Source organism: Agromyces sp. NPDC056389, assembly GCF_042262385.1.
Lineage (GTDB): Bacteria > Actinomycetota > Actinomycetes > Actinomycetales > Microbacteriaceae > Agromyces.
Genome location: NZ_JBHJPN010000001.1, coordinates 169,559 through 225,031, shown reverse-complemented (window position 1 = coordinate 225,031; position 55,473 = coordinate 169,559). Strand labels below are relative to the sequence as shown.

Here is a 55,473-nt window from a genome sequence, read left to right as displayed (position 1 = left end):
ACCTCTGCATCGAGGCCGGCCCAGCGCGCGCGCGTCGCGAGCACCCTGGCGTTCTCGGCGTCGCCGTTCGTGTTCTGGAGTCGGGGAAGCAACGAGACGATCGAGAGGGTCATTCTGCTCCAGCGAGTCCGAGGTGGGCGCGAGTGCGTCGCATGGCGTCGGCGGTGAAGACGATCGTCTTGACTCCGGACTCGGGGGCCGGCATCGCCAGGAAGTCGTCGACTGCGGTGCCGAGATCGGGCTCGACGCGGTCGATCTCGACGCCGTCGTAGGCGAGCATGAGCGCAGCCTCGGCCGACTTCGAACCCGTCACGATCGAGACCCGCCCGAGCGAACCGGCATCCGCCGGCCAGAAATAGGAGGGGTCGCGCACGTCGGAACCGATCGCGAACAGGATCTGCTCGGTGCCGGGCGCGATGCTGTCGACGTTGAGCTGGTAGCTCGCCGGGTTCTGGACGAGCACGAACTCGACGTCGTGACCGCGAACGGTGGTGCGCTCGCCCCGGCCGAACACGGCGGGGATGGCGCTCAGCGCGTCGGCCGCCGTCGGGCTCGAGAAGCGATCGCCGAGCACCGCCTTGGCCGTCGCGTATGCCGCGGCCGCATCGACGGCGTAGTGCACGCCACGTGCCGGCAGGCCGATCGAGACGGAGGCCCCGGCGTCGTCGAGCACCGCAGCGGCGCCGTCGACCGTCTCGACGAGCACGTCGGTGCCGCTCGAGAGGCGGGTGCTGCTCGTCTCGGTGTAGCCGAGGCCCCGAGGCGAGGCTGCGAGCACCGTGTCGGTGACACCGAAGCGATGCACGGCCACCTCGGGGCGCACCCGTTCCGCCAGGCGCTCGAGGTACGCGTCGTCGGCATTCACGACGATCGACTCGCCCGCGCGCGCGGCGATGCGAGCGAGCATGGAGGCGACCATCTCGGAGTCGTGGAACCGGTCGATCTGGTCGACCATGACGTTCGTGAGGCACACGACTCGCGCGTCGACGCCCTGCATGACGAGGGCGCCGTGGCCCTCGTCCATCTCGAGCACCGCGACCTCGCCGGGCACGCGGCCGCGCCAATCGGCCTGCTCGAGCAGCGCCGAGGTGAGGCCCTGGCTGATGTTCGCCGTCGATGGGTTCGTGAAGACGTCGACGCCGTGGGCGCGAAGGATCGCGACGAGCATCTTGGTCGTGGTCGACTTGCCGCTCGATCCCGAGACGACGACGAGGCCCTGAGGGAAGCCCGAGAGCGTGCGCTTCAGGTACTTCGGGGCGATGCGGTTGACGACCAGGCCGGGAACAGCCGATCCGCCGCCGGGCTTGCGCAGCCGGGCGGCGAATCGGGTGAGCCTGCCGACGAGGATCGCCGGCGCGTAGCGCACCTGCGGCCTACTCGAGGTAGTCGCGGAGCGACTGCGAACGCGAGGGGTGACGCAGCTTCGCCATCGTCTTCGACTCGATCTGGCGGATGCGCTCACGCGTGACCCCGAAGGTGTCGCCGATCTGGTCGAGCGTCTTCGGCATGCCGTCGCCGAGGCCGAAGCGCATGCGGATGACGCCGGCCTCGCGCTCGCTCAGCGAGTCGAGGAGCGACTCGAGCTGCTTCTGCAGCATCGTGAAGCCCACCGCGTCGGCCGGGACGACCGCCTCGGTGTCCTCGATCAGGTCGCCGAACTCGCTGTCGCCGTCTTCACCGAGCGGCGTGTGCAGCGAGATTGGCTCGCGGCCGTACTTCTGCACCTCGATGACCTTCTCGGGGGTCATGTCGAGTTCGCGGCTGAGCTCTTCGGGCGTGGGCTCGCGACCCAGGTCCTGCAGCATCTGGCGCTGCACGCGGGCGAGCTTGTTGATGACCTCGACCATGTGCACGGGGATGCGGATGGTGCGCGCCTGGTCGGCCATCGCGCGGGTGATCGCCTGGCGGATCCACCACGTCGCATAGGTCGAGAACTTGAAGCCCTTGGTGTAGTCGAACTTCTCGACCGCACGGATGAGGCCGAGGTTGCCCTCCTGGATGAGGTCCAGGAACTGCATGCCACGACCCGTGTAGCGCTTCGCGAGCGAGACCACGAGGCGGAGGTTCGCGCCGAGCAGGTGGCTCTTCGCGCGCTGTCCGTCTTTCGCGACCCACTGCAGCTCGCGGCCGAGCTGCGAGCGCTTCTCGGCGTCGGTCATGTGCGAGAGCTTCTCTTCGGCGAACAGTCCCGCCTCGATGCGCATCGCGAGCTCGACCTCTTCGGCCGCGTTCAGGAGCGCGACCTTTCCGATCTGCTTCAGGTAGTCCTTGACGGGGTCGGCCGTCGCACCGGTGATGGCGCTCGAGTAGACCGGAACCTCGTCTTCGTCGTCGACCGCGCGCAGCACGAGCGCGCCAGTGGGGTGCGGCTCGACCGCGACGGCCTTCGTGTCGTCATCGTCGCCGTCGGAGGCCGAATCTTCGGCACCTTCTGCGACCTCGATGTCGACGACTTCTTCACCCTCGTCTTCGTCCTTGGCCTTCGCCTTGGCCCGGGGCTTGGTCGCGGCCTTCGCGGTCGTTGCGCGCGGCGTCTTCGCCGCGGGGGTGGCCGCAGCCTTCGCGGGCGTCTTCGCGGCGGTCGACTTCGCGGCGGTCGCGCGCTTCGCAGCGGGCTTCTCCGCCTCGCTCGCAGCCTTCGTCGTTGCCATTCGTTGAACCTCTCCTACCGTCGTGCGCTCGTGCCCTCACGGACTCGGCTCATGCACTCGGTCCGGTCGTTTTCGGACACTATGAGGACCCATGTCAAGTCCGCTGCATCGGCATGGTCTTTCACCACGCCAGCGGGCCAGAACGGGTCCTGCCTCCATTATACAGACCCGTGCACCGCAAACCGCCTGAACGGGCCCGACTCGCCCTCCTGTTGCTACAACATCGAGGCCGCGACGGGCATTCCCCGGGCTCAGCGTCCGCGCGGCGTGTCGTCGTCGTTCGCGCGGCGGAAGGCGAGGAACTTCTCGAGCTCGGCGGCGATCTCGTCGGCCGACGGCAGCTCGCCGTCTTCGTCGGTGAGCGGCGACCGGAGCGTGGTCCCCTCCATGTAGGAGTCGTGCCGCTGCTCGAGCGTGCCGACGAGCTTCGCGAGCTCGGCGTTCTCTGCAACCTGCTCATCGATTCGGGCGACGAAGTCCCGCCCCTGCTCGCGCAGCGCATCAGTCGGGAAGATGCGACCGGTCGAGGCGCTGATCGCCTCGAGCGCAGTGATCGCGGCGGAGGGGTACTCGGCGTCGGAGAGGTAGTGCGGGATGAGCAGCACGAAGCCCGTGGTCGGGTGGTCGAGCTCCTGGAGCCGGAACTCGACGAGGTGCAGCACGTTGGCGGGCACCTGCGTCGTCGGCCGCCAGATCGACATGGCCTCGATGAGCTCGGAGCGGTTGCCGCTCACGGTCACGCCGACGGGCCGCGTGTGCGGCACCGGCATGGGGATCGAGTTGATCCAGGTGGTGGACGAGACCTCGAACCGCTCGATCAGGTCGAGCACGGCCGAGCTGAACCGCTGCCACTGGTAGTCGGGCTCGAACCCGGTGAGGAGCAGGAACTGCTGGCCGAGCTCGTCGACCGCGAGGTCGAGGCTCAGTCGCGGCGGCGTGTACTCGGTGAGGTGGTCGCCCTCGAAGAGGATGATCGGCCGCCGGGCGCGATAGTCGAGCAGCTCGTCGGCCTCGAAGGATGCCACGACCGTGCTGTCGAGGGTGGAGAGCAGGTACTCGGTCGTCTGCGCGACGGCCCCGCCTGCGTCGGCGTAGCCGGTGAGACCCGCAACCAGCGGAAGCCCGGCGGGAACGATCACGTCGGGGTTCAACTCGTACAGGGAGCGGGGGTCGCGCATGCTTCCAGCCTACTGAGACCGATTGCGCCCGCCTCCGGATCACCGGTCGTCCACGTGATGCCGAGAGCGAACACGTACGATCGGTCGCATGGCTGTTCCCTCCCTCTCCGTGACCGACTCCCCCGCTGCGACCTCCGATGCCGATGTCGTGCTGCTCGCCGTTCGAAAGGGCGCCGACGGCCGCGAGCTCCTCGCCGAGGACGGCTTCGAGTGGGTCGCTGCCGCGCTCGAGACGCTCGGCGTCGGCGGCACGGCCGAAGAGCTCATCCGCCTCCCGGGTGCAGCGGGCGGCCCCCGCATCGTCGCGGTGGTGGGCGTCGGCGAGCGAGCGGATGCCCCGAGCCTCCGCCTGGCCGCCGGCAGCGCGCTCCGCCAGCTGAAGGGCGAGGTCACGGTGGCGATCGCCGTGCCGACCGCCGACGCCGACGCCGCTTCCGCGTTGCTCGAGGGCGCCGGGCTCGGCGCCTACGGGTACGACGGCTTTCGTTCGGAGTCGAGGCCGCGACCGACGACCATCGTGCTGCACTCCGTGTTCGACGACGCCGCGATCAGTCTCGACCGCGTCCGTGCAGTGGTCTCCGCCGTCGCGACCACGAAGGACCTCGTCAACATGCCGCCCGCCGACCTGTTCCCCGCGCGCCTCGCCGAGATCGCCGTCGAGACGGCCGCTGTCGTGGGCATCGGATCGAAGGTCTGGGACGAGGAGGCGCTCGCGGCCGACGGGTTCGGCGGCATCCTCGCCGTCGGTCAGGGCTCGAGCCGCGGTCCGCGGCTCGTGCGCCTCGACTACACGCCGGCCGGGGCATCCGTTCACCTCGCCCTCGTCGGCAAGGGCATCACGTACGACTCGGGCGGCATCTCGCTGAAGCCCATGATGTCGCTCGTCGGCATGAAGACCGACATGGCGGGTGCCGCGACGGTGCTCTCTGCCATGGTGGCCCTCGCCGAGCTCGAGGTGCCGATCCGGGTCACCGGCTGGCTCTGCATCGCCGAGAACCTGCCCTCCTCGACCGCGGTGCGCCCGAACGACGTGCTGCGGATCCGCGGCGGCAAGACCGTCGAGGTCATCAACACCGATGCGGAGGGCCGGCTCGTGCTCGCCGACGGCCTGGTCGCCGCGAGCGAGGAGCAGCCCGACGCGATCGTCGACGTCGCGACCCTGACCGGTGCTCAGATGGTCGCACTCGGCCACCGCATCGCGGGCCTCATGGGCGAGGAGGAGCTCGTCGCGCAGGTACGTGCAGCGGCGGACCAGGTCGACGAGTCGACGTGGCCGATGCCGCTCCCCGGCGACCTCATGCCGTACCTGAAGTCGGACGTCGCCGACCTCGCGAACACCAAGCTCGGCATGACGGTGCCCGGCATGCTGCTCGCAGGCGTCTTCCTGCAGGAGTTCGTCGGGCTCCGCACGGGCACCGAGACGCGCATCCCGTGGGCGCACCTCGACATCGCAGGGCCGTCGCACAACACCGCAGCGGGCCATGGCTTCACCGGTTCCGGCGCCACCGGCGTCGCCGTTCGCACGCTCGTCCGCCTGGGCGAGCAGCTCGTCGCAGGGTAGTAAGGTCATATGGGCGAGATCCTCGCCCATACACCCTGTCCCGGCAACGAACCGGGAGCAGTCCGTGTCGCAGATCTGGTGCGCAAGGGAGAGAGCGTTTGTCCGAGCAGAACTTTGACATTGTCGTCCTGGGCGGAGGCAGCGCCGGTTACGCCGCTGCGATCCGTGCCGTCGAACTCGGCATGACCGCCGTGGTGATCGAGAAGGACAAGCTCGGCGGCACGTGTCTCCACCGCGGTTGCATCCCCACGAAGGCCCTGCTGCACTCGGCAGAGGTCGCCGAGGTGGCCCGCGAATCTGCGAAGTACGGTGTCAAGACCTCGTTCGAGGGCGTCGACATCGCCGGCGTCTCGGCGTACCGCGAGGGCATCGTCGCGAGCAAGTGGAAGGGCCTGCAGGGCCTGCTGAAGGCACGCGGCATCCCCGTGATCGCCGGTGAGGGCCGCCTCGTCGGCGCCAACGCCGTGGCTGTCGGCGACGACCGCTACGTCGGCAAGAACGTCGTGCTCGCCACGGGCTCCTACTCGCGTTCGCTGCCGGGCCTCGAGATCGGCGGCCGCGTCATCACGAGCGAGCAGGCGCTCGAGCTCGACTTCATCCCCAAGAAGGTCGCCGTGCTCGGCGGCGGCGTCATCGGCGTCGAGTTCGCGAGCGTCTGGAACTCCTTCGGCGCCGACGTGACCATCATCGAAGCGCTGCCCCACCTCGTGCCCAACGAGGAGGAGACCATCTCGAAGCAGCTGGAGCGCGCGTTCCGCAAGCGCGGCATCGAGTACTCGCTCGGCGTGCGCTTCCAGAGCGTGACCCAGAACGACGACGGCGTCGTCGTGACGCTCGAGAACGGCACCACCTACGAGGCCGAGCTGCTGCTCGTCGCCGTCGGCCGCGGCCCGGTCACCCAGAACCTCGGGTACGAAGAGGCCGGCATCACGATCGACCGCGGCTTCGTCATCACGAACGACCGCCTCGAGACGAGCGTCCCTGGCGTCTACGCCGCCGGCGACATCGTCCCCGGGCTCCAGCTCGCGCACCGCAGCTACCAGCAGGGCATCTTCATCGCCGAGGAGATCGCGGGCCTCGCCCCGATCGTCGTCGAAGACGTGAACATCCCGAAGATCACGTACTGCGAGCCCGAGGTCGCGTCCGTCGGCTACACCGAGGCGAAGGCAGCCGAGAAGTTCGGCGCCGACCAGGTCTCGTCGTTCGAGTACAACCTCGCCGGCAACGGCAAGAGCTCGATCCTCGGTACGTCGGGCTCGATCAAGGTCGTCCGCGTGAACGAAGGACCGATCGTCGGCGTGCACATGATCGGCGGCCGTGTCGGCGAGCTCATCGCCGAGGCCCAGCTCGCCGTGAACTGGGAGGCCTACCCCGAAGACATCGCCCCGTTCATCCACGCCCACCCGACCCAGGGCGAGGCGTTCGGCGAAGCCGTGCTGAAGCTGGCCGGCAAGCCGCTCCACGCCATCTGAACACGTCGTACCCATCCACGACTGCAATAAGCTAGAAAGCGTTCCCACGCTGTGAAGGAGACAAGCGCATGAGCGAATCCGTCAGCCTCCCGGCACTCGGAGAGAGTGTCACTGAGGGCACGGTCACCCGCTGGCTGAAGAATGTCGGCGACCGTGTCGAGGTCGACGAGCCGCTGCTCGAGGTCTCGACCGACAAGGTCGACACCGAGATCCCGTCGCCCGTCGCGGGTGTCATCGAGGCGATCCTCGTCCAGGAGGACGAGACCGTCGAGGTCGGCACTGCGCTCGTGACGATCGGCGACGGATCGGGTGCAGCCGCTGCTCCGGCCGCTCCCGAGGCTGCAGCGCCCGTCACCGAGGCTGCTCCGGCAGCTCCTGCCGAGCCGGCCGCGCCTGCGGCACCGGTCGCCGAGCCGGCCGCTCAGGCACCGGCTGCTCCGGCTGCTCCCCCGGCACCCGCCGCGGAGCCCGTCGCGCCCGCAGCACCGGTCGCCGAGCCCGTCGCACAGGCACCGGCAGCACCGGTCGCTCCTGCGGCACCCGTCGCCGAGCCCGTCGCACAGGCGCCGGCCGCTCCCGCAGCACCCGTCGCCGAGCCCGTCGCACAGGCACCGGCAGCTCCTGCTGCTCCTGCAGCACCCGTGGCCGAGCCTGCCGCACCGGCAGCTCCGGCAGCGCCGACCGGTGGTTCGCACGCCGGCCCCGCCGGCTACGTCACCCCGATCGTCCGCAAGCTCGCGAACGAACAGGGCGTCGACCTCGCCAGTGTCACCGGCACGGGCGTCGGCGGTCGAATCCGCAAGCAGGACGTCATCTCGGCGAACGTCGCTCCCGCGGCATCCGCTGAGGCCGCTCCGGCCCGTCAGGAGCTCGAGATCTCGCCGCTGCGCGGCACGACCGTGCCGATGACGCGCCTGCGCAAGGTCGTGGCCGAGCGCGCCGTGGTCTCGATGACCTCGACCGCGCAGCTGACGACCGTCGTCGAGGTCGACGTGACCCGTGTTGCGCGCCTGCGCGACAAGGTCAAGGGCGACTTCCTCGCCAAGACCGGCAACAAGCTCTCGTTCCTGCCGTTCTTCGCGATGGCAGCGGCCGAGGCGCTCCGCGCGTACCCGATCATCAACTCCACCGTCGACGGCGATAGCATCGTCTACCCGGCGCAAGAGAACATGAGCATCGCGGTCGACACCGAGCGCGGCCTGCTCACGCCGGTGATCCGCGACTCGGCCGAGCTCGACATCGCCGGCCTCGCCGCGCAGATCGCCGACCTCGCCGAGCGCACCCGCAACAACCAGCTGAAGCCCGATGAGCTGTCGGGGGGCACCTTCACCCTGACGAACACCGGCTCGCGCGGTGCGCTCTTCGACACGCCGGTCGTGTTCCTGCCGCAGTCGGCGATCCTCGGCACCGGCACCGTCGTGAAGCGTCCCGTGGTCGTCTCGACCGATGGCGCCGACGCGATCGCCGTGCGTTCGATGGTCTACCTGGCGCTCTCGTACGACCACCGCATCATCGACGGCGCCGACGCCGCCCGCTTCCTCACCGCGGTCAAGCAGCGGCTCGAAGAGGGTGCGTTCGAGGCGGACCTCGGCATCTAGCCGAAGATCTCTCGAAGTCGCCAACCGGCCTCGCCCCTCATCACGAGGAGCGAGGCCGGTTCTCGTTCGACGTCTGCGTAGGGAACGGTCACGAGCACCGCCGAGCCCATCTCGGCGGCCACGGCGATTCGCGACGGATCGAAGGCCGATGGCGGGGCTCCCCCGTCGCGGGCGACGCCCATCGCCGCGACGTCGTCGGCCTCTGCGGCGGACCCCGGCTGCACGATCGTCTCCAAGCAGGCCAGATCGAGCTGATCGAAGCACCCAGCGCGTCGGGAGAGCAGGGCCTGCACGGCCGCCACCACATCATCTCCGGACGTCGCACCTTCTGCGGTGACGGCCCCGCCATCGGCCGGTGCGGCCGGTTCCGATGGTTCGGCGGCCACCGCCCGGTCGACCCGCGCGGGTGCTTCGCGTCCGTCGCCCGAGGACACGGCACCGCTCGCCCCGGGTGGCACCAGCGTGAGCACCACGACGAGCGCTCCGCCGCCCATCAGGGAACCGACGATGAGTGCCGGTCTCCGCCGACGCAGGATCGTACGCACACGGCTCACGACGCCGACGGGCGAGTTCTGAGTGCTGGACGACCCAGCCGGGTTCACGCCTCGACGCCCGTCTGCCACGAAGCCGGGCCACTGCGCGAGATCGAGCACGGTGCGGATCGCGCCTCGCGCGGGAGCATCGGATGCATCGTCGCCGTGCTCCTCGTGAAGCTGAACGGCGAGCGGTGCCGTCACCCGCGACGGAAGGCCCGCCCGAGGCGCTGCGACCTCGATGCCACGAATCGGTGAGGGATGCGCGGCCGCGAAGAGCGCCCGTTCGAGCTCCGCTTCGCACGGCATGAACGGCCGGGTCGTCAGTCGCGATCGCATCAGTTCGACGACCGCGGCGAACGCTTCGGGCCGCTCCGTCGAAGCAGTCACTTCGAGAACCAGGTCGGCGAGGGCGACGTGGCCCGCGCGAAGGAGCGGAGTGCGCTCGTGAGGCGGCACCGGGAGCCGCTCGAGCCCGCCGAGACCGGTGAGCCGCGGGCGCCCCTGACCGTCGAGCAGGACGTCTGCCGGTGAGAGCCGCGTGTGCACGAATCCTCGCCGTGCGAGCTCTCCGACCGCGACGGTGATCGGCGCGAGCATCGTGACCGCTTCGCCTGGAGCGATGCGACGCTCGGCGATGACCCGAGCGATCGATGCGCCCGCGAGACGTTCCACTGCGAGTGCGCAACGCCCGTCGTCGAGCGTCGCGACATCGTAGAGCGCGGGCAGCGAGCCCGAGGCATCCGTCGACATCGCTTCGATCTCGAGGGCGAGCGCCGCCCCGCTCGCGGCAGCGTCGTAGACCCGCACGACCACGAGCGGCGCCGGCTCATCGGCCGTGCCGTCGACGGCGGCGAGGAACACGTCGGCGCGCTCACCCGACGCGATGCGTCGCAACAACCGGTAGCCGGCGATGGTCGACTCCCCAGCGGGCCGGAGATCGTGCATCGACGGGCCGGCGTCGGAGCCGTCGTTGGAGCCACGACGGGGGCCTCGCCTCGAGGATCGAACCATGCCGTCGAGCTTGCCCGCCGCCGCTCGTCACCGCCGTGTCAGTCGCCGGTCTGCGGAGTCGAGCCCGTCGAAGACCGCTGTCGAGGAGGAGTGACCTAAGCTGTTTCCCATGCTCGACATCGTCGTCACGGGGCTAAGCGCCAACTCCGTGCCGTACATCGAGGGTCTCGACCTTCAGCGCGCCGTCCATCGCGCGGTTGTCGGGGGCGAACGCCCCGACACCGTACTCCTTCTGGAGCACCCCTCCGTCTACACCGCCGGCAAGCGCACTGCGCCCGACGAACGGCCGACCGACGGGACTCCCGTCATCGACGTCGATCGCGGCGGCAAGATCACCTGGCACGGCCCCGGCCAACTGGTCGGGTATCCGATCCTGCGCCTGCCCGAACCCATCGACGTCGTCGGCTACGTCCGTCGGCTCGAGGGCATCCTCATCGACGTCCTCGCCGACATCGGTCTCGAGTCGCGACGCGTCGACGGCAGGTCCGGCGTCTGGGTCGGCCCGCCGGGCCGCGAGAACAAGATCGCGGCCATCGGCATCAGGGTCGAGAGCGGCGTCACCATGCACGGCTTCGCCCTCAACGCGAGCAACGAGCTCGACGCATACGAACGGATCGTCGCCTGCGGCATCCGCGACGCCGGAGTGACGACGATCAGCCGCGAACTTGGTCGCACCGTGACCCCGGCCGATCTCGTCGAGCCGATCTCCGCGCGATTCCGCGCCGAGGCGGCGATCGCCGCGTGAGCACCGCACCAGAGGGGCGCAGGATGCTGCGCCTCGAAGTCCGCAACGCCCAGACGCCGATCGAACGCAAGCCCGAGTGGATCAAGACACGCGCGAAGATGGGGCCCGAGTACCGGGCGCTGCAGTCGCTCGTGAAGAGCGAAGACCTGCACACCGTGTGCCAGGAAGCCGGCTGCCCGAACATCTACGAGTGCTGGGAGGATCGCGAGGCGACCTTCCTCATCGGCGGATCGCAGTGCACGAGGCGCTGCGACTTCTGTCAGATCGACACCGGCAAGCCGGCCGACTTCGACGCCGACGAGCCGCGCCGCGTGGGTGAATCGGTGGTGCGCATGCAGCTCCGCTATTCCACCGTCACGGGCGTCGCCCGCGACGACCTGCCCGACGGCGGCGCCTGGCTCTACGCCGAGACGATCCGCGAGATCCACCGGCAGTCGCCCGGCACGGGAGTGGAGATCCTCGTGCCCGACTTCAACGGCGTGCCCGAGCTGCTCGGCGAGGTGTTCTCCGCACGCCCCGAGGTGTTCGCCCACAACGTCGAGACCGTTCCGCGCATCTTCAAGCGCATCCGCCCGGCATTCCGCTACGAACGCTCGCTCGACGTGATCACGCAGGGCCGTGATGCCGGCCTCATCACGAAGTCGAACCTCATCCTCGGCATGGGCGAAGAGCGGGCGGAGGTCTCGCAGGCCCTGCAGGACCTGCACGACGCCGGCACCGACATCATCACGGTGACCCAGTACCTGCGACCGAGTCCGCGGCACCTGCCGGTCGCGCGCTGGGTACGCCCCGAGGAGTTCATCGAGATCAAGGAGGAGGCCGAGGCGATCGGATTCCTCGGCGTCCTCGCCGGCCCCCTCGTGCGCTCCTCCTACCGGGCAGGCCGCCTCTGGGCCCAGTCGATGCATGCGAAGGGTCGAGAGCTTCCCGCAGAGCTCTCGCATCTCGCCGACGCGTCGCTCGGCTTCGCGCAGGCGGTCGGCTAGCGGCATCCGTCGTCTCGGACCGCGACGAGATCGCGGTCCGAGACGGCCCTCCGCGCCGGTATCCTTGAGAACATGGCACGCACCAAGGACGCATCGAAGGCTCAGAAGGAGCCCGGCCGCATGAAGCAGATGTGGCAGGTCTTCCAGATGACCCGCCGCTACGATTCCACCGCGCAGTGGCTGATGCTCCTCGGTTTCCTCGCCCCCGTGCTGGTGGGCCTGGGCCTGGCGCTCTGGCTGAGCGAGGGCAACGGCTTCACGATCGCCCTCTGGGTCGTCGCCGGCGTGCTCGCGGGTCTGCTCATCGCACTCGTGATCCTCGGCCGTCGCGCCGAGCGCGCCGCGTACTCCCAGATCGAGGGCCAGCCCGGCGCCGTGGGCGCCGTGCTCCGCAGCGGCCTCCGCGGCGGCTGGATGGGCAACGAGATGCCCGTCGCCGTGAACGGCAAGACGCAAGACGCCGTCTACCGCGCCGTCGGCCGCGGCGGCGTCGCGCTCATCAGCGAGGGCCCCGTCTCGCGCACGAAGCGCATGCTCGACGACGAGCAGCGCAAGGTCACCCGAATCCTTCCGAACGTGCCGGTCACGCAGATCTCGGTCGGCGACGACGAGGGCTCGATCGCGCTCCACAAGCTCCCGGTGACGCTGCGCAAGACGAAGAAGGCGCTCACCAAGCCCGAGGTGCTGGCGGTCTCCAACCGCCTCAACTCGCTGCAGTCCTCGCTGCCGATCCCGAAGGGCATCGACCCGATGAAGGCGCGGCCGCAGCGAGGCAAGATGCGCTGACCCGGCACTGAACGGCACGAACGCGGCCTCCGTCATGACGGGGGCCGCGTTCTCGTTTCCGCAGACGGCCGACGCATCCGACTCGGCGAGCCGCCCCGTCGGCACGGCAGAGGGCGTCAACACGCAGGTCGTGCTCGTCTTGCGCGGCGGCACCGTCGCGCCGCTCGCGATCTGCGGAGCCTGCGAGGGAGCTGACCCGACCCCGCCTAGTAGCGGATGAGCACCGTGCCGGCGACCTTGTCGTGGAAGCCGCGCTGGTCCGAGTCCCAGACGAGCGCCGGAACCACGATCAGGAGGAGTGCGGTACGCACCACGGGGCGCCAAGGGCCGACCCAGCCGCCATCGAGCGGAATGACCCGCATGCCGAGCAGGCGGTGCCCGAGGCTTCCGCCGATGGTCGGGATGAAGACGATCTGCAGCACGGCGAACACGAGCGGAGTCACCCAGGTGTAGGCGACGGACTCGTACGGCGTGAAGAGCAGCGAGATGAGCATCGCGCTCGCCCAGTCGACGAGCAGCGCGGCGAGACGCCGACCGGCGCGAGCCACCGAACCGCGCCCTTCGCTCGGCAGTCCGAGGCGCTCCCCCGGCCACCGGCTCGGTTCGAGGTCTCCGAAGGTCTGGGGTTTCGCGTCAGGCACCGAATGAGTCTACCGAGTGGCGCTGGGCGTAACATGGCCGAAACATTCCGGTCATGGCAGGGAAACGGCACCCGGCTAGCGTCACTACCGGCTGTGAAAGTCCGTCCGGTTCTAGTCCTCTTGGAGACTGCGCAAACATGTTCAGCGATTCGTCCGAAGTTCTCAAGTTCATCAAGGAGACGGATGTCAAGTTCCTCGACATCCGCTTCACCGACCTTCCGGGCGTGCAGCAGCACTTCAACATCCCGGCCTCCACTGTCGATGAAGAGTTCTTCACCGTCGGCCAGCTGTTCGACGGCTCCTCGATCCGTGGCTTCGCGAACATCCACGAGTCCGACATGCAGCTCATCCCCGACGTGACGACCGCGTACGTCGACCAGTTCCGCGCCGAGCGCACGCTCGTCATGGTCTTCGACATCTACAACCCGCGCAACGGCGAGATCTACTCGAAGGACCCGCGCCAGGTTGCCAAGAAGGCCGAGAAGTACCTCGCGTCGACCGGCATCGCCGACACCGCGTACTTCGCCCCCGAGGCCGAGTTCTACATCTTCGACGACGTGCGTTACGAGGTGAACCAGCACTCGAGCTTCTACTCGGTCGACTCCGAAGAGGGCGCCTGGAACAGCGGCCGCAAGGAGGAGGGCGGCAACCTCGCCAACAAGACCCCGTTCAAGGGCGGCTACTTCCCGGTCAGCCCGGTCGACAAGACGGCGGACCTGCGCGACGACATCTCGCTCAAGCTCATCGAGGCGGGTTTCCAGCTCGAGCGCTCGCACCACGAGGTGGGCACCGGCGGACAGCAGGAGATCAACTACCGCTTCGACACGATGGTGCACGCGGCCGACGACATCCTGAAGTTCAAGTACATCGTGAAGAACACCGCAGATCAGTGGGGCAAGACGGCGACGTTCATGCCGAAGCCGCTCTTCGGCGACAACGGCTCGGGCATGCACACCCACCAGTCACTCTGGAACGACGGCAAGCCGCTGTTCTACGACGAGGCGGGCTACGGCGGACTCTCCGACCTCGCGCGCTGGTACATCGGCGGCCTGCTGAAGCACGCTCCGGCCGTGCTCGCCTTCACCAACCCGAGCGTCAACTCCTTCCGTCGCCTCGTTCCCGGCTTCGAGGCTCCCGTCAACCTCGTGTACTCGGCCGGCAACCGCTCGGCGTGCATCCGCATCCCGATCACCGGAACCAACCCGAAGGCGAAGCGCATCGAGTTCCGCGTGCCCGATGGCGCGAGCAACCCGTACCTCGCCTTCGCCGCACAGCTCATGGCCGGCCTCGACGGCATCAAGAACCGCATCGAGCCCCACGAGCCCGTCGACAAGGACCTCTACGAGCTCCCGCCCGAGGAGGCCAAAGCCATCCCGCAGCTGCCGGGTTCGCTCGACGCAGCGCTCGACGCGCTCGAGGCCGACCACGACTTCCTCCTCGAAGGCGGCGTGTTCACCAAGGAACTCATTGAGACCTGGATCGACTACAAGCGCGAGAAGGAGCTGAAGCCCCTCGCTCAGCGCCCTCACCCGTTCGAGTTCGAGCTCTACTACGGCGTCTGATCCTGCAGCCCCCTCTGCAGTCCCCAGGATCCGAGCCTGCATCCCCCCTGCAGTCGTAGGATCCGGCCTGGATGGGCCCGCACCGCTTCGGCGGGGCGGGCCCATCCGTCGTTTCACGGCGGTACGACGATTCGGGTCGCCGAGATCTCGGGTCGGTCGACCGGACGTCGCGCGTTCAGCCGATGGACGGTTCGCGGCGCGGCTCGACCCCGTAGAAGCCGCGATCGAAGACGGCTCGTGCACGGCGTGTGACGTGCAGGTAGTCCTGCTCGAGCTGCGTCGCCGAGCCGGGCGGGTAGCCCATGATGCGGGCGACGCCCTCGAGCTGCGAGCGCTCGACGGGCAGCACGTCGGTCGTGCGGTCGAGCCAGAGCGTGAGCGCCGAGCGGGCACGTGACGCGAAGACCCAGGCCGCGCGCAGCGTCTCGGCGTCGGATGCATCGACCAGACCGTGCTCGACCGCCGCAGCAAGCGCGTCGAGCGTCGACGTCGTGCGCAGCGCGGGCACTGCTGCTGCGTGCTGCAACTGGATGAGCTGCACGAACCACTCGACGTCGGAGAGCGAGCCGCGGCCGAGCTTCAGGTGCCGGTTCGGGTCGGCGCCCTGGGGCAACCGCTCGTTCTCGACGCGAGCCTTGATGCGCTTGACCTCGCGCACGTCGCGCTCGCTGATCGCCTCGGGATAGCGCACGGTGTCGGCGAGTTCGGTGAACTCGTCGATGAGCACGTGATCGCCCGCGACCCCGCGTGCGCGCAGCAGTGCCTGGGCCTCCCACGTCAGGGACCATCTCGCGTAGTACGCGCGATAGGCGTCGAGCGAGCGGGCGACGACGCCATTGCGACCCTCTGGTCGCAGGTCTGCGTCGAGGTCGAACGGCAGCCGGGCGTCTTCGCTGAGGCGTACGAGCTCCGCCACGATGCGCAGCGCGCGCGAATGGGCGGCGTCTGCTGCGGCATCCGTCGCCCGGTACACGTAGATGATGTCGGCGTCGGATCCGATGCCGAGCTCGCGGCCGCCGAAGCGGCCCATGCCGATGACCGCGAACTCGATGCCGTCCGGCTCGCCGCCGCGGATCGCGGCGACGAGTGCGGCGATGTGGTTCTCGGTGACGTCGCTGAGGGCGTGGCCGAGCTCTTCGACGGCGCAGACGTCGAGAATGCCCGACAGCGCGAGTCGCAGCACCTCGCGGCGACGGATGGCGCGGAAGATCTTGGCCGCGACGTCGGGCTCCTCGTGACGACGGAGCACCGCTCTGCCCTCGTCTTCGAGCGCCGCGATCGACCGAGGTCGCAGCTCGTCGAGGTCTTCGAGCCACGCGACCGATTCTGGGCTCCGCTCGAGCAGTTCGGCGGCGAAGCGCGAGCCCGAGAGCACGCGCGTCAATCGCAGTGCCGCGTCGGAGGAGTCGCGAAGCAGCCGCAGGTACCAGTGAGTGGTGCCGAGCGTGTCGCTGAGGCGCCGGAAGGAGAGCAGCCCGAAGTCGGGGTCGGTGCCGTCGGCGAACCACGAGATGAGCACCGGCATGAGGGTGCGCTGGATCTGAGCACGCCGCGAGACGCCGGTGGTGAGCGCGGCGATGTGCGCGAGTGCACCGCGGGGGTCGCGGAAGCCGATGGCCGCGAGACGCGCTTCGGCCTGTGCGCTCGTGAGGCCGAGACCGGACGCCGGCAGCGCCGCCACGGCCGACAGCAGCGGCCGGTAGAAGAGCCGTTCATGCAGCCCGCGCACCCGCTGGCGCGTGCTCTGCCAGACAGCGGTGAGCTCGTCTGCGGTGCGGCCGAGTCCGGAGGCACGGGCGAGCACGCGGAGCCGGTGCTCGTCGCGCGGCATCAGGTGCGTTCGGCGCAAGCGCTCGAGCTGGACCCGGTGTTCGAGCACGCGAAGCACCCGATAGTCGCGCGCGAACTCGGCCGCCTCCTCGCGGCCCACGTAGCCGAGTTCGGCGAGTGCTGCGAGCGCCGGGAGGGTTCCGCGCTGGTGGATGCCGTCGTCGGAGGCGCCGTGCACGAGTTGCAGCAGCTGCACGGTGAACTCGATGTCGCGGATGCCGCCCGGCCCGAGCTTGATCTGCACGTCGACCTCGTCGGCGGGGATGTGCTCGGTGACCCGTTCGCGCATGCCCTGCACAGACTCGACGAAGCCCTCGCGACTCGAACTCGACCACACCTTCGGCGCGACCCCGGCGATGTACCGGCCGCCGAGCTCGAGGTCGCCGGCGATCGGTCGTGCCTTCAGCAGCGCCTGGAACTCCCAGCTCTTCGCCCAACGGTCGTAGTACTGCAGGTGCGATTCGAGGGTGCGCACGAGTGCGCCGTCCTTGCCTTCCGGGCGGAGGTTCGGATCGACCTCCCAGAGCGGCGGCTCGATGCCGGGTTCGCCGATGATGCGCATCGTCAGCATGGCGAGTCGGGTCGCGATGTCGAGCGCCCGCGGAGTGGAGACCACGTCTTCGTCGGCGGACTCGGCGACGAAGATGACGTCGACGTCGCTCACGTAGTTCAGCTCGCGGGCCCCCGCCTTGCCCATGCCGATGACCGCGAGCCGCGTCGCCTCGACTTCGGCGACCGGATAGCGACCGGGTGAGGCCGGCTCCCCCGGCTCTCGCCCGACCACACGACGAGCGGCCACGAGCGCCGCGTCGAGCGTTGCGCCGGCCAGGTCGGCCAGGCCCGCTGCGACCACGTCGACGACGTCGACCGCGTCGGCTCGGGTGAGGTCGTACACGGCGATGTCGGCGAGGAGCCGGCGGTACCGGATGCGGATCGCCCTGGCCGCAGCTTCGGGCAGATCGGCAGGTGCGGCCGAGACCTCGTCGAGCGCTGCGAGCAGCGACGCGCGTGCCTCTGCGACACTCGGCGGGGCGACCGGCACCTGCGCGAAGATCGCGAGATCCGACGGATGCCGCAGCAGGAAGTCGGCGAAGCCCCGCGATGCCCCGACGAGTCGCACCAGGCGCGCTGCCGCGTTCTCGTGTTCGAGCACGCCTGCGAGCTCGATCGGCGCCTGCTCGTGGAGACGTGTGACGGCCGCGAGCGCCTCGTCGGGGTCAGCTGCCTGAGCGAAGACGTCGAGGAGCGAGTCGAACTCGATGCCGGTCTCCGTCGACAGCGATTCGAGCGCCACCGAAGAGCCGCTCAGTTCGACGAAGCCCGCACGAGCGACTCTTCCGAGCGTGGGGGCCTGACGAGACATCCGTGCGTCAGAGGATCTCGAGGTTGCGCTGCAACTCGAACGGCGTGACCTCCGAGCGGTAGTCGCGCCACTCGGCTCGCTTGTTCGCGAGCACGTAGTTGAACACCTGCTCGCCGAGCGTCTCGGCGACGAGCTCCGATTCCTCCATGAGCTGCACCGCGTGATCGAGGCTCGCGGGCAGCGGGTCGTAGCCGAGTGCCCGTCGCTCGCGATCGGTCAGCGCCCACACGTCGTCTTCGGCCTCGGGCGGGAGCTCGTACCCCTCTTCGATGCCCTTCATGCCCGCAGCCAGGAGCAGCGAGAACGCGAGGTACGGGTTCGCCGCGGAGTCGATCGCCCGGTACTCGACTCGAGCGCTCTGCCCCTTGCCGGGCTTGTAGAGCGGCACACGCACGAGCGCGGATCGATTGTTGTGCCCCCAGCAGACGAAGCTGGGCGCCTCGGCGAGCTTGTCGGGCCCGACTCCGCCCCACAGTCGCTTGTACGAGTTCACGAACTGGTTGGTGACGGCGGTGATCTCGGGAGCATGCGTCAGCAGCCCGGCGATGAACTGCCGGCCGACCTTCGAGAGCTGGTACTGAGCGCCGGCCTCGTAGAAGGCGTTGGCATCGCCCTCGAACAGCGACATGTGCGTGTGCATGCCGCTACCGGGCTGCCCGGCGAACGGCTTCGGCATGAACGTCGCGTAGACGCCCTGCTCGATCGCGACCTCCTTGATGACGGTGCGGAACGTCATGATGTTGTCGGCGGTGGTCAGCGCGTCGGCGTACCGCAGGTCGATCTCGTTCTGGCCCGGGCCCGCCTCGTGGTGGCTGAACTCGACCGAGATGCCGAGGTCTTCGAGCATGCGCACCGATCGGCGACGGAAGTCGTGGGCGGTGCCGCCCGGCACGTTGTCGAAGTAGCCGGCCGAGTCGACGGGCTCGGGACCCGACGGGCCGTACTTCGACGACTTGAGCAGGTAGAACTCGATCTCGGGGTGCGTGTAGAAGGTGAAGCCGCGATCGGCCGCACGCGCGAGGGTGCGCTTCAGCACGTTGCGAGGGTCGGAGACCGCGGGCTCGCCGTCGGGCGTCGTGATGTCGCAGAACATGCGCGCGGTGGGGTCGATGTCTCCGCGCCACGGCAAGGTCTGGAACGTCGTGGGATCGGGGTAGGCGAGCAGGTCGGACTCGAAGGTGCGGCTGAGCCCCTCGATCGCCGAGCCGTCGAAGCCGATGCCCTCGGTGAACGCTCCCTCGACCTCGGCCGGAGCGATCGCCACCGACTTCAGGGTTCCGACCACGTCGGTGAACCAGAGCCTGACGAACTTGACCCCTCGCTCCTCGATCGTGCGAAGAACGAAGTCGCGCTGCTTATCCATCCACACCCTCTCTCGCACCTCTCAGCGTACTGGCTCGCGGTGCCGGCCCGCGCGCGCCCGCGAGGCGGTGACGGATGTCGCGTGTGCCAGACTTGCCCCATGTCAGGCGAGCCCCAGAACGCAGCATCCGACACGTCGGCCGTCACCGAGCAGAACCCCTACGGTGGTGCCGCCGCAAGCGGAGGGCCGAAGCGCGTGCGAACCCGACACTTCCAGAACGCGAAGCGCGACGGCATCAAGATCACGGGACTCACGAGCTACGACCAGCTCACGGCTCGCATCTTCGACGAGGCGGGCATCGACTTCCTGCTCGTCGGCGACTCGGCCGGCAACAACGTCTTCGGCTACGAGACCACGCTGCCCGTCACGGTCGATGAGCTGATCCCCCTTACTCGCGCGGTCGCCGGTGCGGTCAAGCGCGCCTTCGTGGTCGCCGACATGCCGTTCGGGTCCTACGAGAACGGCCCCGAAGATGCACTCCACACGGCCGTTCGGTTCATGAAGGAGACCGGAGCGCACGCCGTGAAGCTCGAGGGCGGTGAGCGCAGCCACAAGCAGATCCGCCGCATCGTGGCCGCCGGCATCCCGGTGATGGCGCACATCGGTTACACGCCGCAGAGCGAGCACGGACTCGGCGGCCACGTCATCCAGGGCCGCGGCGAGGGCGTGAAGCGCCTCCTCGCCGATGCCAAGGCCGTGCAGGACGCCGGTGCGTTCGCCGTCGTGCTCGAGATGGTGCCGGCGGATGCCGCGCGGCAGGTCACCGAACTCCTCGACATCCCGACGATCAGCGTCGGCGCCGGCCCCGACACCGACGGGCAGCTGCTCGTCTGGACCGACTGGGCGGGCCTCACGATCGGCCGAGTGCCGAAGTTCGTGAAGCAGTACGCCGACCTCTCCGGCATCCTCAGCGCCGCCGCGAAGGAATGGCGCGCCGACGTCGAAGCGGGCGTCTACCCGAACTCCGAGCACTCCTACGAGTAGCGGGTCGCCGAAGACGGCCTCGGCTCAATCTTCGGCGGCCTCTTCTTCAGCCCACTTGGCGCTGTTCGCACGCAGGATCTCGAGCGCCCGCTCGGCCTCGGAGCGGGTCTCGAAGGGCCCCACCCGATCGACCGACGGCGACACGAATCCCTGCTCCACCTCACCGGTGTTCAGGTTGTACCAGAACATGTGCTCGACATCCTCGGCCATAGGCTGATCCTATGCCCAAGGACGCCTCAGGCCACCTGATTCCCGGCCGTCTGTCGCCGCTTCGCGCGGTGCCCGCCTCGATCCCGCGCCCGGAGTACGTCGGCAAGCGTGCGCCGGCGCCGTACACCGGCGGCGATCGGTACACGCCGGAGGAAGTCGAGCTCGTTCGAGCGGCCGGGCGTGTCGCGGCCGGTGCGATCGAGGCGGCCGCCGCCGCGATCCGTCCCGGCGTCACGACCGACGAACTCGACCGCATCGCGCACGAGTACGTGGTCGCGCACGGCGCCTACCCGTCGACGCTCGGCTACCGCGGCTTCCCGAAGTCGTCGTGCACCTCGGTCAACGAGGTCATCTGCCACGGCATCCCCGACGACACCGTGCTCGCCGACGGCGATCTCGTCAACATCGACGTCACGGCCTTCCTCGACGGCTACCACGGCGACCTCAACCACACGTTCCTGGTCGGTGAGGCGAGCGAGGCGGCGACGCAACTCGTCGAGTGCACGCGTGAGGCGCTGCGCCGTGGCATCCGTGCGGTCGCTCCCGGCCGCGAGGTCAACGTGATCGGCCGGGCGATCGAGGCGTATGCGAAGCGGTTCGGCTATGGCGTCGTGCGCGACTACACCGGCCACGGGGTCGGGCGCGCGTTCCACTCGGGGCTGATCATCCCCCACTACGACGCTCCCGAATACGACACCGTGATGGAGCCGGGCATGATCTTCACGATCGAGCCGATGCTCACGCTCGGCGGCGGCATCGAATGGGATGTCTGGGCCGACGACTGGACGATCGTGACGCGCGATCGCTCGCTCACCGCGCAGTTCGAGCACACGCTCGTCGTCACCGAACGCGGCGCCGAGATCCTGACCCTTCCCTGAACGCCGCCCGAACGCCCCGCGATAGTGTGGCGGCTATGGCGACACAGCACGCGATCGGAATCGACATCGGCGGCACCGGCATCAAGGGTGCGGTCGTCGACCTCGGCACCGGGCGGCTCGTCTCCGAGCGGCGCAAGGTCGCGACACCCGAGGGCGGCCGACCGGCCGACATCCTGGCCGCGACCGCTGAACTGCTCGACGGCTTCTCCGACGAGTTCGGCGACGCGCTCCCGCTGGGCCTGTGCTTCCCCGCCATCGTCAAGCACGGCCGTACGCTCTCGGCCGCGAACATCTCGAAGGAGTGGATCGGCCTGCCCGCCGAGGAGCTCTTCGAGAACGCCTTCGGTCGCGAGATCCACTTCATCAACGATGCGGATGCCGCCGGCTACGCCGAGGCCCGCTACGGCGCCGCACAGGGTGCGGAGGGCCTCGTCATCCTGACGACGCTCGGCACGGGCATCGGCTCAGCGTTCCTCTACGACGGCGTGCTCGTGCCGAACACGGAGCTCGGGCACATCGAACTCGACGGCCGCGAAGCCGAGAAGAACGCCGCCTACTCGGCGATGGAGCGGGAGGCGCTCGACTGGCCCGAATGGGCGAGCCGGCTGCAGCGGTTCTACGCCCACGTCGAGTTCATCTTCTCGCCCGACCTCTTCGTGGTCGGCGGCGGGGTCTCGAAGCATCACGCGCAGTTCCTGCCGCTGCTCGACCTGAAGACGCCGATCGTGCCTGCGACGCACCGCAACAACGCGGGCATCCTCGGCGCCGCGTCGCTCGCAGTGCACTAGATCGCGCGTCGGCGGATCACTCCTTCTTCGCGGCGGATGCGTCGACGCAGACGACTCCCCGGTTGCCGTCGTGGTCGGCGATCACCGTGAGCCCTGGCGCGTCGCTGTCGTCGATGACGGTTCCGCCCGCAGCGAGGGCGGCGGCGATCCGTTCCTCGGCCACCTCGGGCGCGACGTAGACCTCGAGGTGGAACCGCTGCGGGGTCTCATGCCCGTCGGCCTCCTCGAACCACAGGTTCGGCACCCGCCCCGTGGCATCCCGGATCTCGTCGCTGGGCACCCCGCGGCCCTGGGACTCGGCGCTCCCAGTCAGGAGGGCTGCCCACACCGGGGCGATCGTCGCTGAGCGAGCGGTGTCGAGGCCGAGCTCGATCTCGCTGACCGAGGCAGGGTCGGCGGCGAGCCCACGGTCGGCAGCGATCGAGGTGATGCGTCGCGCGAGGTCGACGTCCTGCTGCGTCACCCATTCGACGACGTATTCGGTGCCCTCGCCGTCGCGGTAGACGGCGTCGTCGCTGACCAACTCGAGATCGACGAACCCGTTGCCGATCGACACTCTCGGGTGGTGGCCGAACGCGTCACCCGCCTCGCCTACCGCGAGGACGAACCGCGCGCCGGTGCCGAAATCGTCGACGAGGTACCTGGCATGCAGTCCCTGGGCGAGCTTGCGCCAGTCGGTCAGGTCGGCCGCGGCGATCTGATCGCCCTTCAGCATGTCCATGGACGGGGAGTCTAATCCTGCTCGGGCGCGGCGGCACCAGGGATTCCGCGCCCTCGATCGCATTTCGAACGGTTCGCCGCCGAGCGTGCTAACGTGCCGGTGATCGTGATCGACCAGTTGGAGGTGAGACCCATGAACGCAGTATCCGCAATGGGTGCTCCCCCGCCGTCCGCGATCGCGCGACCCACGTAGTCGCAACCGGGAGCGCCGCACACGCAATCGCGAAAGGCGACTCCCATGAACACGACGACGAACAACTCGAACACGCGAGCCCTGGTGCTCGCCGGCGCCGGGGCTGCGGGAAACGCCTGGCAGCTCGGTCTCATCGCCGGTCTCTGCGACGGCGGTGTCGATCTCACCGCGGCCGATCTCATCATCGGCACGTCGGCAGGATCGACCGTGGCCGCTCAGATCACGAGCGGCACGCGGCCGGCCGACCTCTACGCCGCCATCCTCGCCGAGGCGCCTCGGCCGCAGGCAGCTGCCGGCGGAACCGGGCGGAGACGCGGCCCGACCTTCTCGGGGCCGAACTACATGGAATGGTCCGACCGGATCATCGATGCCGCTGCGGATGCACCCGACATGCGCCGTCGGATGGGCGCCGCGGCGCTCGAACTGGACACCTCGGACGACACGGATGCGTCCCGCTGGCACGACATCGTCGCAGCCCGGCTCCCCAGCCATGACTGGCCGGCGCAGCCCGTGTTCATTCCGGCAGTCGATGCCAGCACCGGGGAGCCGGTCGTGTTCGACCGCCGCAGTGGAGTGGGTCTGGTCGATGCCGTTGCGGCCAGCACCTCGGCGATGATCCCCTACCGCATCGGAGCGAAGCGGTACCTCAACGGCGGCTATCGACGCAGCTCGAACGCCGACCTGGCGGCCGGACACGAGCGCGTGGTGGTGCTGGAACCGTTCGGCGGCCGTTCGCGCACCCCGCTCGAATGGGGCATGGATCTCGCCACGCAGGTCGAGGAACTGCGTGCGGGGGGCAGCCTGGTCGAGGCCGTGTTCCCGGATGCCGGCGCGGGAGACGTGTTCAACGCGAATGCGCTGGACCCGTCGACGCGTCGGCCCGCAGCGCTGGGAGGCTACGACCAGGGCCGAGCCCTCGCCGAGCGATTCGCCGAGTTCTGGAGCTGAGGCTGCGGGAGTGGCGGAAGGTGCGAATGGGCCGGCTGATACGCCGGGTTCTGTTCACCGGGCGCTTTCGCGACACCGGCTGGACGGCCATCTCTCTCGGGACTACGTTGCCGCAGCCCTCCAGCGGTCTACCCGGGAACGGGACGGGCAGCCCCATCGTTCCCTGTCTGACCTTGCTCCGGACGAGGTTTACCGAGCCGACCGCGTCACCGCGGCCGCTGGTGGGCTCTTACCCCACCGTTTCACCCTTACCCGGCGCTTGCGCACCGGGCGGTCTGCTTTCTGTGGCACTGTCTCGCGGGTTGCCCCGGGTGGGTGTTACCCACCGTCCTGCCCTGTGGAGCCCGGACGTTCCTCGGCGCACGGCCAAAACCGTGCGACGCGACCGTCTTGCCGACCCACTCGCGGTTCGAGTCTACCGTCGGCGACCCGGCCCGGTTCGCCGCGGCATCCGGAGCCTGATCGCGGGCGGTCGGTTCAGAGCGCGGCTCAGAGGCCCGACTCGTCGGTGCGCACCAGGATCCGGTCGCACTCGGGACACAGGACGACCTCGTCGGGCGCTGCACGACGCACCGACTCGAGGTCGGATCCGGTGAGCGTGATGCCGCAGCCACCGCAGGTGCGTGCTCGCAGCAGGGCCGCTCCGACTCCCCCGCCGCGCACGCGTCGCTGCTCGTAGAACGCGAGCAGCGGCTCGGCGACGCCCTCGGCCACGACGGCGCGATCACGCTCGGTCTGCTCGCGCTGGACTCCGAGGTCGCCTGCAGCTTCGTCTCGCTCCGCCTCGAGCGCCGCCACCTCGGTGACGATCGCCTCGCGCTGCAGGTCGATGCTCGAGACGGCCACGTCGGCCTCCTCGACGCGCTCCATGACGACGAGCTCCTGCTCTTCGAGGTCGTTCAGGCGACGCCGGAGCGAGACGAGCTCGGACTCGAGGGCCGAGACATCCTTCACCGACGAGGTGTGCTGCAGGCGCTCGCTGTCGCGCGCGATGCGCGCCTCGACGATCGCGACATCGGATTCGAGGCGCTTGAGCTCGACGCGGGCGTCTTCGAGCGCGCCGAGCGCTTCAGCGCGCGTGCTGCGCACGGCCTGGTCACGCGCCGCGAATTCTGCGAGCGGCCCGGCTTGGGGCAGCGAGCCGAGCTTGTGCGCGAGCTGCGCGAGGCGGGTGTCGAGCGACTGGAGCCGCAGCAGTTGTTCCTGTTCAGCGGGGCTGGCCTTCACGTGGTGCTCCTCGTGGGATCGGGTCGTCGGTGAGGACGGTGGTCGGGGGGTCGCAGTTCACTGCACGATCTGGAAGTCCCAGGGATCGGTGCGGAGCTCGGAGACGACGACGGTGAGCTCGGGGTGGGCGGCGCGCAGCTGCGCGGCAGCGACGTCGAGCCACAGCCATTCGCTCGCCCAGTGCGAGACGTCGAGCAGGGCCGGGCCCCCCGTGAGCTTCGCCTGCTCGCGTGCCTCGGACGCAGGGTGATGGCGGAGGTCGGCCGTGATGTACGCGTCCGCGCCGCGCACGGCAGCGTCGCCGAGCAGCGAATCCCCGGCGCCGCCGCAGACCGCGACGGTCACGACGGGGTCGTCGAAGCCGCCGGAGACGCGAACGCCGGTCGCCGTCGCGGGGAGGATGTCCGCGAGGGCCCGGGCGAGGCGGCCGACGGTCGTGGGCTCGGGCAGGCGGCCGACACGGCCGATCCCGAGCGACGGATCGCTCGACGGTTGGATTGGCGTCGTCTCGACGAGCCCGAGCCGATCGGCGAGGACCGCCGAGGTGCCATCGGCGACGACATCCGCATTCGTGTGCGCAGTGACGAGCGCGCACTCGGCACGGATCAATCGCGTGATCAGGGAGCCCTTGTAGCGGTCTTCGGCGACCGAGGTGACCCCGCGCAGCAGCAGGGGGTGATGGGCGATGACGAGATCGGCGCCTTCGGCGATCGCCTCGTCGACGGTCTCTGCGACGGCGTCGACCGTGAGGAGCACTCGCTGCACCGGCGCGGCCGGATCGCCGGACACGAGTCCGGACGAATCCCACGCCTCCGCGCCCGCGATCGGCCAGAGACGTTCGATCGTCGTCAGGAGGTCGGCGAGGGTGGCGGTCACCCGCTCAGCCTACCTTCGGAGCGCAGGGCGTCGCGGCTCGACGCCGCGCCCGCGTCGATCAGGTGTCGGCGGGCAGCAGGTGCCCCATGCGATCGCGCTTGGCGCGCAGGTAGTCCAGGTTCGCCGGGACCGCACCGGTCACGAGCGGCACCCGCTCGACGACATCGATGCCGTGACGGGTCAGCTGGGTGATCTTGTCGGGATTGTTCGTGAGCAGCCGCACCGAATGCAGTCCGAGATCGCCGAGGATCGCCGCGGCGGCGACGTACTCGCGATCGTCGGCGGGCAGACCGAGCGCGAGGTTCGCGTCGAGCGTGTCGAGCCCCGACTGCTGCAGGCGATAGGCCTTGAGCTTGGCGACGAGACCGATGCCCCGCCCCTCGTGCCCGCGAAGGTACACGACGACTCCGCCACCGGCGATCTGCTCGAGCGCAGCATCGAGCTGCGGGCCGCACTCGCACTTCTCGGAGGAGAACACCTCGCCCGTCAGGCACTCGGAGTGCACGCGCACGAGGGCGCCCTGCGTCACCGGCGCGAGCGAGACGATCGCGAGGTGCTCGTCGCCCGTCACCCGATCGCGATACGCACGGAAGCGGAACGGCCCGTGCGCGGTCGGGATCTCGGTCTCCACCTCGAAGGCGACGCGCTCCGCGGTTGCGCTCGCGGATGCTTCACGGGTGGACTCGGACAGGTGCAGCATCCGTCATCGCCTTTCATTTCGCGCGGTCTCGAGCGCCGCGGCAACGGTCGCGACGAGTCGGACTCCGGATTCTCGGAACTTGGCGACGCCCTCTCGCTCGAGCGTCGCGGTGACGACGTCGTAGGAGATGCCGAGCCCTGCGAGGGCTGCGAGCACGGTGAAGGAGTCTTCGGCGCTCCCCCTGATGGTGTCGCCGCGGACTCGGCCGTGGTCGGAGAGGGCGTCGAGCGTCTTCTCGGGCATCGTGTTCACGACGTCGCGCGCCACGAGCTCCTCGACGTACATCGTGTCGCGCAGCGACGGATCCTTCACTCCGGTCGACGCCCAGAGCGGCCGCTGCACGTTCGCGCCGAGCGCTGCGAGGCGCCGCGCCCGGTCGGCGGCGAACTCCCGGGTGAACATCTCGTAGGCGAGCCGGGCATTGGCGATGCCGGCACGACTCCTGAGCGCGCGAGCCTCGCTCGACCCGATCGCATCGAGCCGTCGGTCGATCTCGGTGTCGACTCGCGAGACGAAGAACGACGCGACCGAGCGGATGCCTCGGAGTTCGATGCCCGCCTCGTGGGCTCGTTCGAGTCCCGTGAGGTACGCGTCGATCACCGCGCGATACCGGTCGAGACCGAAGATCAGCGTGACGTTGACACTGATTCCGAGCGCGATCGCCGCGGTGATGGCCGTCACCCCCTCGACGGTCGCGGGGATCTTCACGAACACGTTCGGGCGATCGATGTGCTCGGCGAGCGATCGCGCCTCGACGAGCGTCGCCCGCGCGTCGTGTGCCGCATCGGCCCCGACCTCGATCGAGACCCAGCCGTCGACGCCGCCCGTGGAATCGAAGACGGGTCGGAGGATGTCGGCCGCGTCGGCGACGTCCTTCGTCGTGAGCGCGAAGACGACGTCGTCCGCCGAGACGTTCTCGCCGGCGAGGGCGCTCATCTGCTCGTCGTAGGCATCGCTCCCGCCCACCGCAGCGGCGAAGATCGTCGGATTGGTGGTGACGCCGACGACGTTGCGCTCTGCGATGAGGCGCTGCAGGTCGCCGCTGAGGATGCGCTGCCTCGACAGGTCGTCGAGCCAGATGCTGACGCCGGCTTTCGCGAGCGCTTCGGTCGGAGTCGGCGGCGTGCCGTGGGCGTTCACAGCTCCTCCAGCGGGACACCAGCGTCGGCGAGGCGCGACGGGTCGACCCGATGGCCTCGCCTGATGACGCCCTGCACCGCCTCGTTCACATCCCAGACGTTCACGTTCATCCCGGCGACGACTCGGCCGTCGGCGACCCAGAACGAGATGAACTCCCGCCCGTCTCGGTCGCCGCGGTAGACGATCTGGGCATCGCGGGTGAGCGGGCCGAAGCCCGAGTACTCCATTCCGAGGTCGTACTGATCGGTGTAGAAGTACGGGATGTCGTCGTAGGACTCGAGCTGTCCGAGCATCGAGCGGGCCGCTGCTGCGCCGCCGTGCAGCGCATTCGCCCAGTGCTCGCTGCGCAACCGCATGCCGGCGAGCGGATGGTACGCCTCGGCGATGTCGCCCGCGGCCCACACGTTCGTCAGGTCGGTTCGGAGCGCGGCATCGGTGAGCACCCCCGAACCGATCGCGGCGCCGGCACCGCGGGCCAGGTCGAGGTTCGGAACCGCGCCGACGCCGACCAGGACGAGATCGGCGGCGAAGTGCTCGCCATCGTCGAGTCGAACGCCGGTTGCGCGGCCGCCTTCGCCGGTGATCTCGGTCACGACGACCGAGGTTCGCAGTTCGACGCCGTGCTCGACGTGCAGCTCGGCGAACATGCCGCCGAGCTCGTCGCCGAGCGCGTTCGCGAGCGGCACCGGGTCGCGTTCGAGGATCGTCACCTCGTTGCCGAGCGTGCGCGCCGTGGCGGCGACCTCCATGCCGATCCAGCCCGAGCCGATCAGCACGACACGTCGGCCGCCCTTGGCGAGCTCCTCGTGCAGCGCTTCGGAGTCGTCCAGCGTGCGCAGCGTCCGCACGCCGTGCAGCTCGGCGCCCGGAATCGTCAGGCGCCGCGCGGTCGAACCCGTCGCGAGCAGCACGGCGTCGTACGCGATCGAGTCCCCCGAGTCGAGCTCGATGCGCTGGGCGTTCGCGTCGAGCGCCGTGACCACGGTGTCGAGCCGGAGGTCGATGTCGTGCTCGCGGTACCAGCCCGTCGGTTCGACGAACACCGAGTCCCGCTCGGCGGTGCCCGCGAGGTACTCCTTCGACAGCGGAGGCCGGATGTACGGGTGGTGCGTCTCGGCGCCGATGAGACGGATGCTCCCGCCGAAGCCCGCTTCACGGAGCGTCTTGGCCGCGGAGGCGCCGGCGAGGCCCGCTCCGACGATCACGAAGTTCGATGCGCTGCTCACGACCCACCCGCCTCCGATGCGACGCGATCGCACCTCTCGTTCTCGACTGTACGAGGGCGGAATTCTTAAGTCAACGATTCTTGTTTTAGATCGATCTCTTTCGTCAAGACCCGTCGTTTTAGAGTTAAGCTGACACGCATGGAGGACTCAGCACGCCAGGACGACCTCGCTGCCGTCGCCTCGATCGCGGACCCGCAACGACGGGCACTGTTCGAGTTCGTTGCACGGCATCCCGACCGCGTCGGTCGAGATGAGGCCGCCAGTGCACTCGGAATGGCCCGCGGAACCGCGGCCTTCCACCTCGACCGCCTGGTGGAGGCCGGCCTGCTCGTCGCGGAGTTCCAGCGGCGCAATGGACGCTCGGGGCCGGGGGCCGGTCGCCCCGCGAAGCTCTACAGCGCCGTCCCGGGCGAGATCTCCGTCTCCGTGCCCGAGCGTCACTACGACCTCGCGGCAGAACTCCTGAGCCGAGCGGTCGAGGAATCCGATCGCACCGGCGCGCCCATCCGTCCGACGCTCGAGCGGGTGTCGGCGAGTCTCGGTCGCGCTCTGGGCGCCGCCTCCGATTCGTTGGACGAAGTGCTGGAGCGGCTCGGCTACGCGCCCGTCGACGACGGCGCCGACGGATTGCTGCTCACGAACTGCCCCTTCCACCGAGTGGCGCAGAACCACACCGCGACGATCTGCGGGGCGAACGCGGCCCTGTTGCGCGGCGCCGTCGAGGGACTCGGTGATCGCCAGTGCTCGGCAGTGCTCGAACCTCGCGACGGCTACTGCTGCGTGCGATTGGCGGCGAGAGCGCCGATGTAGCTCGCCGAAGCGGTCGCAGGCGGGCTAGCGTGGATGCATGAGCCCGAAGACGGTACCGACCGACGCGAGCGTCGAGGCGTTCCTGGACGCCGCCGCACCCGCTCGCCGACAGGTCGAAGGCCGCCGCCTCGCGGAGGTCTTCCGCGAGGTCACCGGTGCTGACCCGGTCATGTGGGGCCCGTCGATGGTGGGATACGGCAGTTACCGCTACATCTCCCCCGCCAACCCGCGCACTCGAGGCGATTGGCCGAAGACCGGGTTCTCGCCGCGCAAGGCGCAGCTCACGTTGTACGGGCTGAAGGATCTCCCCGCGAGTGCCGACCTGCTGCCGAGGCTCGGCACGTACACCGAGGGTGCGGGCTGCATCTACGCGAAGAAGCTGGAGGACCTCGATCTCGACGTGCTCCGCGAGCTCATCGCGATCGCATGGGCCCGTCGCGACGATCCGGAGCCCGCGTAGGGCTACGTACGACGACCTGTCGACTCGGGTGGGCCCTGCCGGGCTCGAACCGACGACATCCACGGTGTAAACGTGGCGCTCTACCAACTGAGCTAAAGGCCCGCGACCGCGCGCGGCGCACGCCAATGCTATCGCGAGCTGCCTAGACTCACCGCCATGGAGCCGATGCAGCAGCATCCGAGTCGGAGCACGCCGACGGAGCATCGATGGCCATCCGTCATCGCCGTCGTCGTCGCGCTCGCGCTGTACGCCGCGCTGCCGAACGAGTTCCTCGGGGCACAGCGCTTCATCGTCGTCTTCTTCGGCCTCGCGCTGCTCGTGCCGCTCCTGATCGCGAACCCGCACCGGCTCACTCGCCTCTCCCCGTTCACGAAATGGGCGTCGATCACCCTCGCGGCAGGGCTCGTCGTCGCGAACCAGATCACGCTCGTCCTCCTGCTGGTGGCACTCGCCGGCGGCGAGGCAGACGACGCGCACGGACTGCTCCTCTCGGCGCTGCAGGTCTGGGTCGCGAACGTGATCGGATTCACGCTGCTGTACTGGGAACTCGACCGGGGCGGTCCGGTGATGCGCACGATGGCCGCCCGCGCCGAGCTGCCGCCGGCCGACTTCCGGTTCCCGCAGGACGAGGACGACGACGCCGTCACCGAGGTCGCCGCACGCTCCTCTGCGGTGCGCGACTGGATGCCGCGGTTCGTCGACTACTTCTACTCGGCGCTCTCGAACTCGATGGCCTTCAGCGCGACCGATGCGATGCCGTTGTCACCGCGCTTCAAGCTCCTCATGGCACTGCAGGCGTTCGGCGGCTTCCTGATCCTCGCGCTCGTGATCGCCCGCTCGGTCAACATCCTCGGCTGAGCCCCGAACCGAGGCGAGCGGATGCTGCGGCAACGCGCTCAGAGGGCCGTGAGCGCCTCTCGGTACTGCTCCAGGGACCGCGCCTCGCCGCGTGGCGTCGCGAAACTCGCGGCGACGATCCCGTCGGCATCGATCAGGAACGTCGCCCGCTCGGCGAGCCCGGTGCGCGCGTCGAACGCGCCGAACGCGTCTGCCACCGCACCGTGCGGCCAGAAGTCGGCGAGCATGGGGAACTCGTAGCCCTCGCGCTCGGCCCACGCGCGCAGGGTGTGCTTCGAGTCGACGGAGATCGCGTGCAGCGCGACATCTGGCCCTTCGAACATCGCGACGTTGTCGCGCAACTCGCAGAGTTCGCCGTGGCAGATGCCCGAGAAGGCCAACGGGAAGAAGACGAGGGCGACGGCCCTGCCCCGGAGCTCCGAGAGCCGCACGGGCTGGCCGAACTGGTTCACGAGCGTGAAGTCGGGCGCGGCGGCGCCGGGAGCGAGGATCACGGGACGGCTTCCTTCCACAGGACGTTCGGTCGGACCGAGGGCTCAGCCTACCCCCCACCCAGCGGGCATAGAATCACTAGGATGGCGTGGTGCCACCCGGCCGAGAACCGGCCCATTCGGCGTGCGCACATCCCACACCCCGCAGGCACGATCTGCTGAAGAGAGAGGTCGAGTGTGACTGTCAACGACCAGGATCCCTACTCGGTCGAGGCGATGGACGCCGATCCGGAAGAGACTTCCGAATGGGCCGAATCCCTTGATGCGCTTGTCGCCGAGAAGGGACACCAGCGCGCGCGAGAGATCATGCTGAGCCTGCTGAAGCGCTCGAAGGAACTGCACCTCGGTGTGCCGATGGTTCCGACCACCGACTACTTGAACACGATCGCCCCCGAGAACGAACCCGAGTTCCCCGGTGATGAGGAGATCGAGCGCCGCTACCGCGCCTGGATCCGGTGGAACGCCGCAGTGCTCGTGCATCGTGCGCAGCGCCCCGGCATCGCCGTCGGCGGTCACATCTCGACGTACGCCTCGTCGGCCGCGCTCTACGAGGTCGGTTTCAACCACTTCTTCCGCGGCCAGGACCACCCCGGCGGCGGCGACCAGATCTTCGTGCAGGGCCACGCCTCCCCCGGCACCTACGCCCGCGCCTTCCTCGAGGGCCGGCTGTCGGCCGACCAGCTCGACGGCTTCCGTCAAGAGAAGTCGCATGCGCCCAACGGGCTCTCGTCGTACCCGCACCCGCGCCTCATGCCGGAGTTCTGGCAGTTCCCGACCGTGTCGATGGGCCTCGGTCCGATCAACGCGATCTACCAGGCGCAGACCAACAAGTACCTGACGAACCGCGGCATCAAGGACGCGAGCGACCAGCAGGTCTGGGCGTTCCTCGGCGACGGCGAGATGGACGAGGTCGAGAGCCGCGGTCAGCTCCAGGTCGCCGCGAACGAGGGCCTCGACAACCTCAACTTCGTCATCAACTGCAACCTGCAGCGCCTCGACGGCCCGGTGCGCGGCAACGGCAAGATCATCCAGGAGCTCGAGAGCTTCTTCCGCGGTGCCGGCTGGAACGTCATCAAGGTCGTCTGGGGCCGCGAGTGGGACGACCTGCTCGCCCGCGACCACGACGGTGCGCTCCGCAACCTCATGAACGTCACCCCCGACGGCGACTACCAGACCTACAAGGCCGAGTCGGGCGCCTACGTGCGCGAGAACTTCTTCGGTCGCGACCCGCGCGCCCTCGAGCTCGTCTCGCACCTGTCCGACGACGAGGTGTGGGGCCTGAAGCGCGGCGGTCACGACTACCGCAAGGTCTACGCCGCGTTCAAGGCGGCGAGCGAGCACAAGGGCCAGCCGACGGTCATCCTGGCGAAGACGATCAAGGGCTACGGCCTGGGTCCGGCCTTCGAGGGGCGCAACGCGACCCACCAGATGAAGAAGATGACCCTCGACAACCTCAAGACGTTCCGCGACCAGATGCGCATCCCGATCACGGACGCGCAGCTCGAGGAGAACCCCTACCTGCCGCCGTACTACACGCCCGGCGACCAGGACGAGGCGATCCAGTACATGCACGAGCGTCGTCGCGAGCTCGGCGGCTACCTGCCCGAGCGCCGCTCGAACCACACGGCGATCTCGCTGCCCGACGACTCGGCCTACGCGATCGCGAAGAAGGGCTCCGGCACGCAGGAGATCGCCACGACCATGGCGTTCGTGCGACTGCTGAAAGACCTCATCCGTTCGAAGGACTTCGGCCACCGCATCGTGCCGATCATCCCCGACGAGGCGCGCACCTTCGGCATCGACGCGTTCTTCCCGACCGCGAAGATCTACAACCCGAACGGCCAGCACTACACCTCGGTCGACCGCGAACTCCTCCTCGCCTACAAGGAGAGCCCGCAGGGCCAGATCATTCACGTCGGCATCAACGAGGCCGGCGCCATGGCGTCGTTCACGAACGTCGGCACGTCGTACTCGACGCAGGGCGAGCCGCTCATCCCGGTCTACGTCTTCTACTCGATGTTCGGGTTCCAGCGCACGGGCGACGCGATGTGGGCTGCCGGCGACCAGATGGCGCGCGGGTTCATCATCGGCGCGACGGCCGGCCGCACGACGCTCACGGGCGAAGGCCTCCAGCACGCCGACGGCCACTCGCCGCTGCTCGCGTCAACGAACCCGGCAGTCGTCTCGTACGACGCCGCGTACGGCTACGAGATCGGGCACATCATGCGCTCGGGCCTCGAGCGCATGTACGGCGGCTCGCACAGCGACCCGAACGTCATGTACTACCTCACGGTCTACAACGAGCCGCTCGTGCAGCCCGTCGAGCCCGAAGGCGTCGACGTCGACGGCATCGTCCGCGGCATCCACCGCCTCAACACGTCGGATGTCGCAGGACCCAAGGCGCAGCTCCTCGCCTCGGGCGTGTCCGTGCCCTGGATCCTCGAGGCGCAGCAGCTCCTCGCCGCGGACTGGGGCGTGTCGGCGGATGTCTGGTCGGTCACGAGCTGGTCGGAGCTGCGCCGCGACGGCCTCGCCGCCGACGAGCACAACTTCCTGAACCCCGACGCCGAGCGCCAGGTCCCGTACCTCACGCAGAAGCTCACCGGGGCGAACGGTCCGTTCGTGGCCGTCTCGGACTTCATGCACGCGGTCCCCGACCAGATCCGCGCCTACGTGCCCGGTGAGTACGCGACGCTCGGCGCCGACGACTTCGGCTTCTCCGACACGCGGCCTGCTGCACGTCGCTTCTTCAAGATCGACGGTCCGTCGGTCGTCGTCCGCACGCTCGAACTCCTCGCAGACCGCGGTGAGGTCGACCGTTCACTCCCCGCCCAGGCGATCGAGAAGTACCGCCTGTACGACGTGAACGCCGGCACCACCGGATCGGCCGGCGGAGAGAGCTAGCAGGCGACGAGGTGGCGACGAGGCCCAAGACGAAGGCGGAGACGCTCGCATGGTTGCGCACCATCGCGGGCGAACTCGCGACGGCGACGCTCAAGCGTCTCGAAGACACGTTGCCGTGGTACGGCGACATGCCGCCGAGCCGTCGCTCCGCCGTGGGCCTCGTCGCCCAGGCCGGCATCTCCTCGTTCGTCGCCTGGTTCGACGACCCCCGATCCACTCCGTGGATCGCGGCCGACGTCTTCGGAGCCGCTCCGCGGGAGCTGCTCCGCTCGGTGAGCCTGCAGCAGACGCTGCAGCTCATCCGGGTGACGGTCGAGGTCGTCGAGGACCGGGTGAAGGACGGCGGAGAGCCGCTCCGCGAGGCGATCCTCCTCTATTCGCGTGAGATCGCCTTCGCGGCCGCCGACGTCTACGCCCGTGCCGCCGAGGCGCGCGGCCTCTGGGACGCGCGACTCGAGGCCCTCGTGGTCGACTCGATCCTCTCGGGCGAGGCCGACGACGAGCTGCCGAGCCGCATCGCGGCCCTCGGCTGGCACGGCCACGGCGAGGTGTCGGTGCTCGTCGGCACCGCCCCGAAGCAGCTCGACGTCGACCACGTGCGCCGGGCCGCCCGCCACATGCACGCCGATGTCCTGATCGGCGTGCAGGGCAACCGGCTCGTGCTCGTGATCGGTCGCGCCGACCCGCTCGCTCGCGAGGCCGAAGAGGCCATCGGCACCGCTCCGGCGCTCACCTTCATGGAGATCGCGAGTCAGCTCGAGCCGCACTTCGGCCCGGGGCACCTGGTGCTCGGCCACGCGGTGCCGAACCTCGTCGACGCCTCGAAGAGCGCCAAGGCTGCGCTCGCGGGGTTCGCGGTCGCCCGGTCCTGGCGCCATGCTCCGCGACCGGTGCATGCCGACGACCTGCTGCCCGAACGCGCGTTGGCCGGCGATCCGCTCGCCAGGGCGACGCTCGTGCACCGCATCTACCGACCACTGCAGGCGCACTCGACCGAACTGCTCACGACCCTCTGGAGCTACCTCGACAACGGTCGCTCGCTCGAGGCGACGGCACGCGAGCTCTTCGTGCACCCGAACACCGTGCGCTACCGCCTGAAGCGCGTCTCCGACGTGATCGGCTGGGACGCGACGGGCGCTCGCGAGGCACTCATCCTGCAGTCGGCGCTCATCATCGGGTCGATGAGCGATCATGAGCTGGCGCCGCGCCGACGACCGACCAACTGAGCCGACCTTCTGTACCGTTCGTACAAGGCTTCCGCCGAGAGCTTGTCGCGTGTGCACACCCGGCCCCGCCTGCCGGTTGGCAGACTGGGGTGGTGATCGTCGTCGTCTGCCCTGGACAGGGCTCTCAGACCCCCGGATTCCTCGCTCCCTGGCTGGCCGATCCGGCCTACGCCGAACGGCTGTCGGTGCTGTCCGATGCCGCGGGGCTCGATCTCGCGCACTTCGGCACCGAGGCTGATGCCGACACGATCCGCGACACCGCGATCGCACAGCCGCTCATCGTGGCGGCCGGCATCCTGACGCTCGGCTCGCTCCTCGCCGATGGCCGCGCGGCGCGCATCGGCGGCATCGCGGGCCACTCTGTCGGCGAGATCACCGCGGCGGCAGGTTCCGGCGTGCTCAGTGAGACCGACGCGATCCGCTTCGTCGCCGAGCGAGGCCGATCGATGGCGGATGCCGCTGCGCTCGTGCCGACCGGCATGAGCGCCGTCATCGGCGCAGACGAGGCGGCCCTGCTCCCCCGCCTCGACGAGCTCGGCCTCGAACCCGCCAACTTCAACGGCGGCGGCCAGATCGTCGTCGCCGGCGCGCTCGACGCGCTCGAATCGCTGAAGGCCGAACCCCCGGCCGGCTCGCGGGTCATCCCGCTCCAGGTCGCCGGCGCCTTCCACACCCGGTACATGCGCCCGGCGGTCGAGCGACTCGCCGAGGTCGCGGCCGGTCTCACGCCGGGCGATCCGACGCTCCCGCTCTGGACGAACCGCGACGGCGGCCCCGTGACATCCGGTGCCGCATTCCTCGAGCTGCTCGTCGGCCAGGTCTCCTCGCCCGTACGCTGGGATCGCTGCATGGAGTCCTTCCAGGCGGCAGGAGTCACGGGCATCATCGAACTCGCACCGGCCGGCGCGCTCGTCGGCCTGGCGAAGCGCGCACTCAAGGGCGTGCCGACGGTCGCCGTGAAGACTCCCGAAGACCTGTCGGCGGCGATCGCGCTCATCGAGCAGCACGCCTGAACCGACGACGAGTTGAGAAAGCCGAGCATGACGAATCCCACCCTCCAGCAGGCGCACGGGCCTGCCTTCACGCGCATCTACGCCGTCGGCGCGGCTCGCGGCGAGAACGCGGTGCCCAACGCCGACCTGATCGGCCCGATCGATTCGTCCGACGAGTGGATCCAGCAGCGCACGGGCATCATCACCCGCACGCGTGCCGGCGCCGAGGTCTCGGCCACCGACCTGGCGACGACGGCGGCGCGCGAGGCGATCGAGCGGTCGGGCATCGCGCCCGAACTCGTCGACCTCGTCATCATCGCGACGATCTCCAACGTGCAGCAGACGCCGTCGATGGCGGCCGTCGTCGCCGATCGCGTCGGCGCGAACCCCGCCGCGGCCTACGACATGAACGCGGCGTGCGCAGGGTACGCGTACGCCGTCGCCCAGGCCGACGCGCTGATCCGCTCGGGGGCGGCGACGTACGCCCTCGTCATCGGTGCCGAGAAGCTCTCCGACGTCGTCGACCCGACCGACCGCTCGATCTCCTTCCTGCTCGGCGACGGCGCGGGCGCCGTGGTCGTCGGTCCGAGCGAGACGCCCGGCATCGCGCGCACCATCTGGGGCTCCGACGGCTCGAAGGCGGGTGCGGTCGGCATGAACGGCACGCTCACCGAGTTCCGCGACGGGGCGGCCGAGTGGCCGACGCTCCGCCAGGAGGGCCAGACGGTCTTCCGCTGGGCCGTGTGGGACATGGCGAAGGTCGCGAAGCAGGCACTGGATGCCGCGGGCGTGACCTCCGACGACCTCGCCGCGTTCATCCCCCACCAGGCGAACATGCGCATCATCGACGAGTTCGCCAAGCAGTTGAAGCTGCCCGACACCGTCGTCATCGCCCGCGACATCGCCACCACTGGCAACACCTCTGCCGCCTCGATCCCGCTCGCGACGCACCGCCTGCTCGAGGAGCACCCTGAACTTTCCGGAGGCCTCGCCCTCCAGATCGGCTTCGGCGCCGGACTCGTGTTCGGCGCCCAAGTGGTGGTTCTTCCCTGAACCGCCTCCCCCTGTCCATCTAGACTGTCTCTCGGTCAAACGAGACACCCCCAAGGAGAAGAACAATGGCATTGTCCACCGAAGAAGTGCTTGCCGGCCTGGCCGAGCTCATCAACGACGAGACCGGCATTGCGACCGACACGGTTGAGCTGGACAAGTCGTTCACCGACGACCTCGACATCGACTCGATCTCCATGATGACGATCGTCGTCAACGCCGAAGAGAAGTTCGACGTGAAGATCCCCGACGAAGAGGTCAAGAACCTGAAGACCGTCGGCGACGCCGTCACCTTCATCGTCAAGGCTCAGGCCTAGCAGCTGCGTGGAGCGGGCCGGCGCGTCTCGCCCGGCCCGCTCGATCAGTGTGACCAATTCCTCCATCGGAGTGTTTCTCGAATGACCAAGAAGATCGTCATCACCGGCATCGGTGCGACCTCGCCGCTCGGCGGCACCGCCCCTGAGAGCTGGAACGCCCTGCTCGCCGGTGAGTCCGGCGCGCACACACTCGAGCACGACTGGGTCGCCGAATACGAGCTGCCCGTCACCTTCGCCGCCGAGGCGAAGGTTCGACCCGAAGAGGTGCTCGAGCGTCCCGTCGCGAAGCGCCTCGACCCGTCGAGCCAGTTCGCCCTGATCTCCGCGAAGGAGGCGTGGGCCGACGCCGGCTCACCCGATGTCGCCCCCGAGCGCCTCGGCGTCGACTACGCCACCGGCATCGGCGGCATCTGGACCCTCCTCGACGCATGGGACACGCTGCGTGAGCGCGGTCCCCGCCGAGTGCTGCCGATGACCGTGCCGATGCTCATGCCGAACGCCGCATCCGCCGCGATCTCGATGCACTTCGAGGCCCGCGCATTCGCGCGCACGGTCGCGTCGGCCTGCGCGTCGAGCACCGAGTCGCTCGCGAACGCCTACGAGCACCTCCAGCTCGGCTACGCCGACGTCGTCATCGCCGGCGGCTCCGAATCCGCGGTGCACCCCATCACGCTCGCGTCGTTCTCGTCGATGCAGGCGCTCTCGCGTCGCAACGACGACCCGGCGCACGCCTCGCGCCCGTACAGCGTCGACCGCGACGGCTTCGTCATGGGCGAGGGCGCCGCGAGCCTCGTGCTCGAGACCGAGGAGCACGCGCTCGCGCGCGGCGCCCGCATCTACGCCGAGCTCGCGGGCGGCGCGGTGAGTGCCGACTCGTACCACATCACGGCCAACGACCCCGAGGGGCGCGGTGCCAGCCGCGCAGTGCTCGATGCGCTCGCACAGGCAGGCGCGACGGTCGACGACGTGACGCACATCAACGCCCACGCGACGAGCACGCCCGTCGGCGACATCGCGGAGTACACGGCACTGCGCAACGTCTTCGGCGATCGCGTGCACGAGATTCCCGTCTCCGCCACGAAGGCATCCACCGGGCACCTGCTCGGCGGCACCGGTGCGCTCGAGGCAGTGTTCACGATCCTCGCGCTCCAGAACCGTCTGGCTCCGCCGACGATCAACCTCACGACGCAGGATCCCGCGATCCCGCTGCGCATCTCGGGCGAGCCGCAGCCGCTCGGCGACGGCCCGCAGCTGGCGATCAGCAACTCCTTCGGCTTCGGCGGCCACAACGCCGTCGTCGCGATCCGCACGCCGTAGGCGAGGCGGGGCCACCCCGCACATGAGAAGACCCCGGTCGCAGTCGCTGCGCCGGGGTCTTCTCATGTGAACGGTCCGAGGGTTTCGCTCATGCGCTGCCGGGAAGTGTCATCCGACCTCGCGTCACGCCGCCGGCGGACCGAGGTTCGCTCAGCCCACCTGGTGCAACCAGACGACCGGGGCGAAGTCGCTCGCGTGACGGAACGGTTCGAGTTCGTCGTCCCACGCCTGGCCGAGGGCGAGGCGCAGCTCGCGGTGCAGCTCGATGGGGTCGGTGCCGCCGACCTCCATCGCGTACCGGATGCGGTCCTCGGGCACCACGGTGTTCCCCGCGGTGTCGGTCTGGGCGAAGAAGACGCCGAGTTCGGGCGTGTGCATCCATCGGGCGCCATCGGAGCCGGGAGTCGGGTCCTCGCTCACCTCGAAGCGCAACTGCTCCCAACCGCGCAGCGCCGAGGCGAGCTTCGCGCCGCTGCCGGCTTCGCCCTCCCAGTAGAACTCCGCGCGCATGGCACCGCGAAGCACGGGCTGCTCGTTCCAGTCGAAGTTCACGGCGACTCCGAGGGCGGTGCCGGCGGCCCACTCGACATGCGGACACAGCGCCCTCGGCGAGGAGTGCACGAACAGCACGCCTCGCGCGGTGCGCACTGCCCGCGTGGCATTCTTCGTCATGTCTGACTCCGTTCTCGAGGTGCGTCTTCCCCAACGACCTCAGACGGACAGATGACGGTATTCGGTTGTCGACGAGCGAGCCGTCACCGCCGATTATGCCCCGCATCAGGCGCATTGACAAGGTTCGAAACCATATACTCAGTGAAACGTTGATGTCGATCGGAGTACGAATGGCTGTTCGCGACGCACTGCTCGCCTTGCTCTCGGGCGGCCCGGGCTACGGGTTCCAGCTGCACGGCGAGCTCGCCGAACGCACGGGCGGTCGGCGAGAGGTCAACGTCGGGCAGAGCTACGCGACGCTCGAGCGTCTCGGCAAGCAGGGCCTCATCGAATCGGCGGGTGCCACCGACGACGGCCTCCCCCTCTACCGTGCGACGAAGACTGGTCTGGCTGCCACGTCGGCCTGGTTCTCCGGTACGGATGCCTCGGGCAGCGATCCGTGGGACGAGACCGTCGATCGTGTGCTCGTGGCGGCATCGTTGCCGGGTGTCGACGCCGGTCCGATCGTCGAGGCGGAGCGCGTGCGCTGGCAGGAGCGCGCCGTCGAGGCATCCGCTCGTGCCGAGGCCGGCGATCGAGCCGGCGACGAGGTGAGCCCGCTCGCTCGGCTCGCAGCGCTCGCCGCCGCCGCCGAGGTCGCACGCGCCCGTGCGGCGCTCGCCTGGCTCGAGGAGGTGCAGGCGGTCACGGGTCGGCACGATCTCGCCTTCGCGCCGCGCTTGGAGCGGCCCCGTCGCGGCCGACGGCCCTCGACGCGTTCGGCGGCCTCCGAGCCCCCTGGCGCCGACTCCCCTGGCGCCGAACCCGGCGAGCCTCAGGCGTCGGCCGACGCGTAGCTCTCGACGATCGCGAGGTCGAGCGGGAACTCCACGGGGAAGTCGCCGAAGAGCAGCCTGCCGGCAGCGGTCGCGGACTCCATCACCGCGGCGGCGACGTCGTCGGCGTACTCGGTCGGAGTGTGCACGATGATCTCGTCGTGCAGGTAGTAGACGAGGTGCGGAACGCGCTCGAATGCCGCACCGGAGCGAGACGCGATCGCACCCGGCTCGGCAGCATCGCCCGCGATCGCGACGAGCTTCGAACGGAGGCCCGCCATCCAGCAGAGCGCCCACTCGGCGGCGGTGCCCTGCACGACGAAGTTGCGCGTGAAGCGGCCCCAGTCGCGCGCCCGCGAACGTGCGCGTCGTTCGTCGGCCGGCGTCGCGTCGGGCTGCGAGGCGAGCGACTGCACGGCACGCCACTCGGCGCCGGGCAGCGGCGACGACCTGCCGAGGAGCGTCGTGACGCTGGCACCGCGCTCGCCCTCGGCGGCTGCTCGATCGACGAGCGCCATCGCGCGCGGATACGCGCGAGCCAGCCGCGGCACGAGGCGACCGCTCTCGCCGGTCGTCGCCCCGTACATGGCGCCGAGGATCGCGACCTTCGCCTGGTCACGGGTCTCGACGACGCCGGCACCGACGATGCCGCTGTAGAAGTCCCGGCCCCTGCCCGCCGCGGCCATCGGCTCATCGTGCGCCATGCCGGCCAGCACTCGCGGCTCGAGCTGGGCGGCGTCGGCGACGACGAGCGACCAGCCGGGGTCGGCGACGACCGCGCTGCGCACGTTCTTCGGAAGCTGGAGGGCACCTCCGCCCGACGTCGCCCAGCGCCCGGTCGCGGTGCCGCCGGGAACGTAGTCGGGCCGGAATCGGCCGTCGACCACCCACTCGTCGAGCCACGACCAGGCGTTCGCGCTGAGCAGGCGCGACAGCTTCTTGTACGCGACGAGGGGCTCGATCGCCGGGTGCTCGTGCTCGCGCAGCTCCCAGCGGCTCGTCGACTCGACCTGGATGCCGGCCAGACGCAGCGCCTTCAGGAGGTCGACCTGCGAATCGAGATTCGCGGCGGGAGCGCCGAGCAGCGTGCGCACCTCGGCCGCGAGCTCCTCCATGCGCGCCGGCTTCCGGCCGGGTGCCGGCTTCGGGCCGAGCTCGGTCTCGAGCACGCGTTCGTGCACCCCGCGATGCCATGGCAAGCCGGCGGCGTGCAACTCGGCGCCGATGAGCGCGCCCGCCGACTCCGCCGCGAGCAGCAGGCGGAGCGCACCGGGCCGCCCCGATGCTGCGACGAGGGCGAGCTGTCGTTCATGCTCGGCGAGCACGGCCTCGACCGGTACTCCGAGCACGTCGCGGGGGCCCGCGACGGGCTCGGGCTCCGAATCATCCGCCTCGCCGTCGAAGTCGAGGAGATCGAAGAGCGCCGAGTGCGCAACGGATGCCGCGGGCACGACCACTGCCGATTGCCCGGCTTCGGCCGGCCCGAGGGGCAGCCACTCGGGCCGCGGGTGCGTGCCGCCGTCGCGAGCCGGCATCGTCGCGGTCGAATGGTCGAGGATCGCGGAGGCGAGGACGAGGTCGTGGCACCGATCGACACGCACCCCCTCGGCGAGCAGGCGCGGGTACCAGCGACGGGTGTCGGCCCAGATCCAGCGGGGGCGACGCGTCGACTCGAGTGCGCGCACGACGGTCGCGAGCTGCTGCAGCGGCACGGTCTCGAAGGGTGCGCTGGAGACGGCGGGGTCGACGAGTCCCACCCGGCCGGGCCCCATCGCACCGACCACGATCCGCATGCCTCCATTCTCGCCTGCGCGTCCGACATGCCTCGACTCTTCATGTCGGTGGCGCCGGCGAGGATTGCCGTATGAACGAATACGGGCGGCGCCGATGGTCGCGGTGAGCTTCCGCTGCGGGCACGGTGCCGAGCCGGGCGACGCCGGTGTCGTCTCGCTCTCCCGTGTCTGCCCGCTCTGCATGCTGCTGCACGAGACGCAGCGCTCGCGCGCCGAGCTGCTCTCTCGCGTCGCACCACCGCAGCGCGCCGCCCTCGCCCGCGAGACGCGCATCGGGGCGAGCTACGACTGGCGCTGCGCTCGAGGCCACGATCGATACCCGGCGACGGTCGGCGAGGTGCTGACCGGCCCGAGCTGCGTGAAGTGCCGGTCGAACGCCGCCGCGCCGGGTGCGCGGCGCGAGGCCGGGGTCGCCTTCATGAAGCCCGGGCTGCGACTCGGCACATCGCAGGTCGAGCAGCGGCTGCGAACGCTCCTCGGCGAACGCATCCGCCTCCATCACCGGGTGAACGCCGTGCGCACCGCGCGGATGTTCTACGGCAAGCAGGAGGTCTGGCCCGACATTCTCGTGCCACAGCTCCGCATCGCCGTCGAATACGACGATCCCGGCCGCTCGAGGCGGGCGCACCTCGGCATGAAGGAGGCGTCCGACATCGAGAAGGACGAGGCTCTGCGCGAGGTCGGCTGGGAGGTCATCCGAATCCGCGCCGGCGGTCTCGAGGCCCTCGGCCCGTACAGCATCGTCTGTCGCAACCTCACGATCGCGGTCGCCGACGAGGTCGTCTCGCTCATGCGGCGCATCCGCGGCGACACTGCCGTCGATGCGCTGCTGGTGCCGCAGCAGCGCGCCGTCTGAGCGCCGCGATGCCGGCTGCGGCATACGTCTGACGCGGTCGGCGCATCCACTGCTGCGCGCAGCCTCGCAGCCCGATAGGGTGTACCCACCCGAGCACCCCCTCTGCCCGGGTTTTCGCGCGCGCAGAGAGGCAGTCGATGCTCCTTCCGTTCCTCATCGTCGGAGGCATCGGCCTCGTTCTCCTCGTCATCTCGCTCGTGCTCGGCGACATCTTCGATCACCTCGAGATCGGCGACGGCGCCCTCTCGGGCACGGCGCTCGCCGTCGGCATGGTCGTGTTCGGCGCATCCGGCGCGCTCGTCGCAAGCATGGGTCTCGACCTCGTGTGGGTGTACGTGCTCTCGATCGTGCTGGCCGCCGTCGCGTACCTGCTCAGCGTGCTGGCGATCCGAAACCTCACCCGGAGCTCCGACGGCGTGCCCGCCTCGGCCGTGGGCCTCTCGGGCGTCGCGCGGTCCGACGTCACCACGGCCGGCGGCGAGGTGAGCCTCGACGGCCCCGGCGAGCTCGAGCGCCGGCTCGCGTACTCCGACGAGCCGATCGCGGAAGGCGCCCGTGTGCGCGTCGTCGAGCACGCCGGCAGCCGCGTGAAGGTCGTCGCGGGCTGACGACTGCCCGCGGCTCGTCCTCCCTCACCCGAATTCCCTGCACCACCCCGCCCTGCGTCTCCTCCCGAAAGGAACCCCGATGCTCTCCCCCCTGCTGATCCAGGTGATCTCGGTCGTCGCGATCGTCATCGCGCTGCTCGCCCTGTTGACCTTCATCGCCCGCCGCATCCGCCGAGTGCCGCCGAACGAGGCGCTCGTCATCGTCGGTCGAGGGGCCGGCCGGGCTGCACCCGAGCAGTCATCGGCGCAGCGCGTCGTCATCGGCGGCCGCACCTTCGTCTGGCCGATCCTGCAGCAGGGGTTCGCGATCTCGCTCGAACAGCGCCAGATCGGCATCACCGTCGAGGGCGTCGACAAGAACCGAATCAAGATCGCCATCAAGGCGTCGATCAACTTCAAGGTCAGCGGCACCGAAGACGGCGTGCGCCGTGCGGCCCAGCGGTTCCTCTCGCAGCAGGGCCTGCTCACCGAGATCATCAAGGAGTCCCTCGAGGGCTCGCTGCGTTCGATCGTCGGCGACATGACGATCGAGCAGATCATCTCCGATCGCAAGAGCCTCTCCGACCGCGTCGTCGCCGAAACCAAGACCGACCTCGTGGAGCAGGGCCTGCAGGTCGACCTGCTGAACATCTCCGACATCTCGACGCCCGGCAGCGAGTACCTCGCGAACCTCGGTCGCGCCGAGGCCGCCCGCGCCCGCCAGGTCGCCGAGGTGAGCGAGGCCGAGGCCGCCCGGGTCAGCGAGTTCGCGCGCATCGAGGCCGCCGAGCAGGTCGCCGAACGGCAGAAGGCGCTGAGCCTGAAGCAGGCCACCATCAAGGCCGAGACCGATCGGGCCAACGCCGAGGCCGAGGCATCCGGCCAGCTCGCGAAGGCCGAGCAGGACAAGCTGGTCGCCGTGCAGGAGCGCGACGCGCTCTCGGAGCAGGCGCTCGTGACGCAGGAGCGTCTGGACATCGAGATCCGCAAGCCCGCCGAGGCCGAGGCCTACGCCGAGGTGCAGCGCGCCACGGCCCTCCGCGACGCCGCGAATGCGAGCACCGAGGCCGAGGCGTACAAGCGCACCAAGATCGCCGAGGCCAACAAGGTCGCAGCAGTGCAGGATGCCGAGGCATCCGCCACCTCCGTTCGCTTCGCCGGTGAGGCCGAGCGCGACCGCCAGGTGGCGCTCGCCGCGGGTATCCGCGCCGACGGTGAAGCTCGCGCAGCAGCCATCCAGGCCGAGGGTCTCGCCGAGGCCGCCGCCACCGACGCCAAGGCCATGGCGCTGAAGAAGTACGGCGAGGCCGCCCTCGCGCAGGAGATCATCTCGCGACTGCCCGAGATCGTGCGCGCCGCTGCGGAACCGATCTCGAACATCAAGACCCTCACCGTCGTGTCGACCGATGGCGCGAGCGCCATCACGAAGACCGTCGGCCAGGTGCTCGGCGAGGGCACCGAGGTCGTGAAGTCGCTGACCGGGCTCGACGTCGGTTCGATCCTCGCCGGACTCGCGGGCGGACAGCTCGTGAAGGCGGCCGACACGGCTGCGGAGTGACGCGCCGACCCCTGTGACACCGGAGCGCCGACCCGTCGGCGGAGAGGATGCACCCGTGACGACGACGTCCACGGATCTGGGCACGACCCCGGCGGGCCGTGCAAGCCGACTCGGCCCGCGACGCTGGGCGGTGCTCGCGCTCGTCGGCCTCGTCGGCCAGATCGCGTGGACGGTCGAGAACATGTACCTCAACGTGTTCGTCTACGACACGATCACCGATGACCCTGCGGTGCTCGCGGCGATGGTCGCCGCGAGCGCCGCGTCGGCCACGCTCGCCACGCTCGTCGTCGGCGCGTGGAGCGACCGAGTGGGCCGTCGCCGCGTCTTCGTCGCCGGCGGGTACGTGCTGTGGGGACTCTCGACCGCGGCATTCGGACTCGTCACGGTCGACGGGCTCGCCGGTGCGGCATCCGTCGCCGGCGCGGTCGCCCTGGCCGTGCTCACCGTCATCGTGCTCGACTGCCTCATGAGCGTGCTAGGTTCGGGCGCCAACGATGCCGCGTTCAACGCCTGGGTGACCGACGTGACCGACACCACGAACCGCGGCCGCGTGGAGGCGGTGCTCGCCGCACTGCCGCTGCTCTCGATGCTGCTCGTGTTCGGCGTGCTCGACGGACTGACCCGTGCCGGCGAATGGCGCACGTTCTTCTTCACGATCGGCATCGCGATCGTGATCGTGGGTGTCGTGACCTGGTTCCTGATGCGCGACTCGACCGCGCCGCGGCGGCAGGCCGACGGCGTCTGGCGCTCGATCGCGTTCGGCCTGCGGCCGTCGACGATCCGCGCGAACCCCGCGCTCTACCTCACCTTCGGGGCCTGGGCGGTCTTCGGCATCTCGACGCAGGTGTTCCTGCCGTACCTGATCATCTATCTGCAGCGAACCCTCCGCATCGACGGGTACGCGCTCGTGCTCGGCGTCGTGCTCCTCGGCGCGTCGGTCGTGAGCATCGTCGGCGGGCGGTTCATCGATCGGGTGGGCAAGGTGCGGTCGATCCTCCCAGCCCTCTCGATCTACCTCGTCGGCCTCGTGCTCATGGCGTTCGTGCGCGACATCACGTGGGTCATCATCGCGGGGCTCGCGATGATGAGCGGGTTCATGCTCGTCGTCGCCGCGGTCGGCGCCGCATCCCGCGACGCCACCCCGCGCGACCGCGCCGGGTCGGTGCAGGGACTCCGCATGATCTTCGCGATCCTGATCCCGATGGTCATCGGCCCGTTCATCGGCGCGGCGATCATCAGCGGCGCCGGCGAGACGTACGCCGAGCTCGGCGTCGTGAAGCAGGTGCCGACGGCCGGCATCTTCATCGGCGCCGCGGTGGTCGCCGTGCTCGTCGTCGTGCCGACGATCCTGCTTCTGCGCCGTGAGCGGCGCGAGCAGCAGGCGCAGCACGAGCAGCGCGCTGCGGCAGGGCAGGCATGAGCCGCGCCGACCGAGCGTTGCCGTCGACGCTCCTCACGGAGTGGGGCGAACAGCTCGATCGCGAGCATCCGCTTCCCGAATACCCCCGGCCGCAGCTCACTCGCGAGTCGTACCTGAATCTCAACGGTGTCTGGCGATACGCGATCACGCCTCACGGTGAGGCGCCAGGCGCGCTCGACGGTTCCGACAGTTACGACGGTTCCGACGGTTACGACGGTTACGACGGCGAGATCGTCGTGCCCTTCTCCCCCGAGTCGGTGCTCTCCGGAGTCGGCAGGCAGCTGCAGCCCGATGAGACCCTGCACTACCGCCGCACCTTCCACCTCGACGCGGGGTTCACGCCGGCCGGCGGACGCATCCTGCTGCACTTCGGCGCCGTCGACCAGCGCTGCACCATCGAGGTGAACGGCGTCGTGGTCGGCGAACACGTCGGCGGCTACCTGCCGTTCACGATCGACATCACCGGTGCGGTCGGCGAACGGGGGCAGGGCGCGGAGCACGAGCTGCTCGTTCGCGTCACCGACCCGAGCGACACTGCCGAGTACTCCCGCGGCAAGCAGAAGCTCGATCGAGGCGGCATCTGGTACACCGCGCAGTCGGGCATCTGGCAGACCGTCTGGATCGAAGCGGTGCCCGCCGCGTGGGTCGCACGGCTCGAGTACGAGGCCGACCCCGCACGCGGCGAGCTGACCGTCACCGTGCACGCCGGCGGAGCGGCGCTCGAGCAGCAGCTCGCAACCGTACGAGTCGCCGCCGAGGGCGTCCGCGTGGGCGAAGGGCGAGCGGCAGCGGGGCATCCACTCGTGCTGACGATCGCCGAGCCGAGACCGTGGAGCCCCGAGCACCCGTTCCTCTACGACATCGAGGTCGAGTACGGCGACGACCGCGTCGTGAGCTACGTGGGGCTCCGCAGCTTCGGGGTCGGCCCAGATGCAGCCGGCCTGCCACGCCTGCTGCTCAACGGCGAACCGTACTTCCACGCGGGCGTGCTCGATCAGGGCTACTGGAGCGACGGGCTGTACACGCCGCCGTCCGATACGGCGATGGTGCACGACATCCGGTCGATGAAGGAACTCGGGTTCACGATGCTGCGCAAGCACATCAAGATCGAACCGCTGCGCTGGTACCACCACGCCGACCGGCTCGGAATGCTCGTGTGGCAGGACGCGGTGAACGGCGGTGGGCGCTACGACCCGGTCGTCATCACGGCGCCCGTGCTGACACCGCTGCGGCTCGACGACCATCGATACCGGGCATTCGGTCGAACGGATGCCTCCGCGCGCGCGCACTGGCGCCAGGAGCTGCGCGACATGGTCGAGCACCTGCACGGCGTCGTCAGCATCGCGGTCTGGGTGCCGTTCAACGAGGGCTGGGGGCAGTTCGACGCCGCCGAGGTCACGGCGGAGCTGCGCGTACTCGACCCGAGTCGGAGCATCGACCATGCGAGCGGATGGCACGACCAGGGTGTCGGCGACCTGACGAGCCTGCACGTGTACTTCCGGCGGTTCCGCGTGCCGCGACGACGACGGGCGACCGCCCATCGAGCGCTCGTCGTGTCGGAGTACGGCGGATACAGCCAGCGCCTGCCCGAGCACAGCGTCACGCCGCGCGAGTTCGGCTACAAGCGGTTCGGCGACCGCGACGGCCTCGCTGCAGCCTTCGTGCGACTGCACGAGGAGGAGATCATCCCGACGCTCCCCCACGGCCTCGCCGCCATCGTGTACACCCAGCTCAGCGATGTCGAAGACGAGAGCAACGGGCTGCTGAGCTACGACCGCCGCGTCGTGAAGCTGCCCGTCGACGTCGTTCGGTCGGTGACCGATCGGTTGAGGTATCCCACCAGCCCGTAGCCACGCGCGTCTGCGGCCGGCCGGGGCCGGAGGCGCCGCAGGTTTGTCTTCGATGCGCGCCACTGCCAAGGTGAGATGACGTTCGATCAAGGGGGAACATGTCAGAGCAGCAGCGTCCAGGACTCACCGCAGCCGAGATGGCGAAGGCCGTGGCTTCGTTGAGCGCACCCGACACCGTCGAGTCGCCGTTCGGCCACCTTCGCTTCTTCGACGGAGTGCCGTTGCCCGAGACCGTCGAGACGGCGTACGCGGCGCTCGACCTGGTCCGGGCCATCGACGTGTTCCTGAACGCCGTTCCCGGCGCGTCACTCGTGGCGTTCCGCGCGGGCCTGCGCGTGGCCGGCGTCACCACGCCGCGACAGATCGGCATCACCGAGCCTCGGGCGACATCGAAGGCGCTGTTCCTCACGCCGAACACCGAGACGACTTATGGCACCACCATGCTCGACCTGAAGGCGTGGGGGCCGACGGTCATCGAGGCACCGCCGCAGTCGCTCTGCGTCGTCGACGACTTCTGGTTCCGCTACGTCGCCGACATGGGCATCGCCGGGCCAGACCGAGGCGCGGGCGGCAAGTACCTCTTCCTCCCGCCGGGCTACGACGGCGAGGTGCCCGACGGCTACTTCGTCTACCGCACACCGACCTTCACGAACTTCGTGGTGCTCCGCGCGCTCGGCGGCGTGCCGGCCATGAAGCAGACGCGCATCTACCCGCTCGCCGAGGCGGCGAACCCTGCCGAGAACGAGTTCGTCAATCTCGCCGAGACGCCGTTCAACACCGTGCACGCGAACGACTACTCGTTCTACGAAGAGGTGGCCACGCTGGTAGAAGAGGAGCCGATCGAATCGCTCGATCCCGAGCGTGCAGGGCAGCTCGCCGCGATCGGCATCGTGAGCGGTCAACCGTTCGCGCCGGACGCCAGGCTGCGCGGCATCCTCGAGCAGGCGGCGCCGATCGCCGCCGGACTCGCTCGGACGGTCGCTTACCAACCCCGCGACCCCGAGGCCGTGTTGTACGGTTCGTGGCGCAACGGCTTCGTCGGCGGCAACTACGAATTCATCAGGAACGGTGCGCGGCTCCTCGACGCCCGTACCCAGTTCCACTACATCGCGACCGTCATCACCCCGGCGATGGCGCACGCGCAGGTCGGTGCCGGCTCGGCCTACGCCTACACCGTGCACGACGCCCAGGGACGACTCCTCGACGGTGCGCGCAGCTATCGCCTGCGCGTCGACGCCAATCCCCCGGCCAAGAACTTCTGGGCGGTCGACCTGTACGACACGCAGACGCGTTCGCTGCTCGTCATCCCCTCGACTCCGTATCCCGCGCTCGCGAGCAACGACGGCAAGCTCCAGGCAAACGACGACGGCTCGTTCGACCTCTTCTTCGGACCGACGGCGCCGGCCGGCAAGGAGTCGAACTGGGTCGAGACGGTGCCCGGAAAATCGTGGTTCCCCTTCTTCCGCATCTACGGACCACTCGAGCCGTGGTTCGAGCAGACCTGGCGGCTCAACGAGTTCGAGCCGATCGACTGAGCACGCTCGACGGCGGTGCGCCGCGACATCCGACTCTCGGTAGGTTGATCTGTTGCATGGACCAGCGAACCGCTGTCGGCGCCCTACCCGCCGATCGCGTCGAACTCGGCCCGCAGGTACTTCGGTGCCTGCACCCGCCACGCCTCGGTCACGAGCTCGGCGAGGTGCTGCTCGTCGATGCCCCGCATGCGGAACGCGACCTTCGGTTCTCCCCAGCTCGTCGTCGTGCGCAGGAACACGTCTGGCGCCATCTCGACGAGCGCGAGCGCGTCGATGGGGTCGGCGACCTTCACCCCGACGACGAGCTCGGCCGCGATGATCGCGCGCATGTCTGCCGGGATGCTCGGCCATGGGTGGCACTCCCACACGAAGAGCTTGCTGCGAACGAACCATGCGGCGCCGCCCGTCGTGGCTCGTTGCTCACTGCCGGGCAGCCGAGCGGCGATGCGTCGGACGTCGTCGAGGGTGGGCACAGGCCGAGTGTATGACGCACCGCCGACGCGGGATCGCTGGAATCGCGTGCTCCACGGCCGTCGTCGGCGTATCGTGTGCCTCGGGAGGGCGACATGACCGACAGGAGTTCGAATACCGGATGCTTCGCCGGCGGCGGTGCGATCTACGGTCTCGGCATCATCGGCGCGTGGGTGTTCTTCTTCCAGCAGGCCGACGCGTTCTGGGAGTTCATCGGGGCATTCTTCCAGGGCCTCTTCTGGCCGGCGTTCATGGTCTACGAGCTGTTCACAGCACTCGTGGAATGAGCCGCGACGGCGCACCGCGATGCCGCCACTCGGCGGTCAGTCGTGAGGCGGGCGACGCAGTCGTTTGACGTCGGTGCGCCGCTTCTTCGCCTCCAAGCGCCGTTCCTTCGACCCCCGACTCGGCCTCGTCTGTCGTCGCGAGGGCGACGGCGGCCGCAGTGCGTCGGCCACGACGGCGGCGAGCCGAACGAGTGCGGCATTCCTGTTGCGCAATTGCGCGCGATGTTCGGACGCCGTGATCGTCAGTACGCCGTCGACGAGGCGATTGGCCAGACGCTCGAGGAGCCGTTCCCGCTGAAGCGGAGAGAGCACCGCCGAGCCCGCCACATCCCAGACGAGTTCCGCTCGGGAGTCGGCGGTGTTCACGCCTTGACCGCCCGGGCCGGATGACCGCGAGAACCGCCAGGAGAGCTCGGAATCGGGAATCGTGAGCCCGGCATCGACCCGAAGACCCGGACGGTTGGCGGTGGGCATGGATCCATCATCCTCTTCCGCCCGAGAGTTGTGTCGCCGGTGCGTGCGACGATCCGGAGGACGGACGATCTGCGGGAGGACGAGATGCGGGGCGAGGCGACCGTGTTGCATGCGGATCTCGACGCGTTCTACGCCTCAGTCGAGCAGCGTGATGCGCCCGAGTTGCGCGGCCGACCTGTCGTGGTCGGCGGCGGTGTCGTGCTGGCGGCGAGTTACGAGGCGAAGGCCCGTGGGGTGCGTACCGCGATGGGCGGTCGGCAGGCGCGCGAGCTGTGCCCCGACATCGTGGTCGTCCCGCCGCGGATGGACGCGTACTCGGCTGCCAGTCGAGCCGTGTTCGCGATCTTCCGCGACACGACTCCGCTCGTGGAGGGCCTCTCCATCGACGAGGCGTTCCTCGAAGTCGGAGGCCTCCGGCGCATCGCGGGCACGCCGGAGCAGATCGCGGTGCGATTGCGTGAGCGGGTTCGCTCGGAGGTCGGGTTGGCCATCTCGGTCGGGATCGCCCGGACCAAGTTCCTCGCGAAGGTCGCAAGCGCGGTCAGCAAGCCCGACGGACTCCTCGTGGTCGAACCCGAACGGGAGGAATCGTTCCTGCTGCCGCTGCCGGTCGAGCGGCTGTGGGGTGTCGGTGCAGTGACCGCCGAGAAGCTGCACCGACTCGGCATCCGCACGGTCGGGGAACTGGCCGAACTCGAAGCCTCGGCCGCAGAGCGACTGCTCGGCAAGGCGACCGGCGCGCATCTGCACGCGCTGGCGCGGCTCCGCGACCCGCGCCCCGTCGACACCGCGCGCCGACGCGGCTCCATCGGCTCTCAGCGGGCACTCGGCAGCCGCCAGCGCTCGGCCGAAGAACTCGACCTCATCCTCACCCAGATCGTCGACCGGCTCAGCCGCCGCCTCCGCGATCGGGACCGCGTGTGCCGCACGGTCGTGCTGCGTCTTCGCTACGGCGACTTCGCGAAGGCCACCCGATCGCGCACCCTCGGTTCCGCGTCCGATCGCACGGCAGTCCTGCTCGCCGTCGCACGAGAGCTGCTCGCCGGCGCGCGACCCGAGATCGCCGAGCGCGGCATCACCTTGATCGGCGTCTCGCTGTCGCAGCTCGCGCATATCGACAGCCTGCAGCCGGAGTTGCCGATCGACTGGGACGACGGGGTGAAGCTCGACACGGTGCTCGACGCGGTACGCGATCGCTTCGGCGCGGCGTCCGTCGCGCGAGCTGCGCAGCTCGGTCGCGAACCGGGCTGGTCGACGCCGCTGCTGCCCGAACACGAGTGAGCACGACGAACGATGGCGAGCACGCCAGCGCGCGACTCGCCGCGTCAGCGGCTGGGCAATTCCTCGGGCGCCAGCACGAGATCGACGAGCGCCCCGTTGCGCAGTACGGTCATCTCCATGCTGCGGCCGATCGCATCCTCGACCATGAGCCGCTGCACCCCGGTCGGATCGAACACCGGTGTGCGGTCGATCGTGACGACGATGTCGCCCCTGTGCGCCCCTGCCAGTGCGGCTGGGCTACCGGCGACCGTCGAAATGACCTGCATACCGGTCGGCGATCCGACCAGCGCGGCGGCCTCGGGACTCAACGGCACCTTCGCCCCGGCCACGCCGAGCCACGCCCGACGCACGCGCCCGTAGGCCGTGAGCTTCTCGATGATGTCGAGGGTCGTGGCGTTGATCGGCACGGCGAGTCCGAGCCCGAAGCCGGCGACCGCGGTGTTCACGCCGACGAGCCGGCCGGCGCTGTCGGCGAGTGCTCCCCCGCTGCTGCCGGGATTGAGCGCGGCATCCGTCTGAATCACCTCATCGATCACCCGGCCCGCACCGGTCGGAAGCGACCGGCCGAGTGCCGAGACGATGCCGGCGGTGACACTGCCGGCGAGCCCGCGCGGGTTGCCGAGCGCCACGACGAGCTGCCCGACGCGCAGGTGCGTCGCGTCGCCGAGCGGCACCGGGGCCGGCGTCGGCCCAATCGCCCGCAGCACAGCGAGATCGGAGAGCACGTCGGCGCCGACCACCTCGGCATCGGTCGAGCTGCCGTCGGCGAACGCGAGTTCGACTGAAGACGCGTCAACGACGACGTGGGCGCTCGTCAAGAGGCGCCCGTCGGTGCTGATCACCGAGGCACTGCCGGCACCCGCCCCTGCGGCGGAGCGCACGTTCACCGCCGCGATCGATGGCAACACCATCTCGGCGACGCGCACGACCGCTGCCGAGTAGGCATCGAGTGCCTCGCTATCGTCCATGCAGCCAGTCTCGACCCGTAGCGGGGCGCTGCGGCCGAGGTTCGCGCAGAGCTGACGACCCTGAGCACGAATGATGACCGCCGAGGAAGCCGCGTCCTCGCGTCAGCCCATCACGCCGAACTGGACGGACGCACGCAGCTCAACTCAGCGAAGCGACCTCGAGCTCCGTGCCGGCGAACCGACCTGGATGCGCACGTCGCAGCATGGGACCTCGATCCGCACCAACGAAATGCGCCGTGTCCGACACGGTTGCGCTGAGCAGGGCGACCAGATGATCATCGGGATCCGCGACGCATGCCCGCGCGATTCCCTCGACGGCGCTGGTCACGAGAGCCCAGCACTGCCGCACCGTCATGCCGGAGGGGACCGGACCGACCTTCATGATGAACTCGTCAGCCCAGGCATCGGCGGCGGGAGCGGCACGAAGCGCGGCATTCCCCAGTCCGCGCAACTCCGGGACGGGCTCGTCGTCTCGATCCGCGAGAGCCTTGAGGGCGACTCGCATGCCCACGGCCTGCGAACGCTGACGCTCCTCGGCGGCGATGGGCAACGCGACGCTTGCAGCTCGTGTCGCGATCATGACGTCGACCACCGGGTCATCGCTCGTCAGGCCGATGACCATCGGGATGAGGGGCGTGAGCCGGGCACGGCCTGCTTCGCTCGTCCGGTCGTTGACGATCCGTGCGAGAAGCGCAAGAGTGCGGTGCGTACATGCAGGATGATCGCTCCAACGCTCCCCCGCGAGGTACGACGCGAATTCCATGAAGCAGGCCCCACGCCGTGGGGACCGGTGCCTGCCCGGGGACAGGATCGGCATGACGTCCGGTTGAGCCGTCCAATCGCGCATCGGCCCCCCTCTCGCTCCTTCTACTGTGCGCCCGCTGCGGCCAGGATTCAAGTACCTCGGGCCGATGCGGGCTCGTGATCGCTGGTCTCGGCGGACGACCTGTGCGACCGACGTCCACCTTCGCCTCTCCGTCAACGGACGAACGGCGGCGCTCAGGACCCCCGGCTCACGCGGCGCTCCAGGGCTTCGATGACGGTCTCGGCGATGTCGATGTCGTAGAGCCTTTCTATGCTCTGGAACCCGCCGGGACTCTCCGCATTGATCTCCACCACCCGGCTGCCGATCACGTCGATGCCCACGAGGAACATGCCATCGGCGACGAGCTTGTCGCCCATCGCCTCGACGATGCCGAGCTCGGCCTCACCGACTTCGAGAGGCACCGACCGACCGCCGGTGCTGATGTTGGCGCGAGGGTCGTTGCCGGTGGGCACGCGTCGGAAGGCGGCCGGCCTGCCGTCGCG

The 55,473-nt window shown here is 69.5% G+C and carries 52 protein-coding genes, 1 tRNA gene, 1 other RNA gene and 1 pseudogene (2 of these 55 only partly in view); 30 read left to right on the top strand and 25 right to left on the bottom strand.

All coding sequences use genetic code 11. The annotated features are described in order from the left end of the window. The 4 genes from ACFCVM_RS01080 to ACFCVM_RS01065 all read right to left on the bottom strand — a co-directional run. Positions 1 to 113 carry the 5' portion of a type 1 glutamine amidotransferase gene (locus ACFCVM_RS01080; protein ID WP_375832839.1) on the bottom strand. It extends 625 nt beyond the left edge of the window, so the window shows 113 of its 738 coding nt (coding positions 1-113); its start codon is at positions 111 to 113; its stop codon lies off the left edge, out of view. Continuing rightward, positions 110 to 1,366: a Mur ligase family protein gene (locus ACFCVM_RS01075; protein ID WP_375832837.1), complete on the bottom strand. Its 1,257-nt coding sequence runs from the start codon at positions 1,364 to 1,366 to the stop codon at positions 110 to 112. The genes ACFCVM_RS01080 and ACFCVM_RS01075 overlap by 4 nt, the downstream gene beginning before the upstream one ends. 7 nt (positions 1,367 to 1,373) lie before the next feature. Then, positions 1,374 to 2,651 (bottom strand): RNA polymerase sigma factor, encoded by a 1,278-nt coding sequence (locus ACFCVM_RS01070; RefSeq protein WP_375832835.1) that lies wholly within the window; start codon positions 2,649 to 2,651, stop codon positions 1,374 to 1,376. Positions 2,652 to 2,902: 251 nt separating this feature from the next. Further along, positions 2,903 to 3,829, bottom strand: a complete 927-nt coding sequence (locus tag ACFCVM_RS01065; RefSeq protein ID WP_375832833.1) for a proteasome assembly chaperone family protein — start codon at positions 3,827 to 3,829, stop codon at positions 2,903 to 2,905. Positions 3,830 to 3,917: 88 nt separating this feature from the next. Here ACFCVM_RS01065 and ACFCVM_RS01060 point away from each other — a divergent pair, with 88 nt between their 5' ends. The 3 genes from ACFCVM_RS01060 to ACFCVM_RS01050 all read left to right on the top strand — a co-directional run bounded on the left by ACFCVM_RS01060 (position 3,918) and on the right by ACFCVM_RS01050 (position 8,460). Beyond that, positions 3,918 to 5,390, top strand: coding sequence for a leucyl aminopeptidase (locus tag ACFCVM_RS01060; protein ID WP_375832831.1), 1,473 nt, complete (start codon positions 3,918 to 3,920; stop codon positions 5,388 to 5,390). 98 nt (positions 5,391 to 5,488) lie between these two features. Next, a complete protein-coding gene (lpdA, locus tag ACFCVM_RS01055) occupies positions 5,489 to 6,862 on the top strand; it encodes a dihydrolipoyl dehydrogenase (RefSeq protein WP_375832829.1) in 1,374 nt (457 codons plus the stop codon). Positions 6,863 to 6,930: 68 nt separating this feature from the next. Beyond that, complete coding sequence (locus ACFCVM_RS01050) at positions 6,931 to 8,460, top strand: 2-oxo acid dehydrogenase subunit E2 (protein WP_375832827.1); 1,530 nt, start codon at positions 6,931 to 6,933, stop codon at positions 8,458 to 8,460. Here ACFCVM_RS01050 and ACFCVM_RS01045 read toward each other — a convergent pair. Continuing rightward, positions 8,457 to 10,007 carry a hypothetical protein gene (locus ACFCVM_RS01045; protein ID WP_375832825.1) on the bottom strand — a complete coding sequence of 517 codons (1,551 nt, stop codon included), beginning with the start codon at positions 10,005 to 10,007 and terminating at the stop codon, positions 8,457 to 8,459. The two genes, ACFCVM_RS01050 and ACFCVM_RS01045, sit on opposite strands and share 4 nt — an antisense overlap. Positions 10,008 to 10,116: 109 nt before the next feature. Between ACFCVM_RS01045 and lipB the strand changes: the two genes are divergently transcribed. From lipB to ACFCVM_RS01025, 4 genes are all read left to right on the top strand, one after another. Continuing rightward, the gene (lipB, locus tag ACFCVM_RS01040; protein ID WP_375832823.1) at positions 10,117 to 10,752 is read left to right on the top strand and encodes a lipoyl(octanoyl) transferase LipB; all 636 of its coding nucleotides are present in this window, start codon (positions 10,117 to 10,119) and stop codon (positions 10,750 to 10,752) included. Beyond that, positions 10,749 to 11,738, top strand: a complete 990-nt coding sequence (lipA, locus tag ACFCVM_RS01035; RefSeq protein ID WP_375832821.1) for a lipoyl synthase — start codon at positions 10,749 to 10,751, stop codon at positions 11,736 to 11,738. Before lipB ends, lipA begins: the two co-directional genes overlap by 4 nt. A gap of 72 nt (positions 11,739 to 11,810) precedes the next feature. Continuing rightward, positions 11,811 to 12,524 carry a DUF4191 domain-containing protein gene (locus tag ACFCVM_RS01030; protein WP_375832819.1) on the top strand — a complete coding sequence of 238 codons (714 nt, stop codon included), beginning with the start codon at positions 11,811 to 11,813 and terminating at the stop codon, positions 12,522 to 12,524. Between the two features lie 34 nt (positions 12,525 to 12,558). Further along, entirely contained in the window at positions 12,559 to 12,744 is a 186-nt protein-coding gene (locus tag ACFCVM_RS01025) for a hypothetical protein (protein ID WP_375832817.1), read from the top strand. Here the strand turns inward: ACFCVM_RS01025 and ACFCVM_RS01020 are convergent. Next, on the bottom strand, positions 12,731 to 13,165 hold the full coding sequence (locus ACFCVM_RS01020) for an RDD family protein (protein WP_375832815.1): 435 nt from the start codon (positions 13,163 to 13,165) through the stop codon (positions 12,731 to 12,733). The genes ACFCVM_RS01025 and ACFCVM_RS01020 overlap by 14 nt on opposite strands. Before the next feature lie 137 nt (positions 13,166 to 13,302). On the opposite strand from ACFCVM_RS01020, the gene glnA reads away from it, so the two are divergent. Beyond that, positions 13,303 to 14,727 (top strand): type I glutamate--ammonia ligase, encoded by a 1,425-nt coding sequence (glnA, locus tag ACFCVM_RS01015; RefSeq protein ID WP_375832813.1) that lies wholly within the window; start codon positions 13,303 to 13,305, stop codon positions 14,725 to 14,727. A gap of 175 nt (positions 14,728 to 14,902) precedes the next feature. Here glnA and ACFCVM_RS01010 read toward each other — a convergent pair whose 3' ends face one another. Together ACFCVM_RS01010 and ACFCVM_RS01005 are read right to left on the bottom strand one after the other, a co-directional pair. After that, entirely contained in the window at positions 14,903 to 17,920 is a 3,018-nt protein-coding gene (locus ACFCVM_RS01010) for a bifunctional [glutamine synthetase] adenylyltransferase/[glutamine synthetase]-adenylyl-L-tyrosine phosphorylase (protein WP_375832811.1), read from the bottom strand. 7 nt (positions 17,921 to 17,927) lie between these two features. Continuing rightward, the gene (locus tag ACFCVM_RS01005; protein WP_375832809.1) at positions 17,928 to 19,283 is read right to left on the bottom strand and encodes a glutamine synthetase family protein; all 1,356 of its coding nucleotides are present in this window, start codon (positions 19,281 to 19,283) and stop codon (positions 17,928 to 17,930) included. Between the two features lie 99 nt (positions 19,284 to 19,382). Between ACFCVM_RS01005 and panB the strand changes: the two genes are divergently transcribed. Next, positions 19,383 to 20,267, top strand: a complete 885-nt coding sequence (gene panB / locus ACFCVM_RS01000; RefSeq protein WP_375832807.1) for a 3-methyl-2-oxobutanoate hydroxymethyltransferase — start codon at positions 19,383 to 19,385, stop codon at positions 20,265 to 20,267. A 24-nt stretch (positions 20,268 to 20,291) separates the two neighbouring features. Here panB and ACFCVM_RS00995 read toward each other — a convergent pair whose 3' ends face one another. Then, positions 20,292 to 20,477, bottom strand: a complete 186-nt coding sequence (locus ACFCVM_RS00995) for an SPOR domain-containing protein (protein WP_375832805.1) — start codon at positions 20,475 to 20,477, stop codon at positions 20,292 to 20,294. An 11-nt stretch (positions 20,478 to 20,488) separates the two neighbouring features. Here ACFCVM_RS00995 and map point away from each other — a divergent pair, with 11 nt between their 5' ends. Continuing rightward, entirely contained in the window at positions 20,489 to 21,355 is an 867-nt protein-coding gene (gene map / locus ACFCVM_RS00990) for a type I methionyl aminopeptidase (RefSeq protein WP_375832803.1), read from the top strand. Positions 21,356 to 21,390: 35 nt separating this feature from the next. Then, positions 21,391 to 22,143 carry a polyphosphate--glucose phosphotransferase gene (gene ppgK, locus ACFCVM_RS00985; RefSeq protein ID WP_375832801.1) on the top strand — a complete coding sequence of 251 codons (753 nt, stop codon included), beginning with the start codon at positions 21,391 to 21,393 and terminating at the stop codon, positions 22,141 to 22,143. A 16-nt stretch (positions 22,144 to 22,159) separates the two neighbouring features. Here the strand turns inward: ppgK and ACFCVM_RS00980 are convergent, their stop codons facing one another. Next, a complete protein-coding gene (locus ACFCVM_RS00980) occupies positions 22,160 to 22,864 on the bottom strand; it encodes a VOC family protein (protein WP_375832799.1) in 705 nt (234 codons plus the stop codon). 237 nt (positions 22,865 to 23,101) lie between these two features. On the opposite strand from ACFCVM_RS00980, the gene ACFCVM_RS00975 reads away from it, so the two are divergent. Next, a complete protein-coding gene (locus tag ACFCVM_RS00975) occupies positions 23,102 to 24,004 on the top strand; it encodes a patatin-like phospholipase family protein (RefSeq protein ID WP_375832797.1) in 903 nt (300 codons plus the stop codon). Positions 24,005 to 24,027: 23 nt separating this feature from the next. On the opposite strand, the gene rnpB is transcribed toward ACFCVM_RS00975, so the two are convergent. From rnpB to ACFCVM_RS00945, 6 genes and pseudogenes are all read right to left on the bottom strand, one after another. Then, positions 24,028 to 24,405, bottom strand: an RNA gene (rnpB, locus tag ACFCVM_RS00970) — RNase P RNA component class A. Between the two features lie 88 nt (positions 24,406 to 24,493). Next, a complete protein-coding gene (locus ACFCVM_RS00965) occupies positions 24,494 to 25,231 on the bottom strand; it encodes a zinc ribbon domain-containing protein (protein WP_375832795.1) in 738 nt (245 codons plus the stop codon). A 57-nt stretch (positions 25,232 to 25,288) separates the two neighbouring features. Next, positions 25,289 to 26,107, bottom strand: a complete 819-nt coding sequence (locus ACFCVM_RS00960) for a Nif3-like dinuclear metal center hexameric protein (RefSeq protein ID WP_375832793.1) — start codon at positions 26,105 to 26,107, stop codon at positions 25,289 to 25,291. Positions 26,108 to 26,165: 58 nt separating this feature from the next. Then, positions 26,166 to 26,777: pseudogene (ribA, locus tag ACFCVM_RS00955) on the bottom strand (GTP cyclohydrolase II); the annotation flags it as partial. Between the two features lie 33 nt (positions 26,778 to 26,810). Beyond that, entirely contained in the window at positions 26,811 to 27,947 is a 1,137-nt protein-coding gene (gene tal, locus ACFCVM_RS00950) for a transaldolase (RefSeq protein WP_375832791.1), read from the bottom strand. Further along, positions 27,944 to 29,173: an NAD(P)/FAD-dependent oxidoreductase gene (locus tag ACFCVM_RS00945; RefSeq protein ID WP_375832789.1), complete on the bottom strand. Its 1,230-nt coding sequence runs from the start codon at positions 29,171 to 29,173 to the stop codon at positions 27,944 to 27,946. The genes tal and ACFCVM_RS00945 overlap by 4 nt, the downstream gene beginning before the upstream one ends. Before the next feature lie 138 nt (positions 29,174 to 29,311). On the opposite strand from ACFCVM_RS00945, the gene ACFCVM_RS00940 reads away from it, so the two are divergent. Then, on the top strand, positions 29,312 to 29,983 hold the full coding sequence (locus tag ACFCVM_RS00940; protein WP_375832787.1) for a helix-turn-helix transcriptional regulator: 672 nt from the start codon (positions 29,312 to 29,314) through the stop codon (positions 29,981 to 29,983). 37 nt (positions 29,984 to 30,020) lie between these two features. Beyond that, on the top strand, positions 30,021 to 30,443 hold the full coding sequence (locus tag ACFCVM_RS00935; RefSeq protein WP_375832785.1) for a DUF1801 domain-containing protein: 423 nt from the start codon (positions 30,021 to 30,023) through the stop codon (positions 30,441 to 30,443). Positions 30,444 to 30,472: 29 nt separating this feature from the next. Here ACFCVM_RS00935 and ACFCVM_RS00930 read toward each other — a convergent pair. Continuing rightward, positions 30,473 to 30,545, bottom strand: a tRNA-Val gene (locus tag ACFCVM_RS00930). Between the two features lie 54 nt (positions 30,546 to 30,599). Here ACFCVM_RS00930 and ACFCVM_RS00925 point away from each other — a divergent pair. Beyond that, positions 30,600 to 31,301, top strand: coding sequence for a hypothetical protein (locus ACFCVM_RS00925; protein ID WP_375832783.1), 702 nt, complete (start codon positions 30,600 to 30,602; stop codon positions 31,299 to 31,301). A 38-nt stretch (positions 31,302 to 31,339) separates the two neighbouring features. Here ACFCVM_RS00925 and ACFCVM_RS00920 read toward each other — a convergent pair whose 3' ends face one another. Next, positions 31,340 to 31,795: a peroxiredoxin gene (locus tag ACFCVM_RS00920; protein ID WP_375832781.1), complete on the bottom strand. Its 456-nt coding sequence runs from the start codon at positions 31,793 to 31,795 to the stop codon at positions 31,340 to 31,342. A 174-nt stretch (positions 31,796 to 31,969) separates the two neighbouring features. Here ACFCVM_RS00920 and aceE point away from each other — a divergent pair, with 174 nt between their 5' ends. The 6 genes from aceE to ACFCVM_RS00890 all read left to right on the top strand — a co-directional run bounded on the left by aceE (position 31,970) and on the right by ACFCVM_RS00890 (position 39,598). Further along, a complete protein-coding gene (aceE, locus tag ACFCVM_RS00915) occupies positions 31,970 to 34,696 on the top strand; it encodes a pyruvate dehydrogenase (acetyl-transferring), homodimeric type (protein WP_375832779.1) in 2,727 nt (908 codons plus the stop codon). 11 nt (positions 34,697 to 34,707) lie between these two features. Beyond that, a complete protein-coding gene (locus ACFCVM_RS00910) occupies positions 34,708 to 35,922 on the top strand; it encodes a CdaR family transcriptional regulator (RefSeq protein ID WP_056008603.1) in 1,215 nt (404 codons plus the stop codon). Between the two features lie 92 nt (positions 35,923 to 36,014). Next, positions 36,015 to 36,935: an ACP S-malonyltransferase gene (locus ACFCVM_RS00905; RefSeq protein WP_375832776.1), complete on the top strand. Its 921-nt coding sequence runs from the start codon at positions 36,015 to 36,017 to the stop codon at positions 36,933 to 36,935. A 27-nt stretch (positions 36,936 to 36,962) separates the two neighbouring features. After that, positions 36,963 to 37,967 (top strand): beta-ketoacyl-ACP synthase III, encoded by a 1,005-nt coding sequence (locus tag ACFCVM_RS00900; RefSeq protein ID WP_375832774.1) that lies wholly within the window; start codon positions 36,963 to 36,965, stop codon positions 37,965 to 37,967. A gap of 65 nt (positions 37,968 to 38,032) precedes the next feature. Next, complete coding sequence (locus ACFCVM_RS00895) at positions 38,033 to 38,281, top strand: acyl carrier protein (RefSeq protein WP_056008597.1); 249 nt, start codon at positions 38,033 to 38,035, stop codon at positions 38,279 to 38,281. A gap of 81 nt (positions 38,282 to 38,362) precedes the next feature. After that, positions 38,363 to 39,598, top strand: a complete 1,236-nt coding sequence (locus ACFCVM_RS00890) for a beta-ketoacyl-[acyl-carrier-protein] synthase family protein (protein ID WP_375832772.1) — start codon at positions 38,363 to 38,365, stop codon at positions 39,596 to 39,598. Between the two features lie 150 nt (positions 39,599 to 39,748). Here ACFCVM_RS00890 and ACFCVM_RS00885 read toward each other — a convergent pair whose 3' ends face one another. Beyond that, positions 39,749 to 40,270: a DUF3145 domain-containing protein gene (locus tag ACFCVM_RS00885; protein ID WP_375832770.1), complete on the bottom strand. Its 522-nt coding sequence runs from the start codon at positions 40,268 to 40,270 to the stop codon at positions 39,749 to 39,751. Between the two features lie 170 nt (positions 40,271 to 40,440). Between ACFCVM_RS00885 and ACFCVM_RS00880 the strand changes: the two genes are divergently transcribed. Further along, positions 40,441 to 41,106, top strand: coding sequence for a PadR family transcriptional regulator (locus ACFCVM_RS00880; RefSeq protein WP_375832768.1), 666 nt, complete (start codon positions 40,441 to 40,443; stop codon positions 41,104 to 41,106). Here the strand turns inward: ACFCVM_RS00880 and ACFCVM_RS00875 are convergent. Continuing rightward, complete coding sequence (locus tag ACFCVM_RS00875; RefSeq protein WP_375832766.1) at positions 41,085 to 42,878, bottom strand: bifunctional 3'-5' exonuclease/DNA polymerase; 1,794 nt, start codon at positions 42,876 to 42,878, stop codon at positions 41,085 to 41,087. The genes ACFCVM_RS00880 and ACFCVM_RS00875 overlap by 22 nt on opposite strands. 94 nt (positions 42,879 to 42,972) lie before the next feature. Between ACFCVM_RS00875 and ACFCVM_RS00870 the strand changes: the two genes are divergently transcribed. From ACFCVM_RS00870 to ACFCVM_RS00845, 6 genes are all read left to right on the top strand, one after another. Further along, the gene (locus ACFCVM_RS00870) at positions 42,973 to 43,734 is read left to right on the top strand and encodes a hypothetical protein (RefSeq protein ID WP_375832764.1); all 762 of its coding nucleotides are present in this window, start codon (positions 42,973 to 42,975) and stop codon (positions 43,732 to 43,734) included. A gap of 137 nt (positions 43,735 to 43,871) precedes the next feature. Further along, complete coding sequence (locus tag ACFCVM_RS00865) at positions 43,872 to 44,342, top strand: hypothetical protein (RefSeq protein ID WP_375832762.1); 471 nt, start codon at positions 43,872 to 43,874, stop codon at positions 44,340 to 44,342. Between the two features lie 79 nt (positions 44,343 to 44,421). Next, positions 44,422 to 45,879 (top strand): flotillin family protein, encoded by a 1,458-nt coding sequence (locus ACFCVM_RS00860; RefSeq protein ID WP_375832760.1) that lies wholly within the window; start codon positions 44,422 to 44,424, stop codon positions 45,877 to 45,879. A gap of 55 nt (positions 45,880 to 45,934) precedes the next feature. Further along, a complete protein-coding gene (locus ACFCVM_RS00855; RefSeq protein ID WP_375832758.1) occupies positions 45,935 to 47,299 on the top strand; it encodes an MFS transporter in 1,365 nt (454 codons plus the stop codon). After that, positions 47,296 to 49,149 (top strand): glycoside hydrolase family 2 protein, encoded by a 1,854-nt coding sequence (locus tag ACFCVM_RS00850; protein WP_375832756.1) that lies wholly within the window; start codon positions 47,296 to 47,298, stop codon positions 49,147 to 49,149. The genes ACFCVM_RS00855 and ACFCVM_RS00850 overlap by 4 nt, the downstream gene beginning before the upstream one ends. Positions 49,150 to 49,247: 98 nt before the next feature. Next, complete coding sequence (locus ACFCVM_RS00845; RefSeq protein ID WP_375832754.1) at positions 49,248 to 50,684, top strand: DUF1254 domain-containing protein; 1,437 nt, start codon at positions 49,248 to 49,250, stop codon at positions 50,682 to 50,684. Positions 50,685 to 50,767: 83 nt separating this feature from the next. Here ACFCVM_RS00845 and ACFCVM_RS00840 read toward each other — a convergent pair whose 3' ends face one another. Beyond that, the gene (locus ACFCVM_RS00840; protein WP_375832752.1) at positions 50,768 to 51,157 is read right to left on the bottom strand and encodes an MmcQ/YjbR family DNA-binding protein; all 390 of its coding nucleotides are present in this window, start codon (positions 51,155 to 51,157) and stop codon (positions 50,768 to 50,770) included. A 93-nt stretch (positions 51,158 to 51,250) separates the two neighbouring features. On the opposite strand from ACFCVM_RS00840, the gene ACFCVM_RS00835 reads away from it, so the two are divergent. Then, positions 51,251 to 51,442 (top strand): hypothetical protein, encoded by a 192-nt coding sequence (locus tag ACFCVM_RS00835; RefSeq protein WP_375832750.1) that lies wholly within the window; start codon positions 51,251 to 51,253, stop codon positions 51,440 to 51,442. Positions 51,443 to 51,478: 36 nt separating this feature from the next. Here ACFCVM_RS00835 and arfB read toward each other — a convergent pair whose 3' ends face one another. Further along, positions 51,479 to 51,916 carry an alternative ribosome rescue aminoacyl-tRNA hydrolase ArfB gene (arfB, locus tag ACFCVM_RS00830; protein ID WP_375832748.1) on the bottom strand — a complete coding sequence of 146 codons (438 nt, stop codon included), beginning with the start codon at positions 51,914 to 51,916 and terminating at the stop codon, positions 51,479 to 51,481. 84 nt (positions 51,917 to 52,000) lie between these two features. On the opposite strand from arfB, the gene dinB reads away from it, so the two are divergent. Further along, positions 52,001 to 53,197 (top strand): DNA polymerase IV, encoded by a 1,197-nt coding sequence (gene dinB, locus ACFCVM_RS00825; RefSeq protein ID WP_375832746.1) that lies wholly within the window; start codon positions 52,001 to 52,003, stop codon positions 53,195 to 53,197. A gap of 44 nt (positions 53,198 to 53,241) precedes the next feature. Here the strand turns inward: dinB and ACFCVM_RS00820 are convergent, their stop codons facing one another. The 3 genes from ACFCVM_RS00820 to ACFCVM_RS00810 form a co-directional block, all read right to left on the bottom strand. Next, positions 53,242 to 54,165 carry a S1C family serine protease gene (locus tag ACFCVM_RS00820; RefSeq protein ID WP_375832744.1) on the bottom strand — a complete coding sequence of 308 codons (924 nt, stop codon included), beginning with the start codon at positions 54,163 to 54,165 and terminating at the stop codon, positions 53,242 to 53,244. 139 nt (positions 54,166 to 54,304) lie between these two features. Continuing rightward, a complete protein-coding gene (locus tag ACFCVM_RS00815) occupies positions 54,305 to 54,928 on the bottom strand; it encodes a hypothetical protein (RefSeq protein WP_375832742.1) in 624 nt (207 codons plus the stop codon). Positions 54,929 to 55,164: 236 nt separating this feature from the next. Then, positions 55,165 to 55,473: the end of a glutathione synthase gene (locus tag ACFCVM_RS00810; protein WP_375832740.1), read on the bottom strand. Its footprint extends 651 nt past the window's final position; only the last 309 of its 960 coding nucleotides appear in the window; the start codon falls outside the window, past its right edge; its stop codon occupies positions 55,165 to 55,167.

Excerpts from the sequence above, each read along its gene's own strand:
- ACFCVM_RS01070 (WP_375832835.1), bottom strand. The coding sequence starts at position 2,651 with ATGGCAACGACGAAGGCTGCGAGCGAGGCGGAGAAGCCCGCTGCGAAG.
- ACFCVM_RS01065 (WP_375832833.1), bottom strand. The coding sequence starts at position 3,829 with ATGCGCGACCCCCGCTCCCTGTACGAGTTGAACCCCGACGTGATCGTT.
- ACFCVM_RS01060 (WP_375832831.1), top strand. The coding sequence starts at position 3,918 with ATGGCTGTTCCCTCCCTCTCCGTGACCGACTCCCCCGCTGCGACCTCC.
- ACFCVM_RS01050 (WP_375832827.1), top strand. The coding sequence starts at position 6,931 with ATGAGCGAATCCGTCAGCCTCCCGGCACTCGGAGAGAGTGTCACTGAG.
- ACFCVM_RS01045 (WP_375832825.1), bottom strand. The coding sequence starts at position 10,007 with ATGGTTCGATCCTCGAGGCGAGGCCCCCGTCGTGGCTCCAACGACGGC.
- lipB (WP_375832823.1), top strand. The coding sequence starts at position 10,117 with ATGCTCGACATCGTCGTCACGGGGCTAAGCGCCAACTCCGTGCCGTAC.
- ACFCVM_RS01030 (WP_375832819.1), top strand. The coding sequence starts at position 11,811 with ATGGCACGCACCAAGGACGCATCGAAGGCTCAGAAGGAGCCCGGCCGC.
- ACFCVM_RS01025 (WP_375832817.1), top strand. The coding sequence starts at position 12,559 with ATGACGGGGGCCGCGTTCTCGTTTCCGCAGACGGCCGACGCATCCGAC.
- glnA (WP_375832813.1), top strand. The coding sequence starts at position 13,303 with ATGTTCAGCGATTCGTCCGAAGTTCTCAAGTTCATCAAGGAGACGGAT.
- ACFCVM_RS01010 (WP_375832811.1), bottom strand. The coding sequence starts at position 17,920 with ATGTCTCGTCAGGCCCCCACGCTCGGAAGAGTCGCTCGTGCGGGCTTC.
- ACFCVM_RS01005 (WP_375832809.1), bottom strand. The coding sequence starts at position 19,283 with ATGGATAAGCAGCGCGACTTCGTTCTTCGCACGATCGAGGAGCGAGGG.
- panB (WP_375832807.1), top strand. The coding sequence starts at position 19,383 with ATGTCAGGCGAGCCCCAGAACGCAGCATCCGACACGTCGGCCGTCACC.
- ACFCVM_RS00995 (WP_375832805.1), bottom strand. The coding sequence starts at position 20,477 with ATGGCCGAGGATGTCGAGCACATGTTCTGGTACAACCTGAACACCGGT.
- map (WP_375832803.1), top strand. The coding sequence starts at position 20,489 with ATGCCCAAGGACGCCTCAGGCCACCTGATTCCCGGCCGTCTGTCGCCG.
- ppgK (WP_375832801.1), top strand. The coding sequence starts at position 21,391 with ATGGCGACACAGCACGCGATCGGAATCGACATCGGCGGCACCGGCATC.
- ACFCVM_RS00980 (WP_375832799.1), bottom strand. The coding sequence starts at position 22,864 with ATGGACATGCTGAAGGGCGATCAGATCGCCGCGGCCGACCTGACCGAC.
- ACFCVM_RS00975 (WP_375832797.1), top strand. The coding sequence starts at position 23,102 with ATGAACACGACGACGAACAACTCGAACACGCGAGCCCTGGTGCTCGCC.
- ACFCVM_RS00940 (WP_375832787.1), top strand. The coding sequence starts at position 29,312 with ATGGAGGACTCAGCACGCCAGGACGACCTCGCTGCCGTCGCCTCGATC.
- ACFCVM_RS00935 (WP_375832785.1), top strand. The coding sequence starts at position 30,021 with ATGAGCCCGAAGACGGTACCGACCGACGCGAGCGTCGAGGCGTTCCTG.
- ACFCVM_RS00925 (WP_375832783.1), top strand. The coding sequence starts at position 30,600 with ATGGAGCCGATGCAGCAGCATCCGAGTCGGAGCACGCCGACGGAGCAT.
- ACFCVM_RS00900 (WP_375832774.1), top strand. The coding sequence starts at position 36,963 with ATGACGAATCCCACCCTCCAGCAGGCGCACGGGCCTGCCTTCACGCGC.
- ACFCVM_RS00895 (WP_056008597.1), top strand. The coding sequence starts at position 38,033 with ATGGCATTGTCCACCGAAGAAGTGCTTGCCGGCCTGGCCGAGCTCATC.
- ACFCVM_RS00890 (WP_375832772.1), top strand. The coding sequence starts at position 38,363 with ATGACCAAGAAGATCGTCATCACCGGCATCGGTGCGACCTCGCCGCTC.
- ACFCVM_RS00885 (WP_375832770.1), bottom strand. The coding sequence starts at position 40,270 with ATGACGAAGAATGCCACGCGGGCAGTGCGCACCGCGCGAGGCGTGCTG.
- ACFCVM_RS00880 (WP_375832768.1), top strand. The coding sequence starts at position 40,441 with ATGGCTGTTCGCGACGCACTGCTCGCCTTGCTCTCGGGCGGCCCGGGC.
- ACFCVM_RS00875 (WP_375832766.1), bottom strand. The coding sequence starts at position 42,878 with ATGCGGATCGTGGTCGGTGCGATGGGGCCCGGCCGGGTGGGACTCGTC.
- ACFCVM_RS00870 (WP_375832764.1), top strand. The coding sequence starts at position 42,973 with ATGGTCGCGGTGAGCTTCCGCTGCGGGCACGGTGCCGAGCCGGGCGAC.
- ACFCVM_RS00865 (WP_375832762.1), top strand. The coding sequence starts at position 43,872 with ATGCTCCTTCCGTTCCTCATCGTCGGAGGCATCGGCCTCGTTCTCCTC.
- ACFCVM_RS00860 (WP_375832760.1), top strand. The coding sequence starts at position 44,422 with ATGCTCTCCCCCCTGCTGATCCAGGTGATCTCGGTCGTCGCGATCGTC.
- ACFCVM_RS00850 (WP_375832756.1), top strand. The coding sequence starts at position 47,296 with ATGAGCCGCGCCGACCGAGCGTTGCCGTCGACGCTCCTCACGGAGTGG.
- ACFCVM_RS00845 (WP_375832754.1), top strand. The coding sequence starts at position 49,248 with ATGTCAGAGCAGCAGCGTCCAGGACTCACCGCAGCCGAGATGGCGAAG.
- ACFCVM_RS00835 (WP_375832750.1), top strand. The coding sequence starts at position 51,251 with ATGACCGACAGGAGTTCGAATACCGGATGCTTCGCCGGCGGCGGTGCG.
- arfB (WP_375832748.1), bottom strand. The coding sequence starts at position 51,916 with ATGCCCACCGCCAACCGTCCGGGTCTTCGGGTCGATGCCGGGCTCACG.
- dinB (WP_375832746.1), top strand. The coding sequence starts at position 52,001 with ATGCGGGGCGAGGCGACCGTGTTGCATGCGGATCTCGACGCGTTCTAC.
- ACFCVM_RS00820 (WP_375832744.1), bottom strand. The coding sequence starts at position 54,165 with ATGGACGATAGCGAGGCACTCGATGCCTACTCGGCAGCGGTCGTGCGC.
- ACFCVM_RS00815 (WP_375832742.1), bottom strand. The coding sequence starts at position 54,928 with ATGGAATTCGCGTCGTACCTCGCGGGGGAGCGTTGGAGCGATCATCCT.